This window comes from Oceanobacillus picturae (assembly GCF_000612865.1).
Classification (GTDB): domain Bacteria; phylum Bacillota; class Bacilli; order Bacillales; family Amphibacillaceae; genus Oceanobacillus_B; species Oceanobacillus_B jordanicus.
Map to the genome: position 1 here is coordinate 749,731 of NZ_CCAX010000001.1, position 57,671 is coordinate 807,401.

A 57,671-nucleotide genomic window follows, 5' to 3' on the forward strand; every position below is an offset into this window, starting at 1 on the left:
GGGGCCGTTTTGTCCGATCACGATCTCCACCGCATCCTACCACTACATAAACTTTTCCCTCAGCAAATTCCTTGATTGTTTGCATTACATTCTCTAAAGAATCAGGAGTATGTGCATAGTCAACAATTACTGCATAGTTTTGCTTTTCATCCACAGGCTCAAATCTGCCGTTTACCCCTGTTATACTTTCAAGTGCATCTTTAATAACTGCCAGTGGAATATTTTTTGCAATAGCTGCTGTGCTAGCAGCAAGCATATTATAAACATTGAACATTCCAATTAGCTTGGAATTAATTTCAATGGCACCAACAGGTGTTCTTAAAGTAAACGAAGTACCACCTGCATCTAAGCGAATGTCTTTTGCTGTTACATCTGCCTCTTTTTTACAAGAATAAGTTAAAATATTTTGGGCAGTACTGCGCTTTAATACGCTACTGGATGGATCATCTTCATTTAAAACTGCAAATTTAGGCTGGTGTTTTGCATAAGTATTCCCTAACTGAGCAAACAAAAGACTTTTGGCACGTAAATAATCATCTATATCTTTATGATAATCCAAATGATCTTGTGAAAGGTTGGTGAAAATGGCAACATCAAATTCACAACCATGTACACGTCCCATATCCAAAGCATGGGAGGAAACTTCCATGATTGCCTGATCCACTTCCTTATGGAGCATCTTGCTAAAAAATCTCTGTAAACTTAACGAATCTGGTGTTGTATTATTAACAGGATATGTTTCGTCACCAATTTTCATTTGAATCGTGCCAATGACTCCCGTTTTCTGCTTATTATGGTTAAAAATGGTTTCAAGCAAGTACGTAACTGTCGTTTTCCCGTTCGTGCCGGTTACGCCAATCAGTGGTAGCTTCCTTGTTGGATTATGATAAAAACGAACAGCAAGCATAGACATTGCCCTGGCAGTGTCTCTAACCATTATTACTGGCACATTGGTCTTGACTGGTTTCTCAGCAATTATAGCAATGGCTCCATTTGAAATCGCCTGGTCAACAAAGTCATGACCATCCTGTGTATAGCCTGATATACAAACAAACAAACTATTTGGACTGTTAACCCTTGAGTCCATCTCTATAGAATCAATCTGTATGCCTTCCAAAGAAGTACTTGCATTGTAAAAAGGTATTTCCTCTAATAATTCCACTAATCTCATAACTAACATCCTATCATTCATAATGTCCTACATATGTATTCTCAGTAACATTCAAATTTAAGAGGGTGTTCCCACCCTCTTATTTAATTGCAATTTATTTAACGAAATAAAGGAGTCACCTAGCTTTACCCCGTTTAAGAATTATGCTAGATTTTTTCATGCGTAACCATTATAGCAAATTTTTTTTCGTTTAACGATCTTTTTCGGATAAATAGATCCTCATTTTAGACCCTTGCTCTACCTTTGTACCAGGAGCCGGTGCCTGATCAATAATATACTCGCCTTCTCCACTTGTTTCAATGGATAGGTTTGTCATATATTCTGCTAATTCTTCTTTCGTTAAACCAATTAAATCTGGTACTTCTACTTTCGGCTCTTCTGGCCATAGATATTCTTTGTCCATTCCACCTGCACTTGGCTCAACTTCCATTGCCTGAAGACTATCTCCAATAATTTGCCCTACAATTGGCGCTGCTACAACACCACCAAACTGGACCGTGTTTTTAGGATTATCAACTGCCACATAAACAACTATTTCTGGGTCATCTGCTGGGGCAAATCCTATAAAAGAAACCACGTAGTTGTTTTCCATATAATTTCCGTCAGGTCCTACTTTCTGTGCAGTACCGGTTTTCCCACCGACACGATATCCATCCACATATGCAGGCCGGCCTGTACCTTGCGCAACAACACTTTCAAGCGCGTAACGGACCTCTTCGGAAGTTTCCTCCGAAATGACTTTTCTTTTAACATTCGGTTCATGTGTTTCTACAATTTTATTTGTTTTTGGGTCAATCCATGATTCAGCAAGATAAGGTTCATATAAATAGCCACCATTCACAGATGCAGCTACTGCCATAACCTGCTGAATCGGGGTCACAGATACACCTTGCCCAAATGCAGTAGTGGCAAGCTCCACAGGTCCAACTTGATCTTCTGCAAACAAAATTCCATTCCCCTCACCCTGCAAATCAATTCCAGTTTTCTCTCCAAAACCGAAATTATCGATATATGAAAAAAGCTTTTCTTCTCCGAGCTTCTGACCTAGTGTCACAAACCCGGGGTTACAGGAGTTTTGCACCACTTCAAGATATGTTTGATTACCATGGCCACCGCTTTTCCAGCAATGAAGTTCACTTCCGTCAACACTAATTGAGCCATCATCGTTGAATTCATCCTCTTCCAGGTCTACTACTGCCTCTTCTAAAGCAGCTGCCAACGTTATGATTTTAAAAGTTGATCCGGGCTCATAGGTACTCCAAATGGGTAAGTTTCGATCAAAGATGTTGGAGTCTACTTCCTGGTAATTTTCTGGATGGAAATTGGGACGCGAACTCATTCCAAGAACACCACCCGTTTTGGGGTTTACCGCTATAGCAAGCGCCCCATCTGGACTATATTTTGAAACAGCGAGATCTAGTTCTCTTTCAATAATTGTCTGTACTTTTGAGTTAATTGTGGTTTTTAAGTTAAGTCCATCTTCTGGCGGTGTATATACATCTGCTAGACTATCCAAACGCCGCCCCTTCGCATCTGAGTAAAACGACAGACTTCCTTCCTCTCCTTTAAGCTTATCATCATAGTAGAGTTCCAATCCCATTAGGCCTTGGTTGTCAATACCAGCAAAGCCTAGAACATGGGAAAGGTCTTCCCCATTTGGATAATGTCTTTTAGAATCCTTTGCTAAATATATCCCATCCATATTTAAAGTTCGTATAGCAAGCTCCTGTTTCTCACTAATTTTAATTCCCTCTGGACGAAGATTTACACTCGATGCATTTTTTGTTATATCTGCAAGCACTTTATCTTTTGAAACATCTAAAACGCCCGCCAACTTCTCTGCCGTCTCTTCTGGATCACTAATTTGTCTCGGCACTGCTACGATAGAGGGAGCTGTAACATTATCCGCTAATACCTCTCCGTCCGTGTCCAAGATTTGTCCCCTTTCAGGTTCGAACACAATATCTCTCGTCCATAGATCATTGGCTTGTCCAACTAGTTTGTCACCTATGATAAATTGAACATAACCTAGTCTAATATCAATAATACTAAAAATAAGTAAACCAAAAAGAAAAACAGTAACGATTCGTTTTTTTACAGTCACAGTGGATACGCGTTTCATTTTCCATCCCCTTTTCATAGGTAGGCTTGTATCCACTATATGATTGTAAAATTAGAATAGAACACTGTTTCATGTTATTGCTTATTCCTCTTCTTGCTCCGTTTCTCCTTTATCTTCCTCTTCTTGCTGCTCATTTGGCGGAAGCAATTCGACACTTAATGAATCTTCTTCTTTAAGCGCAGTGCCTGCCTTAATAGATTGTGTAACGACAAACCCACTGCCCGACGTTTCTGTATTTAACCCTATTAGGTCAGAAAGCTGTAGCACCTCACGTAAAGACCAGCCTATGACTTTTGGCATTTCTGGATTTTCCGTAACTAGAATGACATGGTCATGTGCCAGAATACTTTCTCCTTCTTCTACACTAGCAGCAACTACTTTGCCTTTTCCTACTGCTGTAGTGCGTATACCTTCCTTCTCGAGGGTCTTTTGTACGTCGCTTACGTTTTCACCTACTAACTTAGGAACCTTCATATGTTGCGTTTCTTCTGTTTCTTCGTTATCTGGACTTATATTCAAATAATGTAAGCCGTTTTCCATGACATTTTTAAAGATGAACGAAACTGGATCTGATCCTGATTCGGTTGGTCCTAATTCAGGTTGCTTAACTGTGACATACATCATTAATTGTGGGTCGTCAATTGGTGCCATTCCGAGGAAAGAAAAGACATGGTTTTCCTTTCCGCTCATATAAGCCCCGCCGCCTGGTTCATCGTTCGGTATTTGAGCTGTACCCGTTTTGCCACCTACCGTATAATCGTCAAGCTTGTACATTTTCCCTGTGCCATGCTCACCATTTACAACTGATTCGAGGAGTTTCAAAACATGGTCTGCTGTTTCCTCAGATATCGGATTGCCTACCACATTTTTCGATTTTTCTTCAACTGTCTTGCCAGTATCTGGGTCCACAATCTTTTTAATTACGTAAGGTTGAAGCATTGTCCCATTATTAGCAATCGCCGTAGCTGCTTTCATCTGTTGGATTGGTGTCATTGTACTTCCTTGACCGAAAGAAGAAGTGATTTTCTCTAATGGCCAGTTATAAAGGATTTCTCCCTTTACTTCTCCAGGTAAATCTATCCCTGTCTCTTTATCAAACTGAAAGGCTTTTAGATATTCTAGGAATTTATCTGGCCCAATCTTCTCCCAGGCTAATTTGGCTGCAGCTACGTTAGAAGATCGCTGGAATCCCTCATCAAATGTAATCGATCCCCAGCCTGCTCCGCCGTTATGGTCATTAATCGATTTTATTTTTTTATTCGGTCGGTAGCTACCAGATTCATAGCTATCCCCTCCATTATAAACGCCTTCTTCAATGGCAGCTGCCCATGTAAACATCTTAACTGTTGAACCTGGTTCAAATGGGGTTGAGACCACATCGTTATACCAGTTTTCCACATTGCTAGGATCATTGGGATTATAACTTGGGCGGTTGCTCATTGCCACGATTTCACCTGTCTTTGGATTCATGACGACAGCACTCATTCTTTCCGGACTGTACTTCGAATCTACCTGAGTCATCGCATCCTCAAGTAGTGTTTGAATTTTTTGGTCGATAGTTAAATAGATGTCATCCCCGTCTTGCGGCTTTGTTACTACTTCATTTGGGTCTAGTAGCTTTTTATTGTATTTATCACGCTGGTAAGAGATTTGACCATCAGTACCTTTAAGTATATCATCCATCACTTTTTCCATGCCGGCAATTCCCTTAATTTCGTGCACAATATTGGCATCTTCATCTTCTACTTCCGTATCTCTGGCAAATCCAATCACCTGTGATGCGAACATGCCATTTGGGTAATAACGTAGCGCCTCTTCTTCAAATTTAATTCCTGGAAGGTTTTTCGCGGCAATTTCATCCTTTTTTTGTTGGGATAACTCTTTCCCGGCATTTCCGAACTCGACCTGAAAACGGTCCTTCTCTATCCCGCTCTTTAAGCTTTCCAGCAGTTCTTCTTTCTCAACATCTAATAATGGTGCTAGCTCCTCTGCTGTTTTCTCAGGATCTACCACGTGCTTGGGCTCTTCCGATTCCCCAGTATAAGCTTCATCAAGAATTGCGTACATGCGAAAGGTCGGTCTATCATATGCCAACATCATGCCATTATTGTCGAAAATTTTCCCTCGTTCTGCTGACATTGTATAAGAAGAGGTCCGTTTCTGTTCTGCCCATTCTTCTAATGAAACATCATTTATTTCACCAGTGGCCTGAATATAGAGAAATCTACCCGTTAAAAGCAAGAAAGCACCGACAAAAATAATGATGAGAATACCAGCCATGAAATGTGTTGTACGGTTTTTTTTCATAACTTTCTCTCCTGATTACTCAGTTTCATTATAGGCAGTTGTTTGTTTCACTTGTGTATTTTGTATTTTTAGCCCATTTTCTTCTGCAATTTTGGTGATACGTTCTGGCCTGCTTAATTCCTTCATTTCAAAAAGCAACCCTTCATTGGTTGTTTGCTGTGTTTGAACTGTTTTTTCTAGCTTTTGCATGTCACGGTTTAATGCATCAGTACTGGATGAGAAAGAAACGACAAATATGCCAGCTGCAATTAACATTGCTCCTACTGCCGAATAGATTACTTTTTCTCCCTTTGTAATCCAACCTTGCCGTTGAACTTTTACCGCAACTTTTTCTTGTTTCTCCGGTCTTTGCTGGGTCCTTGGCTGCTGCCATTGACGTGCATGATTTGCGCTCATTATTTTTTCCACCCTTCCTCATAGTTAAATGATTCATCCCAAGCTTTTACTTTTTCGATAATTCGTAGTTTTGCAGAACGTGACCTGCGATTTGCTTCAAGTTCTTGGTCACCTGCAATCACAGGTTTTCTTGTTATAACCTTAAATGGTGCCTCATGAGACTCTGGAACAATTGGCAGATTTCGCGGAGTTGGTTTTGCAGTGCTCCATTTCTTAAATGCTTGCTTACATAGTCTGTCTTCAAGTGAATGGAAGGTAATAACCACAATTCTCCCGTGCAAACTTGTCATTCTTGCTGCCTGGTGTAGCGCATCATTGAAGACTTGCAATTCATCATTTACTGCTATCCGAAGCGCTTGAAATACGCGTTTAGCAGGATGTCCACCTTTACGGCGGGTTGCCGCTGGAATTCCTTCTTTAATGATTTCTACTAGCTCATGCGTTGTTTCAATTGGTTTCTCTTCACGTTGTCGTTCGATCTTACGGGCAATCTGCTTAGAAAATTTCTCCTCACCATATTTAAAAAAGATGGAGACAAGGTCTTGATAAGGCCAGTTATTAATAATTTCATACGCATTTAGCTCATTACTCTGATCCATTCTCATGTCCAATAAGGCGTCATGTTGGTAACTGAACCCTCTCTCTCCTCGGTCTAACTGTGGAGAAGACACACCTAAATCAAATAAGATGCCATCCACTTCGTTTATTCCGTGGTCCATTAATGCTTGTTCTAGGCCACTAAAATTAGAATGGATGAACAAAATACGGTCTTCATAAGCTATAAGCCTTTCTTTGGCTGCTTGCAAAGCATCCTCGTCCTGATCAAAGGCAATTAATCGTCCACCCTCTTGAAGCTGTGATGCAATACTTTCCGAATGACCGCCACCACCGACTGTACAATCAACATATGTACCAGTAGCCTTTATTGCCAAACCTTCTATTGTTTCTTGCTTTAATACACTATAATGCTCAAACATACGATCCACCTACTTTTGTCAATTCCTTTCGCCTTAGCAACTAAGGGTTAAATTAAATATCAAAATCCATTAGGTTCTCGGCTAATTCTGCAAAGGATTCTTCAGAGTCATTAAAATAGTCTTCCCAATTTTCACTTGCCCAGAACTCTATACGGTTTGAGACACCAATTACCACACATTCTTTTTCCAATGCTGCATAACCTCTAAGTGGCTGTGGAAGATTTATTCTTCCCTGCTTATCCACTTCACATTCAACAGCTCCTGAAAAGAAGAACCGAGTAAAAGCTCTGGCATCCTTTTTAGTAAGTGGGAGTTTTTTTAACTTATCTTCTAATAATTTCCATTCATTCATGGGGTAGGCAAACAGACACTTGTCTAGTCCACGCGTTACAATAAATGTCTCACCAAGCTCGTCACGGAACTTGGAAGGAACGATAATTCTTCCTTTTGCATCAATGTTATGCTGGAATTCGCCCATGAACATATAGTTCGCCCCACTTTCATAAATATATATTACCACATCCCCCCACTATTCACCACTAGTTTCCCACTAATTATTAACTTTCTATAAAAAGCACAATTACCGAGATATTTAAAACAACACAAAAAAGCTGTCACAGCAAGGCTGGACAGCTCTTCTCATGTATTAATATTATTAGTGGGTAATGGTGGGGGTTATAACCATACTACAAAATGGGACTCTTTCATCGAAAGATCTCGATGGATAATGCTTTGTAAAAATTCTGCTCCGTGATGGTTTAGCCAAAAAATAGGATTCCAAATCCTTTCTTGTAATCCTCCCTCAGGCCTTAATGACAATGAAATCAAATCAAATTCTTCTATTTCCTTCGCGTACTTTTCTTCTATGGCCTTGTTTATTCGGCCCTCTAAAAAGAGAATAGTATCCTGTAAATAATGGAGATTTTTATCAGCTAAATCTCCAAGATCAGCGCGTACCCCTTTTGCCGCATCACGCAATGGCTTGTGTATATCTTTTATCTTTTGCTTTATTTCTACACTTAGCTCATGAATTGGCGGGTCCTGCTTTTTATTCAGCCAGGCTTGTTTAATGTCTTCCACGCCATAATTGATAGCATGTTCAACATGAATACTATATTTAGACAAAGCCTTCTCCACATTCCGGTCTATAAATGTAAAAGATAATCGAGGCAGTACAGGAGGCATTTTCATTCCCAATGCTGCAAATGCAGGCTTCAATACCGCCCAATACCCAACCTCGCCTGGACCCCCGATAAATGCTAGTGTTGGAAATAAGAGCTCTTGCATAATGGGACGGGTCACTACATTATTACTCAAATTGTACGGCTGCTTAACTGCAATCTCTTGTAGTTCTTCTGTAGTAAAACGGACTTCGTTTTGTTTACCGACCCACATATTTTCCTCGTCTTTTACAAGTAATATTCTTTCCCCGTTCTCATGATAGAAAAGATGAGCATCCTCCTTTTCTAACTCAAGGGAGATAGAATAACCTAATTGATTTAAGTCTTCACTTGCATCGTAAACTCCCCTACTTATTTCGGGCTGTGCTTGGACAAGAGAGATGAAATGTTTATATTCTACTTTTCTAAGCTCTTTGTCAGCTGAATTAATAAGAACAAGACCCTCATTAGGAAACAAGCTGTATACGAGTCGCGCAAAAAAGTCTGTGTACGAATTCGCCACATCAAGACAGGATAAAATGGTTTTAAATAGTTCCTTTGTATTCGCGGTCTCTTCCAGCTGTTCAAATAATTGATAAATCCAAGTCTCTGTACCTTCTTTATCTAAATCAAGGTCTGAAACTGATTGCTTGCCTAATGCCTGTTGAAATAACTTAAATTTTTTCATTTTGGAGATTCCTGGCACAAAAATATGATTAATTTCAGCAAAGTCATGATCTTCCCCAGCTATCCAAAAAACAGGGATAACAGGAATATTTAGCTCCTCTTCTTGTTGTCTTGCAAGCTGAATAATAGAGACAATCTTATTAATCGTATACATCGGACCCATTAAAATCCCTGCTTGCTGTCCACCAATAACCACGACACTTTCTCTCTGCTTTAGCCTTGCTATATTATCTAACGAGGATTGAGGTACGCCCCATTCGCTGTTCATCACTTTTAATAAATCAGTAAGCTTCTCCCGATCAAATGAACGGTTTTCAAGTTCTGATAAACGTTTTTTGAAGTCATTATATGGGTGGTAATCAAAAAATCGCATAATATTTGGGTCGTTATTACGGTAATCCTTTAGTAATTTACTTTCATTATGTATCTGTAGTGTCTCGACCTGCATAGACCCCGTGCTCCTTTTATTTCGTAATGTCCAATATGTATTGTACATAAATCCACCTGAAAATTCATGTATTCTGTTTGGCGCTTTCTTAATAGAAAAAGATTCGGTCAATCAATCCATACAAGATCAGCAAAAGGTAAAGAAAGGAAAACAGTAAAAAGCAAATACGCCACAGGAGCTTAAATGCCTTTCCCAGTATTACCTCTGTGTTATATTTCCACTGTAAATAAAGAATGATCATCAACATTAAGAGTAGTACTATGACCAACATTCCGGTTGCATTGATGTTAAATAAGTGTGATAGCAACACCAACATAGCAATCATATAAAATGGCGTACTAACGTTTACGGCCGCGAAAAAAGCACGCCTTTGCTGCTTATATAGCTTAACCGCACCCAGATAAATTAACCAAGTTGCCAAAAAGGGAGCAACAATAAATATACTACTGATATAAGTTATAAAGTGCATCATTATTCCATTAGTCCCTTCTGCTCTTATCTCCTGTTATTCTAACTTATATTGCAACAAAGTGCATATCTAAATGATCCACTTTCTTCCACTAAGAAAGCCAGCTCCTGATACATATACGAAGAACTCAGTTGCCCTTTTTATAAAGAAACTGAAAATGAACATTATTTAATCCTTTCAATTCCATCAGAATTTTTCTATAATATAATTATACTGTAACTTTAAACCATGTAAGCTTTACTTAAAACTTCTGATTATAGGAGCTTAAAAAGAAACCCGATTTAGTAAACGATTACATTGCGTAATTGACATGGAATGGTTAGAAATATCAAGAGATAATATGACACAAAGGGGATGCTTTTTATGGAACAAACGGTAGAGAATCTATTAATCAATTATAAAACACTTGAAAAGTTTAAATTTTTTAAGGAATATGGGAACCAGGAACTTTCCATGCTTGAGGACTTAGAAAATAAGATGGTTGAGAATTATAACGACTCACCGTTTTACGGAATCTATATTGGAGATAATCTTGTTGCAAGAATGAGCCTTTATAAAGTACAAAAGAAATATGATGCATACTTCGAACCCAAGCAGGACTATTTGACCCTTTGGAAGCTGGAAGTTTTACCAGATTATCAAGGCAAAGGTTACGGAAAAGCGTTGGTAGAGTTTGCAAAAAGCTACAACCTGCCAATTAAAACAAACCCGAGAATCAACTCACATACATTCTGGGAAAAAATGGGTTTTCAAAAAGCGCACTATGATATGGAGCGTGACCTAGGTGAAAACCCGCTTATTTGGATGCCAGAAGGTGTAAAAGAAAAGGAAACAACATAAGAGGATTACACTCTATAATTCGAAAAGACATGAATGAGGATTCCATTCATGTCTTTTTTATGGGTATTTTTATAATTGCTTTGTATGAAGTAAACCATCTTGTACTGTACTCTATTTATAGAAAACATTCTAATTAGAAGCGCCTGTCTTCACCCAATCCCAAAGCTTTCCCATCTCTTTCCAAGCATTATCATACCTTAGCAATTGTTGGCGAAGCTGTTCATTTTCTTGCTGAAGACGCTCAATACGTTTCTCTTGTTCAAGCTTGTTACCAGGTAAATCATCCAAAAATCCAGTTCTCATCTTCTCGAGTAAGGAAATCGCCGTTTCAATTGTATCCCGTTCCGGATTACTCCCCTCAGCGCGAGCCCAGGATTGCTTCTTATCGCCTTGTTTTCTTTCCTCCTTAGCATATTGTATAGCGTCCTGATAATGCTTCCGGATAGTTGCATTCCATCTGAACCCACATGCTGCCGAGGTCCTAGAGAGCTGTTTAGCAACTTCTTTGAAAGCCTCCAACTGTGTCTTCCCTTCCCTTATATGTCGAAGAACTGTTTCAGCTAATATGATATCTTCGTCTTGCGTCCATGCATCCTGCCGTGTCGCATTCATACCATCCCTCCTTATACGTTTGCTATCAATGTATGCAAAAAATAGGAGTGATAGAATATGATATTGCCTTTTAGCTACTTTTTTTAAAGGCTGTAAGTAAGCAACCACTTCATTTTCCTTCTTAATAGACAGCTGAATCACTAACTCATTTCCATTCATAAAGGATTCTTATTGAAATTCAATTGATAACAATCTAGCTTGCCTCTAGCATCAGCATCAGAACTTTTTAGCAAGATGAACAAAAGGCGTAAAGCGATTTTCTGACAAGAACAAAAGCGCAGTGCCCCGTATTAAGGAACGCCGACTAAGTTCGCCTCGTCCTGAGGCAACGTCGGCATGGCCCGGATCCTCTGGGCCCACGTAGCGAGTGCGCCTAGCCATGCCAGGTCGCTCCATATTGGGACTGCGATTACTCGCCCCACCAAAATCCCTGCCACGTAAAGTCAATTTTAATGAAGCTCCCCCGCAAGAGAAAAAGGAATCATGCCCCTGCAAAAGGGGTATGTCGGCGTTGACCGGCAAGGGCAATTTTCGTGAAGTTCCCTAGTTTCTGGGTGCTGGAGCTAGACGTGGCACATCAGTTGTTTTGATATCCACAGAACACACACATTATAGTTTCCTAGACAATAAAAAAAACAGGACACACATAGTGTCCTGTTTTTACGCATACTATTTATTAGCTGCTTACTACTTCTTTACCATCATATTGCCCGCATGCTTTACAAACGTGGTGAGGCTTAGTTAACTCTCCACAATTTGAACATTCTACCATGCCAGGTACGTGTAATTTCTTATGAGTACGACGTTGGTTTTTAACTTTTTTTGACGTTCTTCTTTTAGGTACTGCCATGACTTACACCTCCTTCATAAAAAGAAAACAACACAGAACAGTAATCCTTACTTGTCTTCCTTTTTATCTTCAAATAATGACTCTAGTTTTTTAAAACGTGGGTCGATCGTCTCTTCTACTGGTTTCTCAGAAACAAGTTCCCATCCCGCACCTTGAGAAGGAGCAGCATCCTGACCACTTGTATCTTCAGCAAAAACCCGAAAAGGAACCTCTAAGAGAATATTCTCCTTTATATAGGGAGTTAAGTCAAGTACCTCCCCGTCAATTGGATGAATTTCTTCCTCTTCATCATAGTAAGAGGATGTGGTGAATACCTCATCCTCTTTGATCTCAAAGGGATAATCGACATCCACTAATGTACGTGCACATGGCAAAATCATCTTTCCGCTTATTTTAAATGAAACAATAATTTGTTCACCCTGCAAGAAGCACTGTCCCTGAACACGAACTGGGTTTATTTCCCTAATATCATTGTTCATTGCTTCTAATTCCGAAACGTTCACCATTTCATCAAAAGCGAAAGGTTCACTATAAGCACTTTTTCTAATTTGCGCCAATGTTAATTTCAATGTAATCACCTCTAGGCAACAAGAGTTATTTTAAAAGAAAAATAGACTTTTGTCAACATATTTTCTTTACACATTTACTTAATAATATATCTTGAGTTAATAAAAAACAGGTTCACTATTCCGTACTAAGGAATACACCAGACTATATTCCCATTATTCCCTTTCTTTATTGGGATAATCGTGCAGAAAGTAGCTTTTTTTGATACAATAATTACCATCTTACATACAGGGGTTGTTATAATGCAAGCATGTGGCTTAGTTGTAGAATATAATCCTTTTCATAATGGACATGCCTATCATATTCAGGAGGCTCGAAAAGCGTCGGATGCAGACTGTATCATTGCTGTAATGAGTGGCGACTTTCTCCAAAGAGGAGAACCTGCAATAATAGACAAGTTTTCCCGGGCAAAAGCAGCACTTTTATCGGGCGTCGATATTGTAATAGAACTTCCCTTTGCTTTTGCAGTGCAAAGTAGTGATCTGTTTGCAAAAGGAGCCATCCATACATTACATGAAATTGGTGTATCAAGCATTTGCTTCGGGAGTGAATCGGGAAACGCATCTGATTTCACAAACAGCTATGAGTACTTAAAAGGCAGTCAGGCACTTTATCGTACGACATTAAAAGCAGGATTAGCCAAAGGTTTCTCCTTCCCTGAAGCCAGTCGACATGCCTATCAGGAAATTGGGCTATCTGAAGACAGTATGGACCTTACAAAGCCAAATAATATCCTTGGTTACAGTTATGTTAAGACAATCTTAAAAAATGAATATAAGATAGAACCACTTACCATTAAGCGAACAAACAGCGGCTATCACGACGAAGCCATCACAGGATCGATAGCTAGTGCAACAAGTATTCGCAAAGCCCTCAATGAGCATAATACGATTACGAATCAAGTGGCAAACGCAATACCAACTAGTACAATTGAGCAATTAACTGAATACAAAAGCAAATCAGGACAATGGCACACCTGGGAGCATTACTTTGACCTCCTCCAGTATCGTGTTATGACGATGACTTCAGGAGAACTTGCTAACATCCATGGTGTCGAAGAAGGACTGGAGCATCGAATTAAAAAGACGGCAATGCATGCTCGCTCCTTCCATGAATGGGTGGAAGCTGTAAAAACAAAACGCTATACTTGGACTAGACTCCAACGTATTTTTGTTTTTATTCTAGCAAACGTAAGAAAAGAAGAAATTGCGCCTTTAGTTAGTAACCATAGCGTTCCTTATGTTCGTTTATTAGGTTTAACAAAAAACGGACAAGCTTATCTTAACAAAGCTAAAAAACAAATGAATGTACCATTGGTTTCTAAACTATCACTCCAGGATAATCCCTTACTACAATTAGAAGAAAGGGCCAGCAATGCCTACTACAGCATACTCACTCCAGCTATTCGGCATAAATTGAAAAAACAAGAGCTAATGCCCCCACTTTTAATTAACAAATAAAAGACCTCTCCTTTTGGAAGGTCTTTTATTCTATCTTCTATTATTTTTACCGGTGCAACCGTCCGTAAGACTCCCACTTCAAAACATGAGGTGAAACCGTGAGTTTTTAGTGGGAGTAAACGGACGCTAACACCCCGATTCGTTCAACTAACAATCAGTGGGGGAAGAATGAAAACCCCCACTGATTGAAGTTTTAACTTTACCTTGGCTCAAGCTTCTCTAAATAGTCTAAAGCATCTTTAAACGTGTCAATTGGAACAACTTTCATATCAGTACCAATCTCTTCTGCTGTTTCTGAAGCGACCTGATAATTGGAGTCTTCTCTGCCTTCCTCATTCGGTGCAAAGAAGATGTCCACTCCTTCCTTATCCGCAGCCACTACTTTTTTATCAATACCACCGATTCGGTAAACAGTTCCATCATAATCGATCTCGCCTGTCCCTGCAATTTCGTAGCCTCTTGTTATATCTTCCTCAGTCAGCTGATCATATATTTCCAAAGAGAACATAAGTCCAGCACTTGGACCACCGATGCTACCACTCGAGAACTCTATTGTAGGATCAACGGAGACGCTTCTATCTGTTACGAGTTGAATACCAATGCCAATTTTATTCTCAGTGTCCGAGAAGGTTTGTAATTGTATTTCCTTAAATTGAGTCTCCTCATCACGTACAAATTCTACTTCTATCGTATCATCTGCATTTTTACTTTCTACATAGCTAATGAGATCGTCCGCTTCTTTAACGTCTACCCCATCGATTCCAATTATCCTGTCTCCCATTTCCAATTTTCCCTCTGCAGGCATGCCTTCCACAACTGAAACAACGTAGACACCATTATAGTCGATTGTGATCTCCTTGTCCGCTGCCTCATATGCCACCACGGTGGAAGCTTCCTGAGAATTTTCCATCATCTGTAGCTGTGCATGCATGTATTCATCGTCCGAAATACCTTCTGGCCTTACCTCTTCGATCGGGAGAATTTGATGGTGTGGAAGAAGCTTTGCCCAAACATATTGAATCGGAGTAGCTTGTCCTCCACTTATTGTAACTAGGTGCATATCTCCTTCGCTCTGATAGCCCTCTTCAACTGAAACAATTGGATTAAGAGCATCTGCTCCACCTGGTTTATAAATATAAAATGGTAGTTTAAATGCAGCTATAAAGTACGCAATAATCACGACTATAATCAGGGTAATAATTTGCTTTTTTGTAAATTTCATTATAAGACTCCTTCCAGTTCCCTCTTTATTTTCCGGAAAAACTATTTTCAAAACAGCTTATAAGTGATTAATCAAAATCCTAAAACACACTGAAATTAGGACATCTAGTTTTTTGCAGAAGTTGAATTTTAAGCAAGAGACGATATGACAAACAGAAAAGCTGGGATGAAAGTACGCGCCTGTAAAACCGAACTATTTGCAATAAAATAGTTCGGTTCGAATCCCTTTTATATGAGTTGTTCTATCATCGCTTCGCCAAATTACGTTGCCTTCTGATCCTGCTCGCACGCTGTCGGGCTCTTAATGACTTTATACTTTAAAAAGTGTATGGCATAAATCGCCTATGTATGTGCGTATATTGATATAAGCTTGTACAAGAGATCCATTAGCAACTTAAATAAAGAGGCTAGCATTATTCTACTACTATCGGAAAAAGAAGTACAGAGCAAGGCTTATCACACTTAGGGGGCTTTATATTTTGAAACAAGTAATTAAAACAATAATCTTAGCCAGTTTAACTACCTTTGTGGCGTTTTCACTTATAGCTTTTCCAAATGACTCCTTTGAAGCAAGTATTCGAGGGCTTAATATATGGTGGGAAGTTGTTTTCCCCTCCTTACTTCCCTTCTTTATTACCTCTGAATTGCTTATTGGCTTTGGAGTCGTTCGATTTATCGGTGTCCTATTCGAACCCATTATGCGACCATTGTTTAATGTACCAGGTGTTGGGAGTTTTGGATGGGTAATGGGAATGGCAAGTGGCTATCCAACAGGAGCAAAAATTGCTGCACGACTTCGAGAAGAAGAACAAATATCAAGAGTGGAAGCAGAGCGGCTTGTCTCCTTCACAAATGCTTCTAGCCCACTGTTTATCATCGGAGCTGTCTCGATTGGATTTTTTCATGATGCTAAACTAGGTGTTTTGCTTGCGGTCTGCCATTATGGTAGTAATGCACTTGTAGGGCTATGCATGCGTTTTTATGGAAGAGCAGAAGAAAAAAGAAACGCCACGCGCCATAAAAAGACAGAGAAGAAGTTTTCTATTAAAAGAGCATTCCGCGAGATGCACGAAATGAGAATAAGTGATGAAAGGGCTTTGGGGCAGATATTGGGAGATGCCGTAATAAACTCGATTAAAACCCTTGTTATGGTTGGAGGATTTATTATTCTTTTTTCGGTTTTGACCAAGTTATTTTTCTTAATCGGGTTATCCCCACTTATTGCTATCATATTTCAATTTATCTTATCGATCTTTTCTATACCAATCGATATGGCACTTCCTCTTTTCTCGGGATTATTTGAAATCACGATTGGAGCGCAAATGATTTCCCAGAAAACAGCCACTGTTCTTTCCCAAGCAGTACTTGTTAGCTTTATTATGGGGTTTAATGGGCTTTCCGTACAGGCACAGGTAGCTAGTATTCTTTCCGGAACTGATATACGATTCAAACCCTATTTTTTGGCTCGATTTTTGCATGGTGCGCTAGCCAGTATTCTTACAGTGGTATTGTACATTCCTCTTTATTTGAATAAACAGACCTTCGAACTCAATGATATGCCTGTATTCAATCAGAATGTAGAGAACAACTGGGTTGCATTAATGACGATAATGCAAAACGTTGGACCAGTTATTACACTACTTTTCCTAGCCTTGACTGCCGTTCTACTATATCGTAGATCAAGAGCGTAGCGTATTGCTATTTTTCTCGCACTTACTGCTATGGGGAATTCGCCTATATTACGATCGATCTTTTTTTTCCATAAAAAAAGATGATCCATCACTAGCAGGATCATCTTTTAAACTTAAAGTCTGTTTTAGGTTACCGATATTTCTTGTTAAGAGCTTCCTCAACCGGCTTCGGTACAAGATCAGATACATTTGCTTTGTATTTAGCAACTTCCTTAACAATACTGGAACTGAGAAAAGAATACTGATTATTTGTCATGATGAAAAAGGTCTCAATATCCTCCACAAGCTTCCGATTCATGGAAGTTATTTGCATTTCATACTCAAAATCACTTACTGCTCGAAGTCCGCGAATAACTGCTTGGGCATTCTTTTCCCGTGCGTAATCCATTAACAGACCATGGGAGTGGTCTACCGTAACATTCGGAATGTGTTTTGTAGATTTTTCTATTAACTCAATCCTTTCCTCCACACTAAATAATGGAGCTTTTGATTGGTTATTAAATACAGCCACAATGATGTGATCAAACACTTTTGCAGCGCGTTGGATAATATCTAAATGCCCTAGGGTTAAAGGATCAAAACTACCTGGACAAACTGCCAATCTGGTCAAAGTCAGTACTCCCTTCTAATTCTTTTGTAAGATAGTTATTCCAATTGTTCCACCGTAATTGTCTTGTTTTACTAAAGTGAACTGTTGTTGATCGAAAAGAATGCTTTCGGCAGGGTCATGTTCGCAATAAATAATAGCAGACTGGTTTAAAATGTCTAGCTTTAGACTATCACGAATTATTTGTTCATAATCGACCTTACCATATGGAGGGTCAAGTAATAACAGGTCAAATTTCAACTCTCTTTTTGCAGTTGCTTGGAGAGCCCGAGATGCTTCTGCCCTGTATACCTCCGTACAATCTTCTAATTTTAACAGACGGAGATTCTCGTCAATAGTATGTATCGCCTTCGGATGTTTATCAACAAATATGCCAAACTCCATTCCTCTGCTAAGTGCTTCTATCCCCAGTGAGCCACTTCCTGCAAACAAATCCAAGACAGAACCGCCATCAAAAAAAGGTCCCATTCTTTGAAAGATTGCTTCCTTTACTTTATCTGTAGTCGGCCTTGTTGATTTTCCAGGTACAGCTTTTAATTGTCTTCCTTTATGTACTCCTGCTATTACGCGCATTTTACCACCTCTGTCCAGCAGTTCTCGAAATTAATCCTACCACATATAATGCGGGTAAGGAAAATAGAACCTATAAGATTAAAAATAAAATCAGGTACTTACATGTATATATTCTGTTTACTTGACCATAATAGCATATTGAGACAGCTAATGGTTAGTTTGGTTGTTTCAAAACACGGAGAAGACTTACACTTCCCCATAAGTTCTTCCTCCGGTTTCTCCTCTCCCTTTGCCTTTTTGTTTTCTATGTTGAAAGCAACGAAGGGACCTGCAGATAAATATCTGCAGGTTTTTTTTATTGTCTAGGAAATTATAAAAATCGTAAGCTGTGGATAACAAAACAACTGAAGTAGCCACGTCCAACTCCAGCACCCAGAAACTAGGCGACTTCACATAATCGCCCTACGATAAAGAAGACTTGCCGACTGGTGAAGACCAGAGGCCTAGTCGCACTTATACCCGAGGGTGAAAAGAAGACTTGCCGACTGGTGAAAACCAGAGGCCTAGTCGCCCTTATACCCGTAGGGTGAAAGTCATCATCGGTTCCTCAATTAAGGTCGGTCGACTAAAAACGTCCTTGCCGGCCAACGCCGACATACCCCTTTTGCAGGGGCATGATTCCTTTATCTCAGTTGATTCGCTCCACTTGCTGCGTGGGCCCGGAGGATCCGGGTCATGCCGACGTTGCCTCGGGACGAGGCGAACTTGGTCGGCGTTCCTTAAAACGGGCGCTTGCGCTTTTGTTCTTGATTTTTAAAAAGAACATAAAAAACTGAATAACCCTGTTACAAGTTATTCAGCAAAATATATCGGCTTCTCTAGATGGTGATTATATACCCATCTTATAATCATACTGTTTTGCCTTGTCTGGCTTGGCATTCTCAAAATTTGTTTCCACAAATGGCTTATAAGATCTTTCCACTTTTGAAACATACGACAATTTATTAAGCTTATGTTCTACTTTTTCTAGCTCTTCTTGGTTCACATAAAGCACAGCATATTTAAGTCGCTTGGATGCATATAGAAAATGACCGTAACGTTTAATATGCTTCAGGTTCTTCATATGTTGGAACCAGACAATAATACCCTGGCGCATCGTTCGCATAGCTAATTCCTCACCATCTTTGTATTTTCGAAAAAAGGATCATCTGATTAAGATGCACAGCCACAACCGCCGCCACTTCCGCAGCCACAGCCACTGTCTGTCAAAGCTCCACCATCTTTAGGCGCCTTAATTTGCTCGCTAACACTTAGTGCCACATGGCCACTAATTTCGTCTAGCAATTTCTGAAGATTTCGTTCAGCTATTTTAAACGTAGCGACTTTTTCATTCATGTCCATCTCTCGCTTAACCGAACGCACCTTTTTCATAATATCGTTATAATCAGGATGGTATCTTCCGAATCGTTGTACATCCTCATAATGTACTTTTATATCTTTAAAAGCTTTTATAAGCCTTTGCGCTTCCTTGTCTTCATTTAATTCCTGCAGGGAGTTATTGTATGATTCCATAACATCGGAATCGAGTACCATTTTCCCCAACAGCTCTGATCGATCAAGAATATCAACATATTCTAAAGTAGCAATCATGCCTAAGCACCTCCACCCCCATTCTATCATTATATTTCCTTTCTGAAAATATATTAATCCTTCATTGCACCTGCAAATTGAAGCATCATACCCACCATCTGCATCTGATTGCTAAATCGCTCTACCCTTTGTGGAATTGTTTTACCATAGAATGCTTTTGCTTCCTTCGGTAATTCACTTATACGGGAAGGTTCCCTAGAAAGATATCTATACCAAACAGGGTTATAGCGAACAAAACGGGCTATCTGGGGGTTTTCTTCAAGGTATAAAAGACATGTCTTATCCATTATTTCCTCTCCTTAATCTTTAAACCAACCAAAACCATTCTTTCCTACAGGTTCAGATTTTGTATCAGACTGTTTAAACTGTCCTAATAACTCTTGAATAACGGAAATAGTATTGTTGAATGAGTCAATTTGTTTTTGCACTTTATTTAAATCCATATTCTCCGTCATTTTTATTAAATTGGAGAAAAGCTCCTTGTTTTTTTCAAATGACCCTTCATTCTCATCTTGTTCTTCCTTCTTCCACTCTGTTTCTTCCTCTTTATATTCATCCCATAGTGGATCCTCTTCTCCCAGTAACGCCCATTGCTCATAGTATTCCTGCCATGATCTTCCACTTTTTCTGATTTTCTTGATCAGCGCTGGATGTTTGTTGATAAACGTTTTAAATTCAACTACAGAGGGATGCAGCTTATTGCTCAATCTATTCACCTCCAGCTATATAGTCATCTGTACTATATTTTATGTCCTTCTAAAGATACTGTGAAAGTGAAATTCAAATGATATCTATTTATAGTAGTTCAAGTTGGTTACTTGAGGACTTCGCTGATTATGTATCTTAAACTAATGCAAAAATGCCAAACGATTCTCTTCACCCAATGGCATGAAATTATCGCCCAGCATTTTGTATTGTGTTTAGTTCATTCCTTCCCGTCTATTCAGGGCGCTGAAGAAAGTTTTGTGTGTAGTATAAACGATAAACCCCCACCCCAAGATGTGTATAGGCATCATTTAATAAAGCTTCTCTATGCCCCTCACTATTCAACCATCCTAACATTGCAGATGGTGCATCAGGATATTGGGCAGCAATGTTTTCACCAGCTGATGTATAATAAACTTCTTCAACGGCTAGTCTCTCTTTTAAACCGGAGCCGTCCTGACTATAATGAGAAAAGTAATTGTTCTCCGCCATATCCTTGCTATGAGTAAAAGCCACTGTTGAGACTGAATTTTCTTCTTTCAAAACGGATCGGTCATGATTTGACCTTATTACATTTGTCATATCGTAAATTTGCTTCTCCATCCCTGTTTCAATCTCTTCCCATTCCTCATCCGAAAAGGAAGGTTCATCAGGTAAATCTCCTCGATACTCTAGACCATATGGTCGATGACGCAGTAATACATCGCCTGTTAAGATTCGTACCGAAGATAATTGATCAGTAAACGTGTCAAAATAAGCTTGCAAAAACAGATTATCTGATAATTTAATGAGAGGCCGTTTGCTTAAATCTTCCTCTTTCAATTGAAAGCGATAAGAAGAAATACCATTTTCATAAGCAACCTCGTTTTCATAATCTAAATCCTTTCCAAGCGTTTCTAACGCTTCCTTGACATCTTGGCGAGATTGTCCAACCTTTAGGGGCCCTATATCAATACCATTTCCTGTTGCAAAGACGGTCTGGATTGCGCCTTCCTCCACACCAAATTGTATATATTGATCCTTTTCGTCCGGATAAATCCACCACGTGTAGTTGTACGCACTCTTATCTTTTCTTAATGGCTCACCAAGCTGTTCGGTTAAGTTTTGTGTATTCTCACCTATCCATTGAAACAGTGCCCCACCATTGGTAAGAACAGGCATTTCAGGTACCACCTTAGACTTAAGTAAACTATCTCTACCTTTTGCAAAATTATCTTCTACGTCTTTTGTACTCGTCTCCACTGATCTATCAGATTGTTCGATAAAATAGAATCCAATCATAGCAACTATTAATAGTGCTGAAATTATACGAACGAAGCGCATCGCGAATCCCCCTATCTTGTATATAACTATCTATATGAGAAAGAAATAGAAACCATTCTTGTTTCCTCTATTATTTAGTACGTTTTATATGTAATAATATATTCAAAAAAAGCTACATATTGAAAACGAAACCATTGTGATCAACATCCCTTGCAACTTATACCATTTCATACTATTATAGTTTAATGAGGACAAATATGTGAGGTGAACGAAATTGAGAATCGAAAATACTGGATTTGAAGACGTACTAATTGATTTAAAACCACTGGATCACTTAACTGCAAAACATGCTTTTGTACGTGCAGGCCAATGGGATTATGACCGTGTCACCTATGATTACAGAGTAGATTCCAAAGAAAAAAATGTTACATACTATATCCGCTTACAAGGGTATGCAACGGAAGGCGATGTAGATCGTGGTAATGCCGTAATCAAATTGATGACCCCACTGCTTGGGAAGCACTATTATCCACATGGTGTTGAATATGGTGAGAATGAGAATTTCCCAGAAAACCTAGTGGAACGTGCTAAAAGTATTGTGTTGAAAGTCAAAGAAGAATTAGATCAATATAAAAACTAATGTAAAAACCAACTACTGAATAATGGTAGTTGGTTTTTACCGATCTAAGATAAATAAATTGGAAAGTTAGAAAAGAAAAAGAATAAACTGTCCATAATTAATTTTTATCCCGGTACAACCGCCCGTAAGACTCCCTCTTTAAAACATGAAGTGAAACCGTGAGTTTTTAGTGGGAATAAACGGACGCTAACACCCCGATTCGTTCAACTAACAATCAGTGAGAGAAGAACGAAAACCCCCACTGATTTATTAATCTGTTCAAAATAACGAATTAGTGCTATATTTTAAATAAACATACATATTAAACTGTATTGAAAGGAGCTATCGTATACCGTTGCTGCGAAATATTAAAAAACACCATTGGACATTAATTATTCTTGGAGTTATTTTGGTAATTGCGATTATTTTTATTTTGCCAATATCTATTCCATTAGTAGTTGCTTTTATTACAGCACTCATTTTAAACCCATTGGTTCGCTTATTTCAAAAGAGAATTAGACTTAGCAGAAAAGCCTCTGTAACAATTATCTTCTTGCTCTTTCTTCTAATAGCAGGAGTAGCTGGAACATTTATTGTAACAAAAGCAGTAACACAGGTCGTGAATTTTGCTGAGGATGTTCCATCCCACTTTAATAAACTAAACGAAATTTATAAAGACTGGGAAACGGATCTAGAGCAATACACAGACGACCTTCCTTCTGAATTTGTTAACCAGGTTTCAGATAGTATTGAACAAAACCTAGTTAACTTGAGTACTACTGCAAAAGAAAAGATTACCTTAGACAGAATTGCTCAGATCGTAGCACAAGTACCACAGTACTTAATCAGTCTTCTCGTATACTTGATTGCATTGTTCCTATTTATGCTTGAGCTCCCAATCTTAAAAGCAAAAACATATAATTTGATGACAAAAGAGACTGCTGAAAAAGTATCATTTATGAATAAACGACTTGCGAGTGTTATTCTTGGTTTCTTCAAAGCCCAGTTTCTTGTTAGTTTGCTTATTCTAGTAGGTTCTCTAATCGGTTTATTCCTAATCGTACCGGAAGTAGCAATCGTGATGTCTCTGATCATTTGGATTGTCGATATTATTCCAATCATCGGTTCGATTATCGTATTGGGGCCATGGGCATTGATTATGCTGCTTGCAGGAGATGTCTCAACTGGTATCCAATTATCTATATTAGCCATCATATTGCTAGCAATCCGGAGAATCGTCGAACCGAAAGTAATGGGGCGTCACATCGGTCTCTCACCATTAGCCACTTTAATTGCTATGTTTATTGGATTAAAGCTATTGGGTATTCTCGGCTTTATACTTGGACCATTACTTGTAATTGCTTTTAATTCGGCCAAAGAAGCGGGGATTATTAAGTGGAATATCAAAGTATAGGGTAAAAAGAAAAAGTGAGTCCAGTTAATCTGGTACTCACTTTTTTTATAATAAAATCATTTTCCAAAATGCTAGAATTATGATCCTAATATCGCTTTTATCATACTGGTAGTTTCACCACTATCGTAAAGTATATAAAGCAATAAATAGACCATCACTCCTGTTATTGCTGTGAAAAACCAAATAATACTTGTAACCGGTCCGATTTTTCTATGCTTCTTTATTTTCCGTTTAAATGCTAGCGTTAGTGTTACAATCCCAAATATTGCTCCAGATGTCGCCAGGAAAATATGAAAGATTAGAAACAGCGTATAATAAATTTCTAACTCCTCTGGGCCACCAAAGCTTGAATTTCCAATAAACACGGTCCGAGATGCATAAATGATAAAGAATATTAAAGCACTAATAGCAGCAGCAATCATGGTTTTCTTATGTGTTGCAGCTTTTCCTATCACTATAAATCTCCAACCAAATGCCACTAAAATAGCACTTAATACGATGAAAAATGTACTTATTGTAGGTAATAAAGGCATAATTCAAAATTCCTTTCCATAATTAACTCAAATAGTCAGTATTAATAGTTTTGTGTTTCCGCTGGAATAGGGTCCACCTTTAAACTTTCAGCATTAAACCAACCATAGAAGATTCGTGCAAGAATAACCCCGTACGTAATTTCTTGCATAATTTTCATGATAATACCACCCAATTGCTGATCCTCTAAAGGGCTCATATTGGAAAACATTTGAGGCCCTGACAGCTGTCCACTCAAACCTTGAATGACATCACCAGGTACACAAAGTTGCATCGCCTGTATCCAAGCACCACCCTGGGTATATGTATCAAATAACGTATGATCAGCAAATATAATTAACACACAAGCTGGTGTAATCAGTACACTATTAGCAAAGATATAGCCGATTTTAAGTAAGGGGCGTAGCGATTTTGCTTCTTTTAATGGTGATAAAATTGGCCACCAGACGATAAATGCAGCTACTAAAATAATAAGCGATATCGTGGTATGTGCGATTTGCGAAGTTTTAGCAAAATCAAACACGATTGGCATGTGATAAACAGAAAATAACGTGTTAAATAATAACAGCGAAATAATCGGTTTCGTCAGCAAATTAAGTACAGGACGCACCACCGGTAAATAAACAACTTTTCTCCAAATCCACGCAGGAATCCCTTTAATTAAGAGGATAGGAAACACTAAGTAATATATAGCCATTTGTGCCATATGTGCAGAAAGCATAATATGTGTTAATAAGTCGATCGGTGATCCTTTTACAATGTATAAAAGAGCCAATGCAGTATAAACAAATACCTGTTGTTTTCTAGTTGGTTTGTCATGCCCGCCAAACCTCTCACGGTAGGGCCCTGTTATGACAAAATATGCAATAGCTAGTCCTAACACAAACAGGAAAAAGTAAGGACTCCATAATGCTCGGAAGCCAAATATCTGAAGTTCAAGCCACATCTTTACCCACTCCATAAAGTTAAGTTTATCCCTATCATTATAACGTATTATCTAGTAAGATACACGCTTATAATGTGACGATTTTAAAACGAAAGCTTTTATAATTCCACCACGTTATACAAAACAGAGGTCTAAATAATTAACCCCGTATTTTAGAGAGGTAGATCTTGTTGCACGTTAAAAGCTAAAAGAAAAGGCTGGGATTTCTCCCAGCCTTCAAATATTCAATACGCTGTAAAAATATAGCTTACCACCATACGATAACACTAAGTGCTGCAATGGTTAATAAAGCAGCAAATATACCACCGTAAATCATCATGGAAGGTAACTCATGTCCTTTGTCTTTCATATGCATAAAGTAATAAAACTGAAATGCAACCTGTACGAAAGCTAGGATAAGTAGCAAAGGAACAACAAACATTTTGTCGATTGCATCCGTAGCTACGATTCCAAACGCTATGATTGTAAAACCAATCATCAGCGCAAAGGAAATGAGCTGTTTTTTCATTTCATCCTTACTTTTTTGTTTGCGAAAAGAATTAACCTTATTGGTATTGATGTTGTCAGCCATTGGTTAACCCACCTTTCCCATTAAGTATACAACAGTAAAGATAAATACCCATACGACATCAATAAAGTGCCAGTACAAGCTAAAAGTATAAAACTTCGGTGCGTTGTATAAATTCAGTCCTCTTTTCGCATTTCGAACCATTAATACAATTAACCAGCTAAGACCGAAAGCAACGTGGCCTCCGTGAAATCCAACTAACGTATAAAAGGCCGATCCAAATGCTGAAGAGCGAAAAGTAAACTCAAATTCGTGAATGTAATGATTGAATTCATATAGTTCGCAAGCTAGGAATGCCATACCAAGAAAGGCAGTAATCCCCAACCAAAGCTGCATTTTTTTAAAATTGTTATTCTTCATTTGATACATTGCATAAACACTTGTTAAAGAACTTGTCAGTAACAGCATTGTCATGATGAAAACAAGTTCAAGCCCAAATAGATCCGTTGTTGCAGGCCCACCAGCTGTAGAATTCCTCAGGGCAAGATAGGTACCAAATAGGCTGGCAAATAAGACAGTTTCTCCTCCAAGGAAAAACCATAAGCCCATGAATTTATTTTTACCTTCCAGGGTGGCCTTTTCAGGTTCCTGGGGCATCGTTTCTGGATTTAAGGAATGATCTTGACTCATATCAGTCAGCCTCCCTTTCAAGTTCTTCTTTGTGTATATGGAAGCCATGGTAATCTTTCAGTGATCTAATAAGCATACAGATTAACGCTGTTCCAATTCCAATAAATATTGCTGCTAACCATCCACTGTGATCGACCTGATAGATAAACCCGAATCCTGCAACGAAAAACCCAAGTGACATAATAAACGGTAAGATTGAAGCATCCGGCATATGAATATCACCAAGAGGTTCTGCAGGCGTTATTTTACCCTTACCTTCTGTTTTCTCAATCCATAAAGGATCAAGACCACGAATTAACGGGGTTTGTTTAAAATTATAAAATGGTGGTGGAGATGGAATTGCCCACTCCAACGAACGACCATCCCAAGGATCGGCAGGTGCTTTTTCGCCCTTTACACTAGTGTAGATAATGTTGATGACAAAGATCAATCCACCGATACCCATTAGAAAAGCACCAATGGTACTTACAAGGTTTCCTGTATCCAGACCTTGATCTTCAAGGAATACCCAGTAACGACGAGGCATACCCATTAACCCTAGAAAATGCTGGATAAAGAACGTTAAATGAAAGCCGATAAAGAACAGCCAGAAAGATAATTTACCTAACGTTTCATTCAATATCTTGCCAAATATTTTTGGCCACCAATAATGCAATCCAGCAAGGATACCAAACACTACCCCACCAACAATTACATAGTGAAAGTGTGCTACCACAAAGTAAGTATCATGATACTGGTAGTCGGCTACCGCAGATGCAAGCATTACACCAGTCATACCACCAATAGTAAAGGATGGAATGAATGCAAGTGTCCAAAGCATTGCCGAATTAATGGTAATGCTTCCTCCCCACATTGTGCCTAGCCAGTTAAAGATTTTTATACCTGTTGGTACTGCAATCGCCATTGTAGCAATTGCGAAAATAGCATTAGCGACAGGACCGAGTCCCACTGTAAACATGTGGTGGGCCCATACCATAAATCCTAAAAATGCGATTAGGATTGTAGCAAATACCATTGCCGTATAACCGAACAACCGCTTTTTAGAAAAAGTTGAGATTATATCACTGAAGATACCAAATGCAGGCAAAATCAGGATATATACTTCAGGGTGTCCAAAAATCCAAAATAGATGCTGCCAAATGACTGCGTTCCCTCCTAGCGTAACATCGAAGAAGGCCGCACCAAACATTCGGTCAAACATTAGTAGGAATAACCCTACAGTTAACGCTGGGAAAGCAAACAAGATTAATACACTTGTCACAAACGTAGTCCAAGAAAATAACGGCATACGCATATATGTCATTCCTGGTGCTCTCATCGTTACAATCGTAACAAGAAAGTTAATACCACCTATTAAGGTTCCAGCACCGGAAATCTGTAGTCCCATTATGTAAAAATCAACACCATGTCCAGGTGATTGAATCGATAATGGTGCATAAGAAGTCCAACCTGCATCAGGCGCTCCGCCTAGAAACCAACTGCAGTTTAGCAAGACTCCACCAAATAAGAATAACCAAAATCCTAATGAGTTTAAAAACGGAAATGCTACATCACGTGCCCCAATTTGCAAAGGCATGATGGCATTCATTAAACCTAGTAACAATGGCATGGCAGCAAGAAATATCATTGTTGTTCCATGCATTGTTATCATTTCATTATACAAGCCAGCAGTAAGGAAATCATTTTCCGGGCTTATTAATTGTATACGTATAAACAAAGCTTCAAGTCCGCCTAGCAGGAAAAAGAAACCACCAGCAAATAGATATAACTTTGCTATTTTCTTATGGTCAACTGTTGTTAGGTAATCCCACACGGCAGCAAGAAATCCTTTATTCTGAGCAGCTGCAATACTCAAATTATAAACCTCCCTTTTACATCTTCCATCCCGTATTTGTTCTGTATTCTTCTAGTTCCCTGCGCTTTCAGTGGTAATATCAGAAGGACTTAACTGCAGTAGATATGCAGCAATTTGCTCTGCTTCTTCCTCTGAAACGTCAGGATAGTTACCAGTCATCTTATTCCCTGGTTTAACTGACTCAGGGTCCGTTATCCATTTAACTAGATTTTCTTCTGTTGGCTCAAGGTACCCTGCAATTTTGGTACGGTCACCGAAGTTTGTAAGGTTTGGTCCAGTTGCATTTGGAGAAGATCCAATAGCATGGCAAGCCACACAGCTTTTCTCTTCAAATAATGCTTTTCCATCTTGAGCTACTGCATCTTCTGGATCAGCCTCAGGATCAACACTTTGCATGTCAGAAATCCACTGATCGTATTCCTCTGGACTAACTGCTATTACTTTGAAGTCCATAAGTGAGTGGGAAGGGCCGCATAGTTCTGCACATTTCCCCCAATAAACGCCTTCTTCATGTGCTTCAAGATACATTGTGTTTACGTTCTCAGGGTTAACATCCATTTTCCCAGATATACTTGGAACCCAGAATGAATGAATAACATCTGATGACTTCATGTTTAAATAAACTCTTTCGCCAGTAGGAATGTATAAATCCTGGCTTGTTTGCACTTCATCACCTTGATAATTAAAGTGCCACCAGTATTGGTTCCCGGTTACTTCTACATTAATGCCATCTTGTGCCTCTGATTTATCAGCAAGGTCAAAAGTTGCCACTACTGTGGGCACGGCTAAGATTAGCACTAGAATAATTGGAATTACTGTCCAAACAGTTTCCAGTGTTTTATTTCCTTCAACCTGTTTTGGAATGAAGTTCTCCTGCCCCTTCTTTTTACGAAAGCGAACCAATGTAATGACATAAACGAGTAATACAATAGCTAAAACAAACGCCATGATAATTATCGAAAGAATAATTAGATTCATGGATGACTCAGCGCCATACCCTTTTGGTTCGAAAGCCGTTAGATTCTCTTTCCCGCAGCCAGCAAGAAGCAATGTCAGCATACCGAAAAGAAATAAAGGTTTTCTTTTTCCCATCCAACCTATCATTTATTTATACCTCTCTTTCCTCATGTTGTTTCCTTATATATGTTTATTATTAAGGACAATAACTAACTAAACGGTGAATCAATGGTTACCAATACCATAACAAGGCATAGAATTGTCAAATAATTTAACGAATAAATAAATATCATATTTGCCCATTTAAGATCATTCTTCATAAAGAAACCTCTTATTGCGAGTATAAGCCAACCAATGTTTAGAATGGTGGCTACTGCAATAAACACGGTTCCTAATTCAGCCAAGTAAAAAGGTAGTGGTAATAAGCAGGCAATATATATTGCAATTTGCCGTTTAGTGATCTCAAAACCTCTTACGACCGGTAACATCGGAATACCGGCTTCTTTGTATTCTTTGCATTTTTTCATAGCTAATGCAAGAAAGTGTGGTGTTTGCCAAATAAACATGATAATGAATAAGCCAAATGGCACGACATGAAAATTTGGATCTACTGCTGCCCAACCAATTAACGGTGGTGCGGCTCCTGAGAAGCTGCCAATAGCAGTGTTTAGTGTGTACCTTCTTTTTGACCATATTGTATATAACACTACATACGTAAACCAACCCATGAAGGCAAATAAGACTGCCTCTAGTGTGGTGAACATTAACAAACTAAACCCTACAACTGAGAAAATTATTCCTAGTGCTAATGCTATATTTAAAGATATGTTTCCGGTTACGGTAGGTCTCGTTTTTGTACGAGCCATTTTGGGGTCAATATCTACATCATACCAGTTATTTAGTATGCAACCACCGGCAATTACAAGTGTACTTCCAATTATCGTTAGTAGGAAAACATCCCATTTTGCCATAAAAGGGGTGTTTGTAAAATAAAGGGCTAACCAGAACCCAGTAAATACAGTGATTAAGTTTGAATTAACAATGCCGACTTTAACCAGTGCTTTTACATCAGCAAAAGTAACATGGCTTTTTTTATTAGATACACTTAATGTGGCTACTTCTGGTGAAGATGTTGTCTCTATTTTATCCATTTTGTCTCCCCCCTTCATATTCCAGTTAGATGGCACTTTATAGCCATTTACTCTTTCTATCAGAGTTCTTAAATTGTAATAGACCATTATTTTTATTGTATCATGGAATGGTATAACAATCTAATAACTTCAACATTATTTTACAGTTAACAGGGTATAATTTATGTGACAATTTTATGAAACTTGTGGGAAGGCTTTCAAAAGATTACCTTTTCAAATCATTGCAAAGTTGGTTAACTATTAGCTGTTTATCACGTTAAACTATGTATATGTAAGAAAATCATCTAGTTTATTTCTAGCAAACAACGAACAACAATGCAAGGTTTTTTATTAATCCTAAGTGAAAAAACAGTCTATTCATGGTACGATAGCTATTGTGTCCGGCACCTTTTTACTCTTATAGTCATTATGTCGGATTGAATTCAGGAACAAATTTCTACATATATAGCAAAACTATAACTATTTTCCATAATGAAGTGGGGTTGAAAGATGATTAAAACATTAAAAAGCTTATCCCTTATAGCTACGATTGGAATGCTGCTTATCCTTCTAGGTGGTGCACTCGTAACGAAAACCGACTCTGGTGATGGATGCGGAAGGAGCTGGCCTTTATGTGAGGGTCAATTTATTCCAACCAACATTTCCTTTGAACTCGTTATTGAATTAAGCCATAGAATGGTATCCGGAATTGTTGGAATCGCTGTCGTGTTGTTAGCGGTACTTTCATGGAGACATTTAGGGAACATCAGAGAAGTAAAATTTTTGTCTGCCATGTCTGTTTTTTTCCTTATTTTACAAGCGTTGATCGGTGCTGCTGCCGTCATGTGGGGACAATCTGACTTTGCGTTAGCTGCCCACTTCGGAATTTCACTTGTCTCATTCGCTTCTGTATTCCTTTTGACGCTTCTCATCTTTGAAATTGATAAGAAATTTGATGCTAGGTCATTATTCATTAAAAAGAAGCACCGTATAGAAATTTACCTACTAACTGTGTACACTATCTGTGTTGTTTATACAGGTGCACTCGTTCGCCATACGGAAGCGAATCTGGTCTGTGGTGGTTGGCCCTTCTGTACAAATGCTTCACCATTTGCCTTTAATTTATACAGTACAGAGCAATGGATTCAAATGGGACATCGACTTTTTGCCGGCTTATTATTCCTTTGGACTTTAACATTAACTATTCGCATGATTCGTCACTACAGGGATAAAAAGGTGATGTTCTGGGGGTGGATCGCCGCTTTTTCACTTATTTCCTTACAGGTGTTCACTGGTGCGATGATAATTTTCACTGTATTAAATTTAGGAATTGCCCTGCTCCATGCACTCATCATATCGTGTTTCTTCGGAATGATAAGTTATTTCGTACTACAAGCAACGAGAAGTGCAAAGTATGAAAAAGAACAAGCCAATACTTCCACAAAAAAAACCATGTAAAAAGTGCGGCAAAATCCAATCGGATCTTGCCGCACTCTTATATACAACACTTATTCAAACTCTATTAACAGATCATCTACCGCAATCGGATCGCCACTTTTAACATAAACTTTCTTGACTACCCCATCATATGGAGCCTGTACAGTTGTTTCCATCTTCATCGCCTCTGTAAGTAGGAGATGGTCCCCTTTTTCTACTTTATCACCATTACTTACCATAGCCTCAATCACCGTTCCTGGCATTGTGGCGCCTAATTGTTTGTCGTTACCCTTATCCGTCTTTGGTTTTACTGCTAATTTTGATTTAATGTTTTCATCCTTGATGACAATTTCCCTTGCTTGTCCGTTTAACTCAAAATAGACAACGCGTGTACCATCTTCTTGCGCTTCTGATATTGATACTAGCTTGACAATTAACGTTTTCCCCTGCTCTATCTCCACTTCGATTTCTTCTCCAAGATTCATACCATAGAAGAAAGTCGGAGTACTGAGGACAGACATATTACCGTATTTTTCATAGAAAGTATAATAATCCATAAATACTTTTGGGTACAATGCATAGGAAATCATATCAAAGCTAGTAACCTGTCTTCCCAGTTTATTAAACAACTCTTCTTTGAGCTTTGAGAAGTCTACTGGTTCAAGCAATTCGCCTGGTCGAACTTCAATTGCTTTTCTACCCTTTAGAATAATGTCTTGCAATTTTTTAGGAAAGCCTTGGTATGGTTGTCCAATATCACCTTTGGCAAACTCTATTACAGATTCAGGAAAATCAATAGATTCACCACGTTCATATATTTCTTCTTGGGTTAAATTGTTCTGTACCATAAACAATGCCATGTCGCCAATTACCTTTGAGGAGGGCGTTACTTTCACTACGTCTCCGAACATATCATTTACCTGTCTAAACATAGTTTTCACTTCATTCCAACGATCTTCCAGGCCAACTGCCTTTGCCTGCTGCTTTAAGTTACTATATTGTCCTCCAGGCATTTCGTGCTCATAAATTTCTGTATGCGGAGATTTCATTCCACTTTCGAAATCCTGGTAGAACTCTCTAATACCTTCCCAATACTGAGACAATGATTCATAAGCTTCAATATCCAAATTCGGCTGCCTGCTCGTACCCTCTAATGCATGATAGAGAGACTGAGCACTTGGCTGCGATGTCAATCCAGCCATTGAACCTGCTGCCACATCTACTGCATCTACTCCAGCTTCAATTGCCCTAGCGTACATAAATGTTCCATTTCCACTCGTATCATGTGTATGAAGGTGGATAGGTAAGTCGACGCTTTCCTTCAGCGTTGAAATAAGTTGATAAGCAGCCTCTGGTTTTAGAAGACCTGCCATATCTTTAATTCCAAGTATGTGTGCGCCCGCACTCTCAAGCTCTTTTGCCAGATTTTTATAATAGGTTAGATCATATTTCGAACGACCTTTATCAAGAATATTCCCTGTATAACACATAGCTGCCTCGGCAATTTTATCTGTCTCTCGCACTGCTTCTATAGCCGGTTTCATCCCTTCGACCCAGTTCAGGCTGTCGAAGACACGAAAAACATCAATACCAGCGTTAGCACTTTTAGCCACAAATTCATTTATAAGATTGTCAGGGTAATTTTTGTAGCCAACAGCATTACTTGCTCGAAGGAGCATTTGAAACAAAAGATTAGGCATCTTCTCACGCAGCTTTAAAAGTCTATCCCAAGGGTCTTCTTTAAGAAACCGGTAAGAAACATCAAATGTCGCTCCCCCCCACATTTCCACTGAAAACAGATTCGGAAGTAATGCAGCAGTTGGTTCAGCAATCTGTAGCAGATCCTTCGTTCTCACCCTTGTAGCGAGCAAGGACTGATGCGCATCCCGGAAAGTAGTATCTGTCAACAATACTTCTTTTTGCTCTTTCATCCATTTTGCAAGGCCTTCTGGTCCTTGTGCATCTAATATTTGTTTTGTACCTTTTAAAGTAGGTGCTTGGCTGTATCCTTTAGGTATTACTAATCCAGAGAAGTTTGGTTTCTCCTTTTTCTGCATTCCTTCAATACCGTTGACCGTCGTATGGCCAATATAGCTAAGCATCTTTGTTCCACGGTCTTTACGTTTAGGGAACACAAACAGACCAGGGGTTTCATCAATGAAGGTTGTATTGTACTCCCCAGAAAGAAAGTTGGGATGTTGGATAACATTTTCAAGAAATGGGATATTTGTTTTTATTCCGCGTATCCTAAATTCTTTCAAATTTCTGACCATTTTGAGTGCAGCTTGGTCAAAAGTTAGAGCCCAAGTTGAGACTTTAACTAATAATGAATCGTAATGTGGCGATATAACCGCCCCTTGGAAACCGTTTCCTGCATCGAGTCTTACACCAAACCCTCCACCAGTTCTGTATGCCATGATTTTACCAGTGTCTGGCATAAAATTATTTAGTGGGTCTTCTGTTGTTACACGTGACTGAATTGCATAGCCGTTTGTCTTAATTTCTTCCTGATCTGGGATACCTATATCTGACGCATGTAAGTTTTTCCCTTCAGCTACTTTGATTTGTGTTTGTACAATATCGAAGCCAGTTATTAATTCAGTAATGGTGTGCTCTACCTGTACTCGCGGATTAACCTCTATAAAGTAGAATGCATCGTTTGTTACAAGAAATTCTACTGTTCCTGCATTAACATAGTCCACATTTTTGGATAACTTAACAGCAGCTTCACATATTTCCAGTCTAATTTCTTCAGTAAGAGATGTACTTGGCGCTACCTCGACTACTTTCTGATGCCTCCGCTGTACAGAACAATCTCTTTCGTAAAGGTGTACAATATTGCCGTGTTGATCACCAATTATTTGTACTTCAATATGTTTCGGGTTTTCTATTAATTTCTCAACATAGATTTCATCATTTCCAAATGCTGCCTTCGCTTCTGACTTAGCCCTGTCATACGCTTCATGTAATTCTTGATTGGTACGAACAATCCGCATACCACGACCGCCACCACCTAGCGAGGCTTTAATAATAATAGGATAACCATGTTCTTCTACAAAAGTTTGTACATCATCCAATGAATTTACTGGACCATCACTACCTGGGATTACTGGTAATCCTGCTTGTATAGCCTGTGTACGGGCCCTCACCTTATCTCCAAACATTTCTAAATGTTTGCTGGTAGGACCAATAAATATAATGCCTTCTTCCTCACAGCGCTTTGCAAACTTAATATTTTCTGATAAAAATCCATAACCCGGATGTATGGCATCTACCCCTACCTCTTTTGCCAGGTCAATAATACCTTCAATATCTAAATAAGCATCAATTGGTTTTTTCCCTTCACCAATCAGATATGCTTCATCCGCTTTAAAACGGTGATAGGCACTTGTGTCTTCTTTCGAATATATAGCAACCGTTCGAATATTTAACTCCGTACAGGCTCGGAAGACACGTATTGCGATTTCCCCTCTGTTTGCGACTAATACTTTGTTTATCTGGTTTAATTCTGCCATTTTCTTCCTCCTCCAGTAAAATGAGATGAATTTCTTTTGCCAGTAGAGTGATCATGTGCTTGATTGTGATTAACATCTTGCTGTTCTTGTTGTTTTACTTTTTTAGCAATATTATTTAAAATCCCCATCGAAATCATTAGAACCAACAGAGATGAACCACCATAACTAATAAATGGTAATGTCACACCAGTAATCGGAAGAATTCCACTAATAGAGCCTAAATTAATAAAGGCTTGAATACCTACCATGGAAGAAACCCCCAAGGCGAGAAGTGCTCCAAAGCTATCTCGGCATTTACGAGAGATAAAAATGCCACGGAGTACAATTAAGGCAAGCATTCCTATAACAATTAGAACACCAATAAATCCAAGTTCTTCTGCAACGATAGCCATAATAAAGTCTGTGTGTGCCTCCATTAAGTACCCAAGTTTCTGGATACTCTGTCCAAGACCTTCCCCTGTTAAACCACCAACCCCTATGGCTAGATAGGATTGAATGAGATGGTAACCGTCAGTATCGGGTGTTTCAAAGGGTTGGTATGCTCCAGTAAATCGCGTTATTCTTTCATCTGTCACCATATAAGGCAACGCAAGGAGAATGATCCCTACACCCACAGCTGTTAATAGCATTAAATGTTTATAGCGAATACCGGAACTAAAAATAATTGTGCTAACGATTATAAAAATAATCGAAGCAGTTCCTATATCTGGTTGCATTACAATAAACCCTAAGATGATACAGGTTAAAATTAATGGAGGAAGAACACCTTTGCTAAAGTCATTAATATATTCCTGTTTCTTGGAATATACAGAAGCAAGATACATAATTAACCCCAATTTAGCAAACTCAGCAGGTTGCAGGTTAATAAACCCAAGCGAAAGCCACGATCTAGCATTATTTCGAACATCTCCAAATAGAAGCACGGCTAATAATAAACCAATAATAACTAGTACAATTGGCTTCATAAGCTTATGGTAATATTTATATGGAAAAATACTACAGAAAATAAAACCGACAAGCCCCAAACTGAACCACTGTAACTGACGGAATAAATAATATGTACTTTCATGACCCTCTACTACTGCGGTGACCATACTTGCACTATAAATCATGACCACGCCAAAAGCAGCTAATAGTAATGGTGTAATAATTAAAATAAAATCGTAATCTCTAAGTCTATGTAACATCTTGCTTCTCCCCAATATAAGGTAATGAACGCCATCGAATATTCTATCATTATAACATAATTTAAAAGTAAAGAACCATTTCCAGTGAATTGGGTAATCTAGTATAACTACTATAGATTCTAATATATTCCCATTTTGCTCAATTTTTATGCTACCAATTTAATAATAGAAAGCCTTGTTTTTACTCTTATAATTAAAATAGAGCGCTTAGCTAGCAAAACGGTTGCTTAAAAAGTACAAAAAAACCTTGCCGGTAAACACGCAGGCAAAGTTTTATAAGTGCTCTAACGACAAAACCCTGATATTACACAGAATTTTGTGCAGCTTCATGCAGTATATTAAGCTGCCTCTCTAGATTTTCGAGAAGTGCTTTACCTTCATCCTCGCTGATTAAGTTCAAACGCACAGCAAAATCGATCTCCCTGGAAAGTCCGAACATTTGGGTATCAAGGACTTCCTCATATAAAGGGCACTGTGGCATTGTTAGATTTTCTATTTGAACTTCTATTAGTCGCAAAATTTTATCAGCATCAGCCTTAAGAAGGGCATAGGCTTTTTCACGATGATTAACAGTCACCTCAGGCATCAAATATATCCCCTCCACTAAAAGACTTTCTTCTATATTATATTATCGTTACACCCAAAAAAATGCAAATAAAATTATATAATTTTAAACTAATAAAGTGAAATTCTTTTTTATCTCTGCTATCCTTATACAAGATACATATAAAGAGGTGAAAATAATGATTGTACCAATCAGTGGAAACGTTACCTATTCGATAACATTAGATCCTACAGTTTGGATATTTGATGATCGTAAAGTATTACTTGAGGAAGCATTTAATAAAAAGCAGGAAATACAGGAAGATGATAACGAGCTTGAAAGAGCTTCTAAGCGTTGGGACAGGGAAGTCTATCAACAAAATATTAAGCCCCCTGTGAATGCAAGCATAAAAAAGTTTGAACGCGAAAAAATATTAGCAAACTCTTATGTCATGCCGCTTGAAGACTTTATTGCAAACGCAGAAGCGAAACAATCAGCAGAAAGCGCTATTTTGCTAGCCGGAGATAAAGAGATTAAAATCTCTCTTGATGCACTTAAAGATAGTTATTTCTTATTTGCCGTTGACGGAAAACCATTAAAAGAAGACGGCCCCGTCCATTTATATTTTAAAGATGGTTCAAATCGCGAAGATCCAATTAAACATATTTCAAAAATTGTGATTGAATAATACAGTTTAATCCCTCCCCTTGCTTTCGGGAGTGTCTCTTACCTAAATACGATAATCAATTAATTTATATACAACGGAAAATTTCCGTTGTATATTTTTTTGGATTGCAAGCAAAATAACGGTATGAGAACCATGAGGAGGAGTTAAGTTGAAGCTACCGTTTGTTCTTATCGTATTTGCAAGTTTATTATTCACCTTCGGATGTCAACAGTCGGAAGAAGAGCCGCTTGCCTCAGAGGACGACAGCAACCGTTATATTCAAGTAAAAGATTCTGATCCCGCAGAGCAAAAGAATTTAAATAATAGCCAAATCGCAACGCATCTGGCTAAGATTGCAAGTGATGTACCAAATGTAAACGATGCTGCCTCTGTTGTTGCAGGTCCCTATGCCGTTGTGGGGATTGATGTGGATAAAGATTTAGACCGTTCACGTGTCGGCACAATAAAATATTCCGTGTTAGAGGCCCTTTATCATGATCCATACGGTAAATCAGCCATCGTCGTAGCAGACGCCGACATAACTGAACGAATTCGAGGGATGGGAGACAAGATACAACAAGGTCACCCAGTACATGGAGTAGTAGATGAACTAGCCGCTATAGTGGGTAGATATATGCCAGACTTCCCTATTAACGACCACCAGCCTCAAGAACCAGATCAGAATAAGGAAGTAATTCCGAAAGAGGATAAACAAAAGCTTGATGAAATAGAAGGAGAACAATCAAATCATCAAAATGAATAGTACGATAAGACACATCTCTCTATAAAGTGAAACTTCAATCAGGGGGGGTTTTCATTCTCCCCCACTGATTGTTAGTTGAACGAATCGGCATGTTAGCGTCCGTTTACTCCCACTAAAAACTTACCGTTTTACTTTATGTTTTGAAGTGGGAGTCTTACGGACGGTTGCACCCTAATAAACTGCTACGCTTTAATATCGGTATAAGACTGGTTGATATGAAAAACGCCGGACGAAATCGAATTCCATCCTAGATGATTCGAATAATCGTCCGGTGTTTGCTTTACCAAAACTCTTTTGTTTCAGCATTATTTTTGCTGATTTTCTATCTCGTTGTTGTTTTTATGCTCATTGTAGTATTGGACTCCAAATTGTGACCCTTCAGAAACCATTTTTGCATTTTCAAATTGTGCTAAATCTTTATCACCAGATTGGTCTGGAGCTCCAGCATCTTCAAATGTTTCATCATTACTTCCCATCCCTAGTTTTCCAGGAACTTTACGTACACCTTGTTTTAACTTTTCCCTGTTAGACTTATCCTTAAGAAAATAACTCGCAGTTAAACTAATTGCACCAACAGCTCCTGCAGTTGATAGCATGGTACGCTTTTTCATCAAATCACCTCTACGTTTTTATTTCTATATAACGTTTTCCCTACTTAGTATTATACAAAACATCCTCCCTATTCTTCTTCGTGATTGTCGGAATATGTTATACTATAAGGAAATGCATCATGACTTTAAGTTAGAGGTGATATACATGCAGGTAAAATGCGCTATATGTGATCAGGTAGAAGATATAGAAGATAATTCGCTTCAAGCTAAAAGGCTAAGAAACCGCCGTATCCATATGTATCTATGCGCCCCCTGTCACGAAAGGATTGGCAATAACACAAAGAAACGACTTGCAACTGGGCAATTTAGATTAAACGAAGAAAAACAGCGATCAGATGATTTCATCTAAGTAACCAGTATTAGAAAAAATGCTAATACTTTTTCTTACTAAAACAGCGTTGCTAAACAACATTGAATAAGAAACAAAAAATAAAAGCCAAACGGACGAGCTTTGTCATTACAATTCGACTCCGTTTGGCTTTTTATACCCTTCATTCTTTTTTATGCATTTCGCTCGCGATGTAACCGATATCGGTAAATACCCAGTACTAGTGATACTACGATAAGGCTTTCCGTAATGGGCAATTTTAGAATACTAAAGATCGTTAATACATAAACCCCAACTGCAAGCATAATGTAGACAAAAATCGTTTGTAGGAGTGGTAATTTCCTCGCAAATCCAAGTTTGAATGCAATTGCACTAAAAATTAAGTTTAACAAGTAAAAAGTAAAGTAAATATGATCTGCACCAAAATATTCTATGTACGTATCAAATAATATACTGAAGCTTGTCTCCATTTTCTAAATCCCCCGTTAAAATTCCGTAAAATAGCATTTATCAATTCTATTCTATCATACAAGGCCCTCTCCATACATGCCAATATGGTGAAAAATTATCCAATTAGGTTTTGAAACAAATACTTTTATCGTTTATACTATTGGAGGATAGAATAGAGGTGGAGTTATGAAAACGATTAATTTTCCTATGTTATTGCTTGCCTGTCTTGTTATCCTCATGTTTGTAGGATGCGGTGTGGCGATTGCTTTACGTAATGTTTGGCTTATTGTGTTATTCATCTTATTAGGTTTTGCACTTATGGGATTTGGAATATCTCTAAAACGAAAAAAAAAGTGATATCCATAGTTGGACATCACTTTTTCCCTTTTATTAAGAAATCGTTGAGTATCTCTTTTTGTACATACGGATTACTTGTGAAGACGGAATTTTTTGATAACATATTAACAGGCTTTCCATCCGCGGTAGTGGTTACCCCGCCGACTTCTTCCAAAATCACCATACCTGCTGCAATATCCCACGGAGCAAGACTCATTGTTAAATAGCCATCAACTATTCCTTCTGCAGTATACGCAAATTCCAGTGCCGCAGATCCATATGTACGTGTCCCGCGGACTGTTTTAACTAACCTTTGCATTTCTTTTTCATTAACAAGGCGATTCTCACATAGCCAGAAATGATTGAGGCTAAGGATTGCTTCTTTTAAAGGAATATCTGTTTTTAACGGCGGGATTTCTTGACCGTTTTTGTATGCCCCTTTTGTTCGTTGTGCACTGTATAATACATCACCCATAACATCGTAAATCAAGCCAATTTCTCCAATTCCATCGTGATAAATACCGATTGAAATTGCAAAATTTCTCTTCTGATGGACGAAATTCATTGTGCCATCAATTGGGTCAATGATCCATATAGTGCCATCCATTGTGGAGAGTTCATCCCCAAACCCTTCTTCACTTAAAATGAAATGTTCAGGATAGGTTTCTCTTATTTTACCTGCAAAAAACACTTCCGTGTCTTTATCCATCGTGGTTACTAAATCATTTGGATTTGACTTTGTATCAATTGTCAATGGGTCGTTTATTTTAGTTCGAATGGTGCTTCCTGCTTCCAACACCCATTCTTTTGCTTGTCGAAATAACGTTTCGCGTACATCTGCGTTCATCGGGCTACCTCCACTCAATTTTAAACTATATACTAATAGTATCAAATTAAGGAGAGGGCGTCATTCGAAACGGAAATATATCACTATGGGATTAACTGACTTCTTCATCGTTTTCTATTTGGATTAATTGCTTTCTTAATTGTTCAAGTTTTTCCTTAGCCTTAATTACTTCCACCGTGTCCTCTGCTTGTAGTGCATCATAAAGTGATACTAATTCGTAATCAATTTCCATGCGGATTACAGGGAGCTTTTCCTGCGCTTCTTTACGACGTAAGGCCTCCATTACATATTTCACTTCTTTCACAACCTTTCAGATCACTTTTAATATATTTATGAGTCAGCCTTGTGTTTGGTTCGATAATTTTCTGAAAATCAGCTATTTACTTGATAACTTTCCCCATAATATGCTTGTTTTAAACATATGTAATGGTAGTAAACAGCTCGGTTTAGAAAACTTGACTTGTTTAGACTTTTACTTAATAATAATTATTATAATCTATACTTTTGTTATCCATCATAGCTGAAAGAAATAAGGAGGATTTTTATGTCGTTCCAAGGGTTTACAAGTGAGGATTTTAACACCTTTAATATAGAAGGTTTAGAGGAAAGAATGGCTGCGATTCAAGACAGAATTCAACCAAAGTTTCAAGAGGTCGGCAGTTTGTTAACAGATTACCTAGCAGCAGAAATACAAAACGAGATGTTCTTACATATTGCTAAGCATGCAAGAAGAACAGTAAACCCACCACATGATACATGGTTGGCTATCGCTGATAATAAACGGGGATATAAAAAGCATCCACACTTCCAAATTGGTTTGTTTGATGATCATCTCTTCATCTGGCTTGCTTTAATATACGAATTAGATCATAAACAGCAAATTGCCCAAGCATTTACGGATCACTATGAGGAGTTAAAAGCTCTACCGAATGATTTCGTTGTATCCTTAGATCATATGAAAAAACAATCAATTCCATTACAAGCTTTAGAAATTAAAGATGTTCACCGTTTTCGTGACGTCAAAAAAGCAGAATTTCTTATTGGCAGACATCTTTCCCCAACAGATTCTCGTGTGACAAATGGGGAGACTTTTATCAATACAGCAAAGGGCACCTTTAAGTCTTTGCTGCCTTTTTATCAGCTCGCACTTAAACAACGCTAGTTAGCCAATGAAGCTTAGCAAAAACCTTGCAGATTACAACTACGTGCTCCGCAAGGTTTTTTTGATGGACGAAAAGAAAAGGCTCTACAATGAATGTGGTGGTGCTTCTTGTCCTGCCAATGTTTTAAAGATGTAAAAAAAATGCACTGTTCTCTCTCTTTTGATACCCTAAAGTTGCGACACAAAAGGCAAAGGAGAGAGAACGAATGCAAAACCATTTTATCATAGAAATGTTAGGGATAAAAGATAATAATGTGAAGGTGTGGGATATATCTCAGGGTTCGGATGCCTTGATTGTTGAACTTTATACTGAAAAACGTCAGCAGAAATGTCCGTTCTGCCGATGTAAAACCAAACGGGTTCATAGTTATCGAATTCAACCGATTCAAGGTCCCGTATTACCTAACCAACAGGTAAAACTATTCCTTCGGAAACGCAGATATTTGTGCAAGGATTGTGGTAAGACCTTTTACGAACGACTTCAAATGGTAGATCGCTATCAACGTTGTACCACCTCTGTGCAAGCAGAAGCTTTGATGTATACATCTTCCAGCTCATTTAAAACAGCTGCGAGATGGACTGGCCTGACGGACACTCGCCTTTTGCGACTGTTTGATCGTCGAAACATAAAGACAAACCGAGTACTCCCGAGAGCGATAGCCATAGATGAATTTAAAGGTGACGCCGGAGGCGAACGGTTTCAAACGGTCATTGTCGATGTGGAAAATAAACATATTATTGATATTTTAGAAGATCGGAAAGTGGATACCATTAAAAAGTATCTGCGTTCCCGCGATACAGGTCAAGTGGAAATTGTCGTCATGGACATGTCGAAGTGGTTCAAGAAAGCTGTCTGTGATGTGCTTGATCATCCGCTTATTATCGCTGATCGTTTCCATTTCATGCGTCAAGTGTATTGGGCTTTGGATGAAGTGAGACGACAAGTGCAAGCAGATGTCGATAAACCCATCCGCCTCCAAATGAAGCGAGGTAAGAAGTTATTATGGAAGTCACATTTTAATCTGGACGAAGACCAAGAAGAAAAAGTTGAAAAGCTTCTAGAGATTGATACCCGTTTAAGAGAGGCCTACCAATTGAAGGTCATGATGGAGAAATGGTTTAAGGAAAGTGATCATCAAACGGCGAGTAAAAACCTAGATCATTGTTTAGCATCCATAAAGAGATCAAGGATTGAAGCCTTTCATCGTGTGAGAAAAACCTTTTTAAATTGGAGACAAGAGATTTTACAAGCCTTTGTATATCCTTATAACAATGGATACATCGAAGGTGTGAACAACACGATTAAAGTAATAAAACGCAATTCTTATGGAATCAAAGGCTTCGAGAGATTAAAGAAGAAAATTCTCTGGCAACAAGAAATGAAAAAGGTGATGGGTTGATTCAACCCACCACCACATTTGACATAGAACCAAAGAAAATGAAAATGTTTATTTCATGGAAAAAAGCTCTTCTTTTGTCTCTCTTGCCTTCTTCACAACTTTGTAACTCGAGTAGCCTGACTCCTTTTCAAATGCAGCAAATACTTTCTTTTCCTCACTTTTTGATGGAATAATTTCTTTCAATCTATTGTATACAGCAAGGACGTTTTGCTTATTTACTTTACTTTCATACGCTTTTTCCATCAATGAGAAAAAATTAACTACATCAATAATTTCCTGTTTACTCCACGTCTCGTCTAGTGGATATTGATAGTTCATTCAATCCTCTCCTTATCGCCATTTATTTCTTATTTCTTCTGCTTCTCTTATAGTGGAATGGATAACCTCTTCTGCTGAAAGTATTTTTTCAATTCTTGCTGCCCCTTGGCCTGCCCAGCCAAAACCACTTTTCTCTTCTCCATCAATAGCATACCTTCGATTTGCCTGGCCACTAATTAGCCCCTTTAATGCCTCATAGCCTTGCCCTCGCTCTTCTGCTTCTAATATTTGTTCTGTCCAAGGATTTCGTAATGCTCTGGCAGGCGTACCAAGAGAACGTTTAATTACAACTGTCGACTCCTCATCTGCATGAAGTATTGCTTGTTTATAAGCCATATGTGCATCTACACACTCTGTTGTGGCAATAAACCTTGTCCCCATTTCAATCCCTTCAGCTCCGAGTGCCAATGCTGCCATCATTCCCTTGCCATCCACTATTCCACCAGATGCAACTACCGGTATGGAAACATGCTCCCTTACATATGGAGTTAGAACCATAGTGCCTATGTCTCCGCGTCCCAGATGCCCTCCGCCTTCCTGTCCTACGACCATAACCACGTCTGCACCAAGCTCTTCTGCCTTTATTGCTTGTCTTTTGGCTGCAACTAGAACGAGTGTCTTAATATTCTCCCCTTTTGCTTTGTTAAGTATGTCTTTTGGGTTACCACCCGTAACACTAAGTACAGGTACTCTTTCTTCTAAAACAACATTCAACATGTGCTCATAGGCTCGGCCATGTTGACCGATGGCAAGGTTTACACCAAAAGGCTTATCAGTTAGACTCCTAACTTTTTGGATTTCTTCACGTAGGCTCTTTTCATCCGGTAAACTCATCGCAGTTATTTGCCCAAGGCCACCAGCATTAGATACAGCTGCAGCAAGATCTGCATAGGCAAGGTAGGCCAGCCCTCCTTGAATAATAGGATACTTTATCCCCAATAATGAGGTTACCCTTGTTTGCCATTTCACTTCCCCCATCCCCTTTCCTTATATACTTTTTATACTACCATTACTTACATGGCACTGTGAAAGAAAATGAAGCTAGTATTTAACAGGTAAATTTGCTATAATACGTTAGTTATTTTATATTAAAAATGAGGTGCACCTTGTGAAAGATCAGACAAGAACCCCACTATTTAATGGGTTATTAGAACATATTAAAAAACAACCGACACAATTCCATATTCCTGGTCACAAACAAGGCAACGCAGCGGAACCAGCCTTTCGCTCTTTCCTTGGTGATAATGCTTTTAAAATGGATTTAATTAATATAGAACCACTTGATGACCTTCATCATCCAAACAGTATAATTAAAGAAGCGCAAGAGTTAGCAGCAGATGCATTTGGGGCTGACTATACCTTCTTCTCTGTGCAAGGGACTAGTGGGGCCATTATGACTATGGTTATGAGCGTATGTAGTCCTGGAGATAAAATAATTGTTCCTAGAAATGTTCATAAATCTGTAACATCAGCAATTATTTTCTCTGGCGCTGTTCCTGTTTTTATTCACCCTGAACTAGACCCTATACTCGGTATCTCCCATGGCATTACACCACGAGCAGTAAAACATGCACTGGAAGCACATCCAGATGCAAAAGCAGTTCTCGTAATTAACCCTACGTACTTCGGGGTTGCAGCAGACCTAGAGTCCATTGTTGAAATTGCTCATCATTATGAAATCCCAGTTCTAGTGGACGAAGCACACGGTGTTCACATCCACTTCCATCAGAGCCTTCCGCTTTCTGCGATGCAGGCTGGGGCCGATATTGCGGCTACAAGTGTGCATAAATTAGGTGGCTCATTAACGCAGAGTTCTGTACTTAATTTACAAGGGAATCGGATTTCCCATGAACGTGTCCAGACAATACTTTCTATGTTAACAACAACGTCCACTTCCTACCTATTGTTGGCATCTCTCGATACAGCAAGAAAGCAATTAGCAACAATTGGCCATTCGCAGATCGATCGAGCCATCGGTATGGCAAATAGGGCTAGAAAGTCTATTAATGAACTCCAATATATATATTGTACAGGGAAAGAAATTCTAGGTACGGAAGCAGCGTACAGTTATGACCCAACCAAATTAATTATCTCTGTGAAGGATCTTGGCATCACAGGGTATGATGCGGAGGTATGGCTAAGGAAGACTCATAATATAGAAGTAGAACTATCAGATCTATATAATGTTCTATGTATTATTACACCTGGAGACTCAGAACAGACAATAGAAAAGTTAATTTCAGCGCTTCAAGAATTAGAAAAATCGATGCTTCCTTTATCTTCAAAAAATGAAGTCCATGTTACGATTCCGGACATTCCATTATTAGCTTTAGCACCACGAGATGCTTTTTATTCTGAAACCGAACTTATCCCATTTTCAGAAGCTGCTGGCAGAATAAGTGCAGAATCTATTATGGTTTATCCACCAGGCATTCCTATTTTTATCCCTGGAGAAATTATTACCGATGAGAATATTGCGTATATATGGAAAAATATTGAAGCCGGTTTACCTGTTCAAGGGCTACAAGATGAAACACTTGAGACTATCCGAGTGATAAAAGAATACAAAGCATTTAATTAAAAGGACCCGCATACATTAGTATGCGGGTCTGTATTATTTAATAAGCAATCCTCAAATAAGTATGCGCTTTCTTTATTCCGCGTTACATCCCTGGCATGTGCCATACAGTGTTGTTACTTTTTCCCCTTCAAAGTGTTCAATAATCTCCTGACAATCCTGACAAATAATTGTACCCATAGGATCAGCTCCCTCTCCAATTAAATGTTGTGTAACAATTTAATTATAATGTGTCATAATTAATTTATCAAGCCTAATTAGTATGTAATAATTAAATATTTAACTAAGAAGAATATTTAAATTTGTATGTTTTTCTCCTGAAAGGACGATATAAATCATTTCCTCAAATTGGACAATTTCTCAAAAAATAAAAATACAGGTTACCAGTTTTTCTGGTAACCTGCTATATGTTTAACTCGCATTCCTTGTTGTTTGAATTAAGTTTGGATCTACCATTTCATAATCCTTCTCGCGTAGCCCCTCGATAATATCTCCTAATGCTTCAGACGTCCAATCTCTATCATGCATGAGCAGATTTGCACCTGGTTTAAGTAGAGAATAGTCGACACCAGCTTCCGGTCCCTCTCCAGAAATCATGGCCTGCTTTATTTTCTCGGCATCCATGTATGGTTCAAAGTAGTCATAGCCATAAGTCCAGTTCATGATGGTCATTCCTTCTTCTTTAGCAATCTCTCGTGAGTGGTCCGTATTTTTCCCATGAGGGGCACGGAAAAAGGAAGGACGTTCTCCAATGATCTCCTCAATTCGATCACTTACGCTAACAATTTCCTCTGTCTGTTCCTCTTCTGATATAGTGGTGAGGTCAGGATGACTATAAGTATGGTTTCCTATAGGAAAGCCCATTTCGTGAATTTTTTTCAACTTTTCTGCGCCTTCCTCTGTGTCAATAAAGTGCCCATTCACAAAAAAGATGGCACTAGCATTATGCTCCTTTAAGGTTTCTGCCATTTTAATTGCATTTTTATCTGGTACATCATCAATTGTTAATAAAACTACTTTCTCATTTGTATCTCCGCTATCGTCAAGCGGGACAATAGAAGATGTCTCTGAGTCTACTTTATAAATCGGTTCTTTTTCTGTTTCCTGCTCTTCTTTATTTGCAGTAGACTCATCCTCTTTATCTTCTGCATCTTTATTCACGTCTTCTTGATTGTTACCATCCTGTTCTTGCTTACTATTCTCCTCTTCATTCCCCTTTTCGGATTCATTACTGGTTTGTTGACTATCGTTACAAGCTGCTAAAAATAGAAAAGAAATAAATAAAATTCCTATAATAATATGTCGCATTATGTACCCTCCTGCTGAACTAATTTGATTACTCTATTATAAAGTATTAAATCAGGCCATTACAATTCTTTTCTCTTTTCGGATATTTCGTGTTTGATCACCTAGTTATAGGGTATAACGTAAAGTCGACTATAATTTTTCTTTTAGGGAATAGTATGTTTAGGTTTGAAGGATATTAAGGAATGTGTTTTAATACTTAATTGTGTGCCTACATAATTATTATTCAAAAAAAATATAAGAGAGGGGAAAATATGAAAAAAGTATCGAATGTTTTCTGGATATCCGCAATTGTCACAGTATTATTTATAATATGGGGAATTATTCCACAAAGTGTACTACCTACAGCAAATCTCGACAATATTACGAGTATAATTCAAGGTTACCTTGTTGACACTTTTGGTTGGTTCTATCTACTTACCGCTACTGGCTTTCTCATCTTCGCCATCTATTTAATCTTTTCAAAATATGGAAATATAAAACTAGGAAGGCCTGGAGATAAACCTGAATATGGATACCTCACTTGGTTTGCTATGTTATTTAGTGCAGGTATGGGGATTGGACTTGTATTCTGGGGTGCAGCAGAACCATTATCACATTTCCACGAACCACCATATGGTGATGCAGAAACAAGTGATGCTGCAAAAACGGCGTTACAATATAGCTTCTTCCATTGGGGATTCCACCCATGGGCAATTTATGCAACCATCGCTTTAGCCCTTGCTTATTTCAAATTCCGTAAGCAGGCTCCTGGGGTAGTAAGTGCCATTTTAGAACCACTATTTGGTGAACGCATCCGTGGAAAATGGGGGACACTTGTCGACTTTATCGTAGTCTTCGCTACAGTATTCGGTGTTGCAACATCGTTAGGGTTTGGCGCAATCCAAATTAGCGGTGGTTTAAGCTTTTTAACTGGTATGGAGCAATCTATATCGCTTCAATTAATTATAATTGGAATTGTTACAGTACTTTATATGACTTCAGCGATGACTGGCTTGAATAAAGGAATTAAGTATTTAAGTAATGCAAACCTAATTTTAGCTTTCTTATTGATGGTATTCTTGTTATTCGCAGGACCGACAACGTATATATTAAATCTATTTACCAACACATTAGGTAACTATATTCAAAACTTGCCAAGCATGAGCTTTCGAATGACACCATTTAACGAAGATAATACAACTTGGATTAATGGTTGGACCATTTTCTATTGGGCATGGTGGATTTCTTGGGCGCCTTTTGTAGGTACGTTTATTGCTCGTGTATCTCGCGGGAGAACGATTAGAGAGTTTGTTCTCGGCGTGCTGTTAGTCCCAACTATCTTTGGCGCACTATGGTTCACTGTTTTTGGTGGATCAGCCATAAACTTAGAGTTCTTCCAAAATGCAAATATCCAAGCAGATGTAAATGCTATTGGTACAGAGGCTGCATTATTCTCTGTATTGCAACATTATCCTTTTGCCATGGTTATGACCATCATTGCTATTTTGCTGATCACAACTTTCTTTATAACATCAGCAGATTCAGCAACATTTGTACTAGGAATGCAAACAACAAACGGCAGCCTATATCCACCAAATATTGTGAAGTTCATTTGGGGCCTATTGCAGTCTTGTGCAGCGGCAGTGCTCTTGTGGCAAGGTGGACTAGAAGCCTTGCAAACTGCTTCCATTATAGCAGCCTTTCCTTTCGCAATAATTATGATCTTGGTTGTAGCTTCCTTAATCAAATCATTTAGAGCGGAAGCAAAGGATATTGACTTTAGTAAGAAGAGATAAAGTGAAACTGCAATCAGTGGAGGTTTTCGTTCTTCCCCCACTGATTGTTAGTTGAACGAATCGGAGTGTTAGCGACCGTTTACTCCACTAAAAACTTCACTGTTTCAATTCATTTGTGAAGTGGGAGTCTTATGGATAGTTGCACCGGGATAAAGAAACATCTCCTCTTCCTTTTTAAGTAACTAGCTGTTAATATGCAGCTTTATAAGCATTATATAGCCGAATGGTATTGAAACCTGTGGGAATTTTACCCACCTAAGTTTTCGAATCGCCATTCGGCTTTTATTTTGTTAAACAACTGTCATGGCTGATAATGGTAGTGTACTTCACAGAGATGATAACTTCACCAACTGTCTTCTAAGGCTTGCTACGTTAACTGAACAGTTACCACCGCAATAAACAGCCATTATCGGCGCATTGAGAGCTAGAAAGAGTATGTATATACTAGAAGACATAAAACAATAAAAAGGCTGCCTCAAAAGCCTTATATCGACTTCTGAGGCAGCCCTCTTTATGGTCTACGTAGTGTCTACGTAAGAACCTTATTATTTCATCATATGAATTGGTGTACCCATTGCAAGCTCAGCAGCTTCCATAGTGATTTCACCTAGGCTTGGATGTGCATGAATAGTTAGTGCAATATCTTCGGCAGTCATACCTGCTTCAATTGCCAGGCCAACTTCAGCAATCATGTCACTTGCATTCGGACCAGCAATTTGTGCGCCAATTACAAGTCCATCTTCTTCTCTTGTAATAAGCTTCATGAAGCCATCACTATCATTTAGTGAAAGTGCACGGCCATTTGCTGCAAATGGGAACTTAGCAGCTTTAACTTTATAGCCTGCATCTTTTGCTTCTTGTTCAGTTAGACCAACTGAAGCTAATTCTGGATCAGAGAATACAACAGCTGGCATTCCGATATAATCGATTTCAGCTTTTTCTCCACTGATAGCTTCTGCAGCAATTTTTCCTTCGTAAGACGCTTTATGGGCAAGCGGCATTCCTGGAACGATATCACCAATCGCATAAATGTTTTCAACATTTGTACGGCATTGCTTATCAATTTGCACAAGGCCACGGTCGTCCATTTCAATACCCACTTGCTCAAGACCAAGCTCCTGCGTATTAGGGCGACGTCCTACAGTTACTAGTACGTAATCTGCATCAATTTTCTCTTCTTTACCATTCACTTCATAAGAAATAGTTACGCCATCTTTTGTTTCTTCTACACCTTTAGCCATAGCCTCAGTGATGATAGAAACATTTTTCTTTTTCAAGCGTTTTTTAACTACTTGGGTCATTTGTTTTTCAAATCCACCAAGAATATCTTTTGTTCCTTCTAAGACTGTAACCTCAGTACCGAAGTTAGCATAAGCAGTACCTAACTCAGTACCAATGTAACCTCCACCGATTACTACCATTTTCTTAGGAATCTCTTTAAGATTTAGTGCACCCGTAGAATCCAGTACACGATCAGAGAATTTGAAGCTAGGAATTTCAATTGGTGTTGAACCCGTTGCAATAATACAGTTGTTGAATGTATATGTTTGAGAGTTTTTCTCATCCATTACTTTAGCTGTATTTTTGTCAACGAAATACACTTCACCATTAAGAATGTCTACTTTGTTTCCTTTTAAAAGTCCTTCAACACCAGAAGTCAGCTTGTTTACTACACTGCCCTTCCATTCTTGAACTTTTGAAAAATCAACTGTTACGTTTTCTGTTTTAATACCAAGTTCTTCGGTACCATGAGCATGCTCTGTAAGATGTCCAGCTTGGATTAGAGCCTTCGAAGGAATACATCCAACATTTAAGCAAACTCCACCAAGAGCTCCTTTATCTACTATGGTAACTTTTTGGCCTAGCTGAGCAGCACGGATGGCAGCTACATAGCCACCAGGTCCTGCTCCAACTACTAGTGTGTCTAGTTCAATCGGGAAATCTCCTACTACCATAATTTACGCCTCCATCATAATTAATTGTGGATCGCTTAGCAATCGTTTGATTTGATTTAGAGCCAACTGTGCTGTTGCTCCATCAACAATACGATGGTCAAAGCTTAATGATAATGCAAGTACAGGTGCAACAACAATTTCTCCATCTTTTACTACTGGTTTTTCAGCAATACGACCAATTCCAAGAATAATTGCTTCTGGATAGTTTAGAACTGGAGTGAACCATTGTCCACCAGCTGAACCAATATTAGAAATTGTATTAGAAGCACCTTTCATTTCATCAGGAGCAAGTTTACCATTACGGGCTTTTGCACCAAGTTCATTAATTTCTTGTGAAATGGCGAAGATTGACTTACGATCAGCATTCTTCACAACTGGTACTAACAAGCCTTTTTCTGTGTCTGCAGCAATACCAATGTTGTAATAATGCTTCTGTACAATCTCGTTTGTGTTCTCATCTATATAAGAGTTCAAGATAGGGAACTTCTTAGATGCTGAAACAAGCGCTTTTGCAACATACGGTAAATAAGTTAATTTAATTTCTTGCTCTGCTGCAACAGCTTTGAATTTCTTACGATGTGCAACAAGCTCTGTAACGTCAACCTCATCCATTAGTGTAACATGAGGTGCTTTTGTTTTGGAATTAACCATCGCTTTTGCAATTGACTTACGAATACCGCTCATTGCTTCACGAGTTTCTGGGTATTCACCCTCTGGTGCTGCTTGTGGTGCAGGTTTTTCTGATTTTTCAGAAGCAGCTGGAGTCTCAGATTGAGCAGACGGCTGATCACCATTTAGATATTGATCAATATCCTCTTTTAGTACGCGACCGTTTTTCCCAGAACCTGTTACTTCTGTAATGTTAACGTCTTTATCACGTGCATGCTTTCTTACAGAAGGCATAGCAATAATACGTTTGTCACTGCTTTCCTCTTTTTCATCTGATTTAGCAGTTTCTTTATTCTCTTCTTTTGGTGCTTCTTCTGTTGCTTCTTCTTCAGATGATTCCTCATCATCAGAAGATTCATAGCCTTCTGCATCAAATGTAATTAGTTTATCTCCAACTACAGCTACAGTTCCTTCTTCAACATGAAGCTTTGTTACTTTACCTTCTACAGGAGAAGGAATTTCTACAACTGCTTTATCGTTCTGTACTTCACAAAGCACATCATCTTCTTTTACTTCGTCATCTACTTTAACAAACCATTTAACTATTTCACCTTCGTGAATACCTTCACCGATATCCGGCAATTTGAAATCATATGCCATTATAACTACCTCCTGTTCACTTATTTAGAAATTCAATACAGTGTTTACTTTTTCTACGATGTCATTATGGTTAGGTAACCAAACTTCTTCTGCTGCTGAGAAGGAGTATACTGTATCTGGCGCTGTAACACGCAATACAGGTGCTTCAAGATGTAGAATTGCTCTTTCCTGTATTTCAGCTACTACATTAGCACTCACACCAGCTTGGCGTTGTGCTTCCTGTACTACTACTACGCGATTTGTTTTCTTAACGGATTCGATGATTGTATCAATATCGATTGGAGAAACAGTTCTCAAATCAATTACTTCTGCAGAAACGCCATCTTTTTCAAGTTCTTCAGCTGCTTTAAGAGAAGCATGTACCATTGCTCCGTAAGAAATTAGTGTAACATCTGTTCCTTCACGTTTCACTTCTGCTTTACCAATCTCTACTGTATATTCCTCTTCCGGAACTTCTTCACGGAAAGAACGATATAGTTTCATATGCTCTAGGAACAATACAGGGTCGTTATCACGGATTGCTGAAATTAGTAGACCTTTCGCATCGTAAGGATTAGATGGAATAACCACTTTAATCCCTGGTTGTTGGGCGATTAGACCTTCTAAAGAATCGGCATGCAATTCTGGTGTGTGTACACCGCCACCAAATGGTGAGCGAATTGTTACAGGTGCAGTATGGTGTCCGCCTGAACGGTAACGCATACGAGCAAGCTGTCCGCTAATTGAATCCATTACTTCATATACGAAGCCGAAGAATTGGATCTCTGGTACTGGACGGAAGCCTTCAAGTGCAAGACCTACAGCTAATCCACCGATACCTGACTCAGCTAGTGGGGTGTCAAATACACGTTCTTCACCGAACTCATCCTGCAACCCTTCAGTAGCACGGAATACACCACCATTTTGACCAACATCTTCACCAAATACAAGCACATTCTCGTCGTTTTTAAGTTCTGTACGCATTGCATCAGTGATTGCTTGAATCATTGTCATTTGTGCCATGATTTACTTCGACTCCTTTTCTTTGTATTCTTCCATTTGCTCCTGCAAATTGTTTGGAAGTTCTTCAAACATATTCTCAATGAAGTCCGTTACTTTTTGTTTTGGATATTCATCTGCTTTTTTAATTGCTTGTTTGATTTCATCTTTTGCTTCTTCAATTACTTTGTTTTCTTCCTCTTCAGACCAGATACCCTTCTCTTCAAGGAACGTACGGAAGCGTACAAGTGGATCTTTTTTCTCCCACTCATTATCTAGATCTTCAGTACGGTAACGAGTTGGATCATCACCAGCCATTGTATGTGGTCCATAACGGTAAGTTAATGTTTCAATTAACGTTGGTCCTTCACCATTGATCGCACGATCACGAGAATGTTTAGTAACAGCATAAACAGCTAGCACATCCATACCGTCAACCTGAATTCCTTCAATTCCAGCTGCAACAGCTTTTTGAGCAAGTGTTTTAGCATTTGTTTGTTTTTCAACTGGTACTGAAATAGCAAAGTAGTTATTTTGGACAAAGAAAAGCGCTGGTGCTTTATAAGCTCCTGCAAAGTTAATTCCTTCATAGAAATCACCTTGAGAAGTACCACCGTCACCAGTGTATGTTACAGCAACAGCTTTTCTACCGCGTTTTTTAATACCAAGTGCTACTCCGGCGGTTTGAACATACTGTGCTCCAATTATAATTTGTGGACTTAATGCATTAACGCCTTCTGGCATTTGATTACCATGGAAATGACCTCTAGAAAATAAAAATGCTTGGTATAGTGGAAGACCTTGCCAGATTAATTGAGGTACATCACGGTAACCTGGAAGAATGAAATCTTCTTTTTCAAGCGCGAATTGGCTTCCTAGTTGAGAAGCTTCTTGTCCTGCAGTTGGTGCATAGAAACCAAGACGTCCTTGACGATTTAGTGCAATGGAACGTTGGTCAAGTATACGAGTATAAACCATTCTGCGCATTAATTCTTTTAATTCCTCATCTGATAGATCAGGCATATCATCTTTGTTGACAATCTTTCCATCTTCATTAAGAATCTGGAACATTTCGAACTGACTTTCAACACTTTCAAGTACGTGTTTCAAAATAGTTCACCTCTTCCTTTCTTATATCCTTTTTAAATAATATTGTCCTTACTAGCCTACCCAAAACATAAAAAAACTGTACAAATTAACTAATAATCTTGTACCCTTTTTCATTTTCTTATAATCTTATGTTTAATTTATCTTTCAAACTGTTACAGTTGGGCCATGACATTTATTAGTACAATAATTATTATACTTAAATACTAGCCTAAAATGTCTATTTGGTCAAACACTTTGTTTTGCGTAGCAAGCTGTGTATTCTCCAAGGTAACACTGAAAAAATGGTAGCTTTTAAAGAAATCTCCTTAACCTGTCCTATTTAAGCGGAACCCATCATTAAGTCCTACAAATAAGTAAATGGAAACTGTTATATTTCAGGATGAAATCTGTATTAATATCAATTTTTAAAGTTATGAAGCAAAACCATAAAGTCTATTTAGAAACGGATTGGGTGATTTATATTATATTTATTGTAGTAAACCTATCTTAACTCCCAGCTTCAAATTAAACCTGCACTGAGCTTTCGATAATCCAGCAAGCAATATTTTAATTTCTAACTAATTAAAAAAGAACTGATAAAATCAGTCCTTCTTTATAATGATATGATATTATTCAGATTCATTTTGATCTTGCTCTTCTTGTCCTTGGTCTTCATTTTTGGACTCAGCGTCTTCATACTCTACTTCTATTTCTGCCTGAGAATAAAACTCTTTCTTTAAATCGTTATAAGAAGCTGTGCTTTCATTAAATGATTCGTTTGCATCTAGCACTTGTTCATAACTCTCATTAATAGTGTTGATGTGATCGGTGAGTTCTTCTTGTTCCGTACCTTCATCTTGTAACATTCCATACAGATCTTTCTCTTGTTGAATGGCAGTAGCATATACTTGATAAAGTTTTTCATATGCCGTAAAACGATCCATCATGGTAGAATACATATTTTCTGCCGTTTCTTTTAACTGCTCGTCCTCGATGTCCGCGATCAAGTCCTCTGTTTTTTGGAATTCCTCTTTTGCAGAATTGATGCTATCTTTCTCAGCTTCAAGTGCTTCCTCTCTTTCTGTCACAACTTCCGTGGCCTTTTGAGAAAGCTCTTTAATCTTATCCATCTCATCTGTTCCGAGTTCAATAATCTGACTGTATAGTTCTTGTTCCTGACGCTCAAGTTCTGTAATGTTGCTCTGTTGCTCCTCAAATCCTTTTTCCTGGGCTACAGCTTCTTCTAAATGTCCGTGAATTTGTTCTTCAGTCGATTCGCTGCTACAGGCAGATATGATGGTAAGCAAGCCTAATAGTAATAATATAGATGCTTTTTTAAATGGCATCGGCTTATTCCCCTCTCAATCTTGATGTATGCCCCCAAGTATAACATAAAACATGTGAAATCTCTGGTAAAAAACTTCAACAAAGAGTGATCCAGTCAAACATTATGATCAAATGTTACAAGTTATGATAAAATAAAGCACGAAAGATATATAGGTTAAATGGTATGTTACGTGTAGTATGAATTATCTCGTTAATTATGACCTACCATTTACGGTAGACTCTTTAGGCATACCGGCAACAAACTTAACCCTATTTTCAAATTAAATTTGCAGGCAGGAGTGACCAAATATGATTACAATGAAAGATATCGTCCGTGAAGGACATCCTTCTTTGGAGATGTCAGCGGAAGAAGTCGAAACTCCCCTTCATCACGAGGACCGGGAGTTGCTTGAAGAAATGCTGACTTTTTTAAAAAATAGCCAAGATGATGAAATAGCAAGAAAATATGATCTACGAGCTGGAGTTGGGTTAGCCGCACCACAATTGGGGATTAACAAGCGCCTTGTTGCTATACACTTTGAAGACTTTAATGGCAAAAAATATAGCTATGGTCTTGTAAACCCGAAAATTGTTAGTCACTCTGTTGAGGATGCATATCTTTCTTCAGGAGAGGGGTGTCTTTCCGTAGATAGAACAGTTGAAGGATATGTGATACGTCATGCAAGAATTACAGTAAAGGCAACGGATATGGACAACAATCCATTGAAGCTAAGACTTAAAGGATATGCAGCAATTGTGTTTCAGCATGAGATTGATCATTTAAACGGAATTATGTTCTATGATCGCATAAACAGCAAGAACCCATTTGCGACACCAGACAACGCAAAAGCAATTGACTGAATGCCCCAACTCTAACATGATATGAACGAAAAAAGCTGAACTTTATCTATAGTTCAGCTTTTTCCGTTCGTATGATATGGATTAAATCCATTTAATGACGGAAAATACTGCGGTATATGTATAAGAAAATGCGATAGGTGAAAAATAGAACATATCATGCTAGCAAGCATTTCCAGGTGAAATAATAAATATTTTTCCAACAAATAACGTATTTTTATTTCAATATTCCTCAACTCGTACTATACTATAAATAAGAGGGATTGGATCGGTAGAACGTTTTTGTTGCTTTTCTTAATATTCGAAAGGAGCTGCATTCGTATGTTAAAACGCCTGAAAGAAAAGCTCAAGAAACGCTGGAAAGACTTTTTAGGCCAAGGACGTGTACCTACAACTTGTAAAAAAGACTACCATTGAGGTTTCCCAATCACAGTGTAAAAAGGTACAATATTTAATATGAATGCTACGGAAATAACAGATGCCTCTGAATTGCCACATTTACGGAATGATAGCTTTTATCGGTTATCAGGCAATCAGAAATACAAATAAAATAAAAACCATGAAGAAAGTCATGTAAGGAGAGATGAGATTGATTTATAAAGTA

Annotated in this window: 58 protein-coding genes (2 of these 58 only partly in view); 16 read left to right on the top strand and 42 right to left on the bottom strand. The window is 38.4% G+C overall.

The window, feature by feature from the left end; all coding sequences use genetic code 11:
* From BN988_RS03815 to BN988_RS19385, 8 genes are all read right to left on the bottom strand, one after another.
* Positions 1–1,180, bottom strand: the 5' portion of a protein-coding gene (locus tag BN988_RS03815; protein ID WP_036576320.1) for a UDP-N-acetylmuramoyl-L-alanyl-D-glutamate--2,6-diaminopimelate ligase. 305 nt of this gene lie to the left of the window's left edge; the window shows 1,180 of its 1,485 coding nt (coding positions 1–1,180); its start codon is at positions 1,178–1,180; the stop codon falls past the left edge of the window.
* A 181-nt stretch (positions 1,181–1,361) separates the two neighbouring features.
* Entirely contained in the window at positions 1,362–3,293 is a 1,932-nt protein-coding gene (locus tag BN988_RS03820) for a stage V sporulation protein D (RefSeq protein ID WP_036573250.1), read from the bottom strand.
* An 81-nt stretch (positions 3,294–3,374) separates the two neighbouring features.
* Positions 3,375–5,600, bottom strand: a complete 2,226-nt coding sequence (locus BN988_RS03825) for a penicillin-binding transpeptidase domain-containing protein (RefSeq protein WP_036573257.1) — start codon at positions 5,598–5,600, stop codon at positions 3,375–3,377.
* Positions 5,601–5,615: 15 nt separating this feature from the next.
* Positions 5,616–5,996 carry a cell division protein FtsL gene (gene ftsL / locus BN988_RS03830; protein WP_036573259.1) on the bottom strand — a complete coding sequence of 127 codons (381 nt, stop codon included), beginning with the start codon at positions 5,994–5,996 and terminating at the stop codon, positions 5,616–5,618.
* On the bottom strand, positions 5,996–6,973 hold the full coding sequence (gene rsmH / locus BN988_RS03835) for a 16S rRNA (cytosine(1402)-N(4))-methyltransferase RsmH (RefSeq protein WP_036573260.1): 978 nt from the start codon (positions 6,971–6,973) through the stop codon (positions 5,996–5,998). Before rsmH ends, ftsL begins: the two co-directional genes overlap by 1 nt.
* A 52-nt stretch (positions 6,974–7,025) precedes the next feature.
* Entirely contained in the window at positions 7,026–7,457 is a 432-nt protein-coding gene (mraZ, locus tag BN988_RS03840) for a division/cell wall cluster transcriptional repressor MraZ (protein WP_036576323.1), read from the bottom strand.
* Positions 7,458–7,648: 191 nt separating this feature from the next.
* Positions 7,649–9,268 carry a bacillithiol biosynthesis cysteine-adding enzyme BshC gene (gene bshC / locus BN988_RS03845; RefSeq protein ID WP_036573262.1) on the bottom strand — a complete coding sequence of 540 codons (1,620 nt, stop codon included), beginning with the start codon at positions 9,266–9,268 and terminating at the stop codon, positions 7,649–7,651.
* Between the two features lie 88 nt (positions 9,269–9,356).
* Positions 9,357–9,740: a DUF3397 family protein gene (locus BN988_RS19385; RefSeq protein ID WP_036573263.1), complete on the bottom strand. Its 384-nt coding sequence runs from the start codon at positions 9,738–9,740 to the stop codon at positions 9,357–9,359.
* A gap of 360 nt (positions 9,741–10,100) precedes the next feature.
* Between BN988_RS19385 and BN988_RS03855 the strand changes: the two genes are divergently transcribed.
* Complete coding sequence (locus tag BN988_RS03855) at positions 10,101–10,577, top strand: N-acetyltransferase (RefSeq protein ID WP_036573264.1); 477 nt, start codon at positions 10,101–10,103, stop codon at positions 10,575–10,577.
* A gap of 129 nt (positions 10,578–10,706) precedes the next feature.
* Here BN988_RS03855 and BN988_RS03860 read toward each other — a convergent pair whose 3' ends face one another.
* The 3 genes from BN988_RS03860 to BN988_RS03870 all read right to left on the bottom strand — a co-directional run bounded on the left by BN988_RS03860 (position 10,707) and on the right by BN988_RS03870 (position 12,608).
* Positions 10,707–11,189: an RsfA family transcriptional regulator gene (locus BN988_RS03860; RefSeq protein ID WP_036576326.1), complete on the bottom strand. Its 483-nt coding sequence runs from the start codon at positions 11,187–11,189 to the stop codon at positions 10,707–10,709.
* 676 nt (positions 11,190–11,865) lie between these two features.
* The gene (gene rpmF / locus BN988_RS03865; protein WP_036573267.1) at positions 11,866–12,039 is read right to left on the bottom strand and encodes a 50S ribosomal protein L32; all 174 of its coding nucleotides are present in this window, start codon (positions 12,037–12,039) and stop codon (positions 11,866–11,868) included.
* Between the two features lie 47 nt (positions 12,040–12,086).
* Positions 12,087–12,608, bottom strand: a complete 522-nt coding sequence (locus tag BN988_RS03870) for a YceD family protein (protein WP_036573271.1) — start codon at positions 12,606–12,608, stop codon at positions 12,087–12,089.
* Positions 12,609–12,848: 240 nt separating this feature from the next.
* Between BN988_RS03870 and BN988_RS03875 the strand changes: the two genes are divergently transcribed.
* Positions 12,849–14,066, top strand: coding sequence for a nucleotidyltransferase (locus BN988_RS03875; RefSeq protein ID WP_036573273.1), 1,218 nt, complete (start codon positions 12,849–12,851; stop codon positions 14,064–14,066).
* Positions 14,067–14,265: 199 nt separating this feature from the next.
* Here the strand turns inward: BN988_RS03875 and BN988_RS03880 are convergent, their stop codons facing one another.
* Complete coding sequence (locus BN988_RS03880; RefSeq protein ID WP_036573276.1) at positions 14,266–15,288, bottom strand: SepM family pheromone-processing serine protease; 1,023 nt, start codon at positions 15,286–15,288, stop codon at positions 14,266–14,268.
* A gap of 478 nt (positions 15,289–15,766) precedes the next feature.
* Between BN988_RS03880 and ylbJ the strand changes: the two genes are divergently transcribed.
* Positions 15,767–16,978 (top strand): sporulation integral membrane protein YlbJ, encoded by a 1,212-nt coding sequence (ylbJ, locus tag BN988_RS03885; RefSeq protein ID WP_036573279.1) that lies wholly within the window; start codon positions 15,767–15,769, stop codon positions 16,976–16,978.
* Between the two features lie 130 nt (positions 16,979–17,108).
* Here the strand turns inward: ylbJ and coaD are convergent, their stop codons facing one another.
* The 7 genes from coaD to BN988_RS03920 form a co-directional block, all read right to left on the bottom strand.
* Positions 17,109–17,588: a pantetheine-phosphate adenylyltransferase gene (gene coaD / locus BN988_RS03890; RefSeq protein WP_036573289.1), complete on the bottom strand. Its 480-nt coding sequence runs from the start codon at positions 17,586–17,588 to the stop codon at positions 17,109–17,111.
* Positions 17,589–17,603: 15 nt separating this feature from the next.
* Positions 17,604–18,158 (bottom strand): 16S rRNA (guanine(966)-N(2))-methyltransferase RsmD, encoded by a 555-nt coding sequence (rsmD, locus tag BN988_RS03895; protein ID WP_036573291.1) that lies wholly within the window; start codon positions 18,156–18,158, stop codon positions 17,604–17,606.
* Between the two features lie 829 nt (positions 18,159–18,987).
* Positions 18,988–19,263 (bottom strand): YlbG family protein, encoded by a 276-nt coding sequence (locus BN988_RS03900; protein ID WP_036573293.1) that lies wholly within the window; start codon positions 19,261–19,263, stop codon positions 18,988–18,990.
* A 47-nt stretch (positions 19,264–19,310) separates the two neighbouring features.
* A complete protein-coding gene (locus tag BN988_RS03905) occupies positions 19,311–19,748 on the bottom strand; it encodes a YlbF family regulator (protein WP_036573296.1) in 438 nt (145 codons plus the stop codon).
* 53 nt (positions 19,749–19,801) lie between these two features.
* The gene (locus BN988_RS03910) at positions 19,802–20,035 is read right to left on the bottom strand and encodes a YlbE-like family protein (RefSeq protein ID WP_036573297.1); all 234 of its coding nucleotides are present in this window, start codon (positions 20,033–20,035) and stop codon (positions 19,802–19,804) included.
* 12 nt (positions 20,036–20,047) lie between these two features.
* Positions 20,048–20,455, bottom strand: a complete 408-nt coding sequence (gene ylbD / locus BN988_RS03915) for a spore coat protein YlbD (RefSeq protein ID WP_036573299.1) — start codon at positions 20,453–20,455, stop codon at positions 20,048–20,050.
* A 232-nt stretch (positions 20,456–20,687) separates the two neighbouring features.
* Positions 20,688–21,776 carry a CAP domain-containing protein gene (locus BN988_RS03920; RefSeq protein ID WP_036573305.1) on the bottom strand — a complete coding sequence of 363 codons (1,089 nt, stop codon included), beginning with the start codon at positions 21,774–21,776 and terminating at the stop codon, positions 20,688–20,690.
* Between the two features lie 214 nt (positions 21,777–21,990).
* On the opposite strand from BN988_RS03920, the gene BN988_RS03925 reads away from it, so the two are divergent.
* Positions 21,991–22,356 carry a YugN family protein gene (locus BN988_RS03925; RefSeq protein ID WP_036573307.1) on the top strand — a complete coding sequence of 122 codons (366 nt, stop codon included), beginning with the start codon at positions 21,991–21,993 and terminating at the stop codon, positions 22,354–22,356.
* 334 nt (positions 22,357–22,690) lie between these two features.
* On the top strand, positions 22,691–23,749 hold the full coding sequence (gene ytvI, locus BN988_RS03930; protein WP_036573308.1) for a sporulation integral membrane protein YtvI: 1,059 nt from the start codon (positions 22,691–22,693) through the stop codon (positions 23,747–23,749).
* A gap of 77 nt (positions 23,750–23,826) precedes the next feature.
* On the opposite strand, the gene BN988_RS03935 is transcribed toward ytvI, so the two are convergent.
* From BN988_RS03935 to cyoE, 7 genes are all read right to left on the bottom strand, one after another.
* Positions 23,827–24,282 carry a DUF420 domain-containing protein gene (locus BN988_RS03935; RefSeq protein ID WP_036573310.1) on the bottom strand — a complete coding sequence of 152 codons (456 nt, stop codon included), beginning with the start codon at positions 24,280–24,282 and terminating at the stop codon, positions 23,827–23,829.
* A gap of 41 nt (positions 24,283–24,323) precedes the next feature.
* Complete coding sequence (gene ctaG / locus BN988_RS03940) at positions 24,324–25,226, bottom strand: cytochrome c oxidase assembly factor CtaG (protein ID WP_036573312.1); 903 nt, start codon at positions 25,224–25,226, stop codon at positions 24,324–24,326.
* A 247-nt stretch (positions 25,227–25,473) separates the two neighbouring features.
* On the bottom strand, positions 25,474–25,797 hold the full coding sequence (gene ctaF, locus BN988_RS03945) for a cytochrome c oxidase subunit IVB (protein ID WP_036573314.1): 324 nt from the start codon (positions 25,795–25,797) through the stop codon (positions 25,474–25,476).
* A 3-nt stretch (positions 25,798–25,800) separates the two neighbouring features.
* The gene (locus tag BN988_RS03950; RefSeq protein WP_036573317.1) at positions 25,801–26,424 is read right to left on the bottom strand and encodes a cytochrome (ubi)quinol oxidase subunit III; all 624 of its coding nucleotides are present in this window, start codon (positions 26,422–26,424) and stop codon (positions 25,801–25,803) included.
* Between the two features lies 1 nt (position 26,425).
* Positions 26,426–28,279 carry a cytochrome c oxidase subunit I gene (gene ctaD / locus BN988_RS03955; RefSeq protein ID WP_036573319.1) on the bottom strand — a complete coding sequence of 618 codons (1,854 nt, stop codon included), beginning with the start codon at positions 28,277–28,279 and terminating at the stop codon, positions 26,426–26,428.
* A 51-nt stretch (positions 28,280–28,330) separates the two neighbouring features.
* Positions 28,331–29,383, bottom strand: coding sequence for a cytochrome c oxidase subunit II (coxB, locus tag BN988_RS03960; RefSeq protein ID WP_036573321.1), 1,053 nt, complete (start codon positions 29,381–29,383; stop codon positions 28,331–28,333).
* Positions 29,384–29,445: 62 nt separating this feature from the next.
* Positions 29,446–30,387: a heme o synthase gene (gene cyoE / locus BN988_RS03965; RefSeq protein ID WP_036573322.1), complete on the bottom strand. Its 942-nt coding sequence runs from the start codon at positions 30,385–30,387 to the stop codon at positions 29,446–29,448.
* Between the two features lie 489 nt (positions 30,388–30,876).
* On the opposite strand from cyoE, the gene BN988_RS03970 reads away from it, so the two are divergent.
* Complete coding sequence (locus BN988_RS03970; protein ID WP_036573325.1) at positions 30,877–31,824, top strand: COX15/CtaA family protein; 948 nt, start codon at positions 30,877–30,879, stop codon at positions 31,822–31,824.
* 50 nt (positions 31,825–31,874) lie between these two features.
* On the opposite strand, the gene pyc is transcribed toward BN988_RS03970, so the two are convergent.
* The 3 genes from pyc to BN988_RS03985 form a co-directional block, all read right to left on the bottom strand.
* Positions 31,875–35,318 (bottom strand): pyruvate carboxylase, encoded by a 3,444-nt coding sequence (gene pyc / locus BN988_RS03975; RefSeq protein WP_036573328.1) that lies wholly within the window; start codon positions 35,316–35,318, stop codon positions 31,875–31,877.
* Positions 35,306–36,505 carry a putative lipid II flippase FtsW gene (gene ftsW, locus BN988_RS03980; RefSeq protein ID WP_036573331.1) on the bottom strand — a complete coding sequence of 400 codons (1,200 nt, stop codon included), beginning with the start codon at positions 36,503–36,505 and terminating at the stop codon, positions 35,306–35,308. Before ftsW ends, pyc begins: the two co-directional genes overlap by 13 nt.
* A 304-nt stretch (positions 36,506–36,809) precedes the next feature.
* Positions 36,810–37,091, bottom strand: coding sequence for a YlaN family protein (locus BN988_RS03985; RefSeq protein WP_036573332.1), 282 nt, complete (start codon positions 37,089–37,091; stop codon positions 36,810–36,812).
* A 157-nt stretch (positions 37,092–37,248) separates the two neighbouring features.
* Here BN988_RS03985 and BN988_RS03990 point away from each other — a divergent pair, with 157 nt between their 5' ends.
* Complete coding sequence (locus BN988_RS03990; RefSeq protein ID WP_036573334.1) at positions 37,249–37,737, top strand: hypothetical protein; 489 nt, start codon at positions 37,249–37,251, stop codon at positions 37,735–37,737.
* A gap of 148 nt (positions 37,738–37,885) precedes the next feature.
* The gene (locus BN988_RS03995; RefSeq protein ID WP_036573336.1) at positions 37,886–38,479 is read left to right on the top strand and encodes a YhcN/YlaJ family sporulation lipoprotein; all 594 of its coding nucleotides are present in this window, start codon (positions 37,886–37,888) and stop codon (positions 38,477–38,479) included.
* Between the two features lie 305 nt (positions 38,480–38,784).
* Here the strand turns inward: BN988_RS03995 and BN988_RS04000 are convergent, their stop codons facing one another.
* Positions 38,785–39,090: a hypothetical protein gene (locus tag BN988_RS04000; RefSeq protein WP_036573338.1), complete on the bottom strand. Its 306-nt coding sequence runs from the start codon at positions 39,088–39,090 to the stop codon at positions 38,785–38,787.
* A gap of 145 nt (positions 39,091–39,235) precedes the next feature.
* Here BN988_RS04000 and BN988_RS04005 point away from each other — a divergent pair, with 145 nt between their 5' ends.
* Positions 39,236–39,439, top strand: a complete 204-nt coding sequence (locus tag BN988_RS04005; protein WP_036573340.1) for a YlaI family protein — start codon at positions 39,236–39,238, stop codon at positions 39,437–39,439.
* Between the two features lie 152 nt (positions 39,440–39,591).
* On the opposite strand, the gene BN988_RS04010 is transcribed toward BN988_RS04005, so the two are convergent.
* Positions 39,592–39,888 carry a YlaH-like family protein gene (locus BN988_RS04010; RefSeq protein ID WP_036573342.1) on the bottom strand — a complete coding sequence of 99 codons (297 nt, stop codon included), beginning with the start codon at positions 39,886–39,888 and terminating at the stop codon, positions 39,592–39,594.
* A gap of 166 nt (positions 39,889–40,054) precedes the next feature.
* On the opposite strand from BN988_RS04010, the gene BN988_RS19045 reads away from it, so the two are divergent.
* On the top strand, positions 40,055–40,225 hold the full coding sequence (locus tag BN988_RS19045; RefSeq protein ID WP_182858732.1) for a DUF5325 family protein: 171 nt from the start codon (positions 40,055–40,057) through the stop codon (positions 40,223–40,225).
* Positions 40,226–40,241: 16 nt separating this feature from the next.
* Here BN988_RS19045 and BN988_RS04015 read toward each other — a convergent pair whose 3' ends face one another.
* Complete coding sequence (locus BN988_RS04015) at positions 40,242–41,051, bottom strand: inositol monophosphatase family protein (protein ID WP_036573344.1); 810 nt, start codon at positions 41,049–41,051, stop codon at positions 40,242–40,244.
* 91 nt (positions 41,052–41,142) lie between these two features.
* Positions 41,143–41,346 (bottom strand): hypothetical protein, encoded by a 204-nt coding sequence (locus BN988_RS04020; RefSeq protein WP_036573346.1) that lies wholly within the window; start codon positions 41,344–41,346, stop codon positions 41,143–41,145.
* A gap of 249 nt (positions 41,347–41,595) precedes the next feature.
* Here BN988_RS04020 and BN988_RS04025 point away from each other — a divergent pair, with 249 nt between their 5' ends.
* Together BN988_RS04025 and BN988_RS04030 are read left to right on the top strand one after the other, a co-directional pair.
* Positions 41,596–42,213 carry a YktB family protein gene (locus tag BN988_RS04025; protein ID WP_036573348.1) on the top strand — a complete coding sequence of 206 codons (618 nt, stop codon included), beginning with the start codon at positions 41,596–41,598 and terminating at the stop codon, positions 42,211–42,213.
* A 206-nt stretch (positions 42,214–42,419) separates the two neighbouring features.
* Entirely contained in the window at positions 42,420–43,613 is a 1,194-nt protein-coding gene (locus BN988_RS04030; protein WP_036573351.1) for an ISL3 family transposase, read from the top strand.
* A 48-nt stretch (positions 43,614–43,661) separates the two neighbouring features.
* Here BN988_RS04030 and BN988_RS04035 read toward each other — a convergent pair whose 3' ends face one another.
* The gene (locus tag BN988_RS04035; RefSeq protein WP_036573353.1) at positions 43,662–43,931 is read right to left on the bottom strand and encodes a UPF0223 family protein; all 270 of its coding nucleotides are present in this window, start codon (positions 43,929–43,931) and stop codon (positions 43,662–43,664) included.
* A 12-nt stretch (positions 43,932–43,943) separates the two neighbouring features.
* Positions 43,944–44,900: an NAD(P)H-dependent flavin oxidoreductase gene (locus tag BN988_RS04040; protein WP_036573355.1), complete on the bottom strand. Its 957-nt coding sequence runs from the start codon at positions 44,898–44,900 to the stop codon at positions 43,944–43,946.
* A gap of 139 nt (positions 44,901–45,039) precedes the next feature.
* Here BN988_RS04040 and BN988_RS04045 point away from each other — a divergent pair, with 139 nt between their 5' ends.
* The gene (locus BN988_RS04045; RefSeq protein WP_036573358.1) at positions 45,040–46,512 is read left to right on the top strand and encodes an aminotransferase class I/II-fold pyridoxal phosphate-dependent enzyme; all 1,473 of its coding nucleotides are present in this window, start codon (positions 45,040–45,042) and stop codon (positions 46,510–46,512) included.
* A 72-nt stretch (positions 46,513–46,584) separates the two neighbouring features.
* Here BN988_RS04045 and BN988_RS18535 read toward each other — a convergent pair whose 3' ends face one another.
* Together BN988_RS18535 and BN988_RS04050 are read right to left on the bottom strand one after the other, a co-directional pair.
* Positions 46,585–46,689, bottom strand: coding sequence for a GapA-binding peptide SR1P (locus BN988_RS18535; protein ID WP_081779346.1), 105 nt, complete (start codon positions 46,687–46,689; stop codon positions 46,585–46,587).
* Between the two features lie 231 nt (positions 46,690–46,920).
* Entirely contained in the window at positions 46,921–47,817 is an 897-nt protein-coding gene (locus tag BN988_RS04050) for a polysaccharide deacetylase family protein (protein ID WP_036573361.1), read from the bottom strand.
* A 251-nt stretch (positions 47,818–48,068) separates the two neighbouring features.
* On the opposite strand from BN988_RS04050, the gene BN988_RS04055 reads away from it, so the two are divergent.
* Complete coding sequence (locus BN988_RS04055; protein WP_036573364.1) at positions 48,069–49,592, top strand: glycine betaine uptake BCCT transporter; 1,524 nt, start codon at positions 48,069–48,071, stop codon at positions 49,590–49,592.
* 545 nt (positions 49,593–50,137) lie between these two features.
* On the opposite strand, the gene lpdA is transcribed toward BN988_RS04055, so the two are convergent.
* The 5 genes from lpdA to BN988_RS04080 form a co-directional block, all read right to left on the bottom strand.
* The gene (gene lpdA, locus BN988_RS04060; protein ID WP_036573366.1) at positions 50,138–51,547 is read right to left on the bottom strand and encodes a dihydrolipoyl dehydrogenase; all 1,410 of its coding nucleotides are present in this window, start codon (positions 51,545–51,547) and stop codon (positions 50,138–50,140) included.
* A gap of 3 nt (positions 51,548–51,550) precedes the next feature.
* Positions 51,551–52,816, bottom strand: coding sequence for a dihydrolipoamide acetyltransferase family protein (locus tag BN988_RS04065; protein WP_036573367.1), 1,266 nt, complete (start codon positions 52,814–52,816; stop codon positions 51,551–51,553).
* A 24-nt stretch (positions 52,817–52,840) separates the two neighbouring features.
* Positions 52,841–53,818 carry an alpha-ketoacid dehydrogenase subunit beta gene (locus BN988_RS04070; RefSeq protein WP_036573369.1) on the bottom strand — a complete coding sequence of 326 codons (978 nt, stop codon included), beginning with the start codon at positions 53,816–53,818 and terminating at the stop codon, positions 52,841–52,843.
* Between the two features lie 3 nt (positions 53,819–53,821).
* Positions 53,822–54,865, bottom strand: a complete 1,044-nt coding sequence (pdhA, locus tag BN988_RS04075) for a pyruvate dehydrogenase (acetyl-transferring) E1 component subunit alpha (RefSeq protein ID WP_231495222.1) — start codon at positions 54,863–54,865, stop codon at positions 53,822–53,824.
* Positions 54,866–55,512: 647 nt separating this feature from the next.
* The gene (locus BN988_RS04080; RefSeq protein WP_036573374.1) at positions 55,513–56,229 is read right to left on the bottom strand and encodes a YkyA family protein; all 717 of its coding nucleotides are present in this window, start codon (positions 56,227–56,229) and stop codon (positions 55,513–55,515) included.
* A gap of 289 nt (positions 56,230–56,518) precedes the next feature.
* Here BN988_RS04080 and def point away from each other — a divergent pair, with 289 nt between their 5' ends.
* Both def and BN988_RS04090 read left to right on the top strand, forming a co-directional pair.
* Entirely contained in the window at positions 56,519–57,070 is a 552-nt protein-coding gene (def, locus tag BN988_RS04085; RefSeq protein WP_036573376.1) for a peptide deformylase, read from the top strand.
* A 586-nt stretch (positions 57,071–57,656) separates the two neighbouring features.
* Positions 57,657–57,671, top strand: partial view of a DNA-dependent RNA polymerase subunit epsilon gene (locus BN988_RS04090; protein ID WP_036573377.1) — the start only. It continues 195 nt past the right edge of the window; only the first 15 of its 210 coding nucleotides appear in the window; it begins with the start codon at positions 57,657–57,659; its stop codon lies beyond the right edge, outside the window.

What these genes read in the sequence shown, in the direction of transcription:
- BN988_RS03985 (WP_036573332.1), bottom strand. Translation starts at nt 37,091, where the DNA reads ATGCCTGAGGTGACTGTTAATCATCGTGAAAAAGCCTATGCCCTTCTT.
- ftsL (WP_036573259.1), bottom strand. Translation starts at nt 5,996, where the DNA reads ATGAGCGCAAATCATGCACGTCAATGGCAGCAGCCAAGGACCCAGCAA.
- BN988_RS04000 (WP_036573338.1), bottom strand. Translation starts at nt 39,090, where the DNA reads ATGAAAAAGCGTACCATGCTATCAACTGCAGGAGCTGTTGGTGCAATT.
- BN988_RS19385 (WP_036573263.1), bottom strand. Translation starts at nt 9,740, where the DNA reads ATGATGCACTTTATAACTTATATCAGTAGTATATTTATTGTTGCTCCC.
- BN988_RS03880 (WP_036573276.1), bottom strand. Translation starts at nt 15,288, where the DNA reads ATGAAATTTACAAAAAAGCAAATTATTACCCTGATTATAGTCGTGATT.
- BN988_RS04055 (WP_036573364.1), top strand. Translation starts at nt 48,069, where the DNA reads ATGAAAAAAGTATCGAATGTTTTCTGGATATCCGCAATTGTCACAGTA.
- BN988_RS03910 (WP_036573297.1), bottom strand. Translation starts at nt 20,035, where the DNA reads ATGGATAAGACATGTCTTTTATACCTTGAAGAAAACCCCCAGATAGCC.
- lpdA (WP_036573366.1), bottom strand. Translation starts at nt 51,547, where the DNA reads ATGGTAGTAGGAGATTTCCCGATTGAACTAGACACACTAGTAGTTGGA.
- BN988_RS03860 (WP_036576326.1), bottom strand. Translation starts at nt 11,189, where the DNA reads ATGAATGCGACACGGCAGGATGCATGGACGCAAGACGAAGATATCATA.
- mraZ (WP_036576323.1), bottom strand. Translation starts at nt 7,457, where the DNA reads ATGTTCATGGGCGAATTCCAGCATAACATTGATGCAAAAGGAAGAATT.
- ctaG (WP_036573312.1), bottom strand. Translation starts at nt 25,226, where the DNA reads ATGTGGCTTGAACTTCAGATATTTGGCTTCCGAGCATTATGGAGTCCT.
- rpmF (WP_036573267.1), bottom strand. Translation starts at nt 12,039, where the DNA reads ATGGCAGTACCTAAAAGAAGAACGTCAAAAAAAGTTAAAAACCAACGT.
- ctaF (WP_036573314.1), bottom strand. Translation starts at nt 25,797, where the DNA reads ATGGCTGACAACATCAATACCAATAAGGTTAATTCTTTTCGCAAACAA.
- BN988_RS04015 (WP_036573344.1), bottom strand. Translation starts at nt 41,051, where the DNA reads ATGAACGCAGATGTACGCGAAACGTTATTTCGACAAGCAAAAGAATGG.
- ftsW (WP_036573331.1), bottom strand. Translation starts at nt 36,505, where the DNA reads ATGTTACATAGACTTAGAGATTACGATTTTATTTTAATTATTACACCA.
- BN988_RS04025 (WP_036573348.1), top strand. Translation starts at nt 41,596, where the DNA reads ATGTCGTTCCAAGGGTTTACAAGTGAGGATTTTAACACCTTTAATATA.
- BN988_RS03905 (WP_036573296.1), bottom strand. Translation starts at nt 19,748, where the DNA reads ATGATTGCTACTTTAGAATATGTTGATATTCTTGATCGATCAGAGCTG.
- BN988_RS03950 (WP_036573317.1), bottom strand. Translation starts at nt 26,424, where the DNA reads ATGAGTCAAGATCATTCCTTAAATCCAGAAACGATGCCCCAGGAACCT.
- BN988_RS03970 (WP_036573325.1), top strand. Translation starts at nt 30,877, where the DNA reads ATGATTAAAACATTAAAAAGCTTATCCCTTATAGCTACGATTGGAATG.
- BN988_RS04080 (WP_036573374.1), bottom strand. Translation starts at nt 56,229, where the DNA reads ATGCCATTTAAAAAAGCATCTATATTATTACTATTAGGCTTGCTTACC.
- BN988_RS03990 (WP_036573334.1), top strand. Translation starts at nt 37,249, where the DNA reads ATGATTGTACCAATCAGTGGAAACGTTACCTATTCGATAACATTAGAT.
- BN988_RS04010 (WP_036573342.1), bottom strand. Translation starts at nt 39,888, where the DNA reads ATGGAGACAAGCTTCAGTATATTATTTGATACGTACATAGAATATTTT.
- BN988_RS04070 (WP_036573369.1), bottom strand. Translation starts at nt 53,818, where the DNA reads ATGGCACAAATGACAATGATTCAAGCAATCACTGATGCAATGCGTACA.
- pyc (WP_036573328.1), bottom strand. Translation starts at nt 35,318, where the DNA reads ATGGCAGAATTAAACCAGATAAACAAAGTATTAGTCGCAAACAGAGGG.
- BN988_RS03855 (WP_036573264.1), top strand. Translation starts at nt 10,101, where the DNA reads ATGGAACAAACGGTAGAGAATCTATTAATCAATTATAAAACACTTGAA.
- BN988_RS03820 (WP_036573250.1), bottom strand. Translation starts at nt 3,293, where the DNA reads ATGAAACGCGTATCCACTGTGACTGTAAAAAAACGAATCGTTACTGTT.
- BN988_RS03900 (WP_036573293.1), bottom strand. Translation starts at nt 19,263, where the DNA reads ATGCGAACGATGCGCCAGGGTATTATTGTCTGGTTCCAACATATGAAG.
- BN988_RS03920 (WP_036573305.1), bottom strand. Translation starts at nt 21,776, where the DNA reads ATGCGCTTCGTTCGTATAATTTCAGCACTATTAATAGTTGCTATGATT.
- BN988_RS04030 (WP_036573351.1), top strand. Translation starts at nt 42,420, where the DNA reads ATGCAAAACCATTTTATCATAGAAATGTTAGGGATAAAAGATAATAAT.
- BN988_RS03935 (WP_036573310.1), bottom strand. Translation starts at nt 24,282, where the DNA reads ATGCCTTTATTACCTACAATAAGTACATTTTTCATCGTATTAAGTGCT.
- coxB (WP_036573321.1), bottom strand. Translation starts at nt 29,383, where the DNA reads ATGATAGGTTGGATGGGAAAAAGAAAACCTTTATTTCTTTTCGGTATG.
- def (WP_036573376.1), top strand. Translation starts at nt 56,519, where the DNA reads ATGATTACAATGAAAGATATCGTCCGTGAAGGACATCCTTCTTTGGAG.
- BN988_RS03825 (WP_036573257.1), bottom strand. Translation starts at nt 5,600, where the DNA reads ATGAAAAAAAACCGTACAACACATTTCATGGCTGGTATTCTCATCATT.
- BN988_RS04050 (WP_036573361.1), bottom strand. Translation starts at nt 47,817, where the DNA reads ATGCGACATATTATTATAGGAATTTTATTTATTTCTTTTCTATTTTTA.
- rsmH (WP_036573260.1), bottom strand. Translation starts at nt 6,973, where the DNA reads ATGTTTGAGCATTATAGTGTATTAAAGCAAGAAACAATAGAAGGTTTG.
- pdhA (WP_231495222.1), bottom strand. Translation starts at nt 54,865, where the DNA reads ATGTTCCAGATTCTTAATGAAGATGGAAAGATTGTCAACAAAGATGAT.
- BN988_RS19045 (WP_182858732.1), top strand. Translation starts at nt 40,055, where the DNA reads ATGAAAACGATTAATTTTCCTATGTTATTGCTTGCCTGTCTTGTTATC.
- BN988_RS18535 (WP_081779346.1), bottom strand. Translation starts at nt 46,689, where the DNA reads ATGGGTACAATTATTTGTCAGGATTGTCAGGAGATTATTGAACACTTT.
- bshC (WP_036573262.1), bottom strand. Translation starts at nt 9,268, where the DNA reads ATGCAGGTCGAGACACTACAGATACATAATGAAAGTAAATTACTAAAG.
- rsmD (WP_036573291.1), bottom strand. Translation starts at nt 18,158, where the DNA reads ATGCGCGTAATAGCAGGAGTACATAAAGGAAGACAATTAAAAGCTGTA.
- BN988_RS04035 (WP_036573353.1), bottom strand. Translation starts at nt 43,931, where the DNA reads ATGAACTATCAATATCCACTAGACGAGACGTGGAGTAAACAGGAAATT.
- BN988_RS04065 (WP_036573367.1), bottom strand. Translation starts at nt 52,816, where the DNA reads ATGGCATATGATTTCAAATTGCCGGATATCGGTGAAGGTATTCACGAA.
- BN988_RS04005 (WP_036573340.1), top strand. Translation starts at nt 39,236, where the DNA reads ATGCAGGTAAAATGCGCTATATGTGATCAGGTAGAAGATATAGAAGAT.
- cyoE (WP_036573322.1), bottom strand. Translation starts at nt 30,387, where the DNA reads ATGGATAAAATAGAGACAACATCTTCACCAGAAGTAGCCACATTAAGT.
- BN988_RS03875 (WP_036573273.1), top strand. Translation starts at nt 12,849, where the DNA reads ATGCAAGCATGTGGCTTAGTTGTAGAATATAATCCTTTTCATAATGGA.